53 protein-coding genes (1 of these 53 only partly in view) are annotated in these 55968 nt (G+C 64.9%); 22 read left to right on the forward strand and 31 right to left on the reverse strand.

The features are described from left to right. Positions 1-63 precede the first annotated feature (63 nt). Positions 64-993 carry a DMT family transporter gene (locus BM059_RS14865; protein ID WP_074939575.1) on the forward strand — a complete coding sequence of 310 codons (930 nt, stop codon included), beginning with the start codon at positions 64-66 and terminating at the stop codon, positions 991-993. A 7-nt stretch (positions 994-1000) separates the two neighbouring features. Here BM059_RS14865 and BM059_RS14870 read toward each other — a convergent pair whose 3' ends face one another. The 6 genes from BM059_RS14870 to BM059_RS14895 all read right to left on the reverse strand — a co-directional run bounded on the left by BM059_RS14870 (position 1001) and on the right by BM059_RS14895 (position 8536). After that, entirely contained in the window at positions 1001-2587 is a 1587-nt protein-coding gene (locus tag BM059_RS14870) for a GMC family oxidoreductase (RefSeq protein WP_074939576.1), read from the reverse strand. Position 2588: 1 nt separating this feature from the next. Beyond that, positions 2589-3422 (reverse strand): ABC transporter ATP-binding protein, encoded by an 834-nt coding sequence (locus BM059_RS14875; RefSeq protein ID WP_074939578.1) that lies wholly within the window; start codon positions 3420-3422, stop codon positions 2589-2591. Beyond that, a complete protein-coding gene (locus BM059_RS14880; protein WP_036998886.1) occupies positions 3410-4213 on the reverse strand; it encodes an ABC transporter permease in 804 nt (267 codons plus the stop codon). Before BM059_RS14880 ends, BM059_RS14875 begins: the two co-directional genes overlap by 13 nt. Before the next feature lie 110 nt (positions 4214-4323). Further along, positions 4324-5310: an ABC transporter substrate-binding protein gene (locus BM059_RS14885; RefSeq protein WP_036998884.1), complete on the reverse strand. Its 987-nt coding sequence runs from the start codon at positions 5308-5310 to the stop codon at positions 4324-4326. A 233-nt stretch (positions 5311-5543) separates the two neighbouring features. Beyond that, positions 5544-6917, reverse strand: coding sequence for an aspartate aminotransferase family protein (locus tag BM059_RS14890; RefSeq protein WP_074939579.1), 1374 nt, complete (start codon positions 6915-6917; stop codon positions 5544-5546). Between the two features lie 125 nt (positions 6918-7042). Beyond that, a complete protein-coding gene (locus BM059_RS14895) occupies positions 7043-8536 on the reverse strand; it encodes an aldehyde dehydrogenase (RefSeq protein ID WP_074939581.1) in 1494 nt (497 codons plus the stop codon). 463 nt (positions 8537-8999) lie between these two features. Here BM059_RS14895 and BM059_RS14900 point away from each other — a divergent pair, with 463 nt between their 5' ends. After that, on the forward strand, positions 9000-9923 hold the full coding sequence (locus tag BM059_RS14900) for a LysR family transcriptional regulator (RefSeq protein ID WP_074939582.1): 924 nt from the start codon (positions 9000-9002) through the stop codon (positions 9921-9923). A 10-nt stretch (positions 9924-9933) separates the two neighbouring features. Here the strand turns inward: BM059_RS14900 and BM059_RS14905 are convergent, their stop codons facing one another. The 7 genes from BM059_RS14905 to BM059_RS14935 form a co-directional block, all read right to left on the reverse strand. Next, a complete protein-coding gene (locus BM059_RS14905; RefSeq protein WP_036998876.1) occupies positions 9934-11541 on the reverse strand; it encodes a methyl-accepting chemotaxis protein in 1608 nt (535 codons plus the stop codon). 96 nt (positions 11542-11637) lie between these two features. Next, the gene (locus tag BM059_RS14910; RefSeq protein ID WP_036998875.1) at positions 11638-11943 is read right to left on the reverse strand and encodes an NIPSNAP family protein; all 306 of its coding nucleotides are present in this window, start codon (positions 11941-11943) and stop codon (positions 11638-11640) included. A gap of 199 nt (positions 11944-12142) precedes the next feature. After that, positions 12143-13225 (reverse strand): DmpA family aminopeptidase, encoded by a 1083-nt coding sequence (locus tag BM059_RS14915; protein WP_074939584.1) that lies wholly within the window; start codon positions 13223-13225, stop codon positions 12143-12145. Next, complete coding sequence (locus tag BM059_RS14920) at positions 13218-14078, reverse strand: ABC transporter permease (protein ID WP_074939585.1); 861 nt, start codon at positions 14076-14078, stop codon at positions 13218-13220. The genes BM059_RS14915 and BM059_RS14920 overlap by 8 nt, the downstream gene beginning before the upstream one ends. Beyond that, positions 14075-14956 carry an ABC transporter permease gene (locus BM059_RS14925; protein WP_036998870.1) on the reverse strand — a complete coding sequence of 294 codons (882 nt, stop codon included), beginning with the start codon at positions 14954-14956 and terminating at the stop codon, positions 14075-14077. The genes BM059_RS14920 and BM059_RS14925 overlap by 4 nt, the downstream gene beginning before the upstream one ends. Then, the gene (locus BM059_RS14930; RefSeq protein WP_074939587.1) at positions 14956-16071 is read right to left on the reverse strand and encodes an ABC transporter ATP-binding protein; all 1116 of its coding nucleotides are present in this window, start codon (positions 16069-16071) and stop codon (positions 14956-14958) included. The genes BM059_RS14925 and BM059_RS14930 overlap by 1 nt, the downstream gene beginning before the upstream one ends. 84 nt (positions 16072-16155) lie before the next feature. Next, positions 16156-17193: a polyamine ABC transporter substrate-binding protein gene (locus BM059_RS14935; RefSeq protein WP_074939588.1), complete on the reverse strand. Its 1038-nt coding sequence runs from the start codon at positions 17191-17193 to the stop codon at positions 16156-16158. Between the two features lie 195 nt (positions 17194-17388). On the opposite strand from BM059_RS14935, the gene BM059_RS14940 reads away from it, so the two are divergent. Continuing rightward, complete coding sequence (locus BM059_RS14940; protein WP_241766084.1) at positions 17389-18258, forward strand: MurR/RpiR family transcriptional regulator; 870 nt, start codon at positions 17389-17391, stop codon at positions 18256-18258. 75 nt (positions 18259-18333) lie between these two features. Here the strand turns inward: BM059_RS14940 and argE are convergent, their stop codons facing one another. The 4 genes from argE to BM059_RS14960 form a co-directional block, all read right to left on the reverse strand. After that, positions 18334-19488 (reverse strand): acetylornithine deacetylase, encoded by a 1155-nt coding sequence (gene argE / locus BM059_RS14945; RefSeq protein ID WP_074939590.1) that lies wholly within the window; start codon positions 19486-19488, stop codon positions 18334-18336. A gap of 185 nt (positions 19489-19673) precedes the next feature. Continuing rightward, positions 19674-20348 carry a DUF1028 domain-containing protein gene (locus BM059_RS14950; RefSeq protein ID WP_074939592.1) on the reverse strand — a complete coding sequence of 225 codons (675 nt, stop codon included), beginning with the start codon at positions 20346-20348 and terminating at the stop codon, positions 19674-19676. Then, complete coding sequence (locus BM059_RS14955) at positions 20345-20782, reverse strand: RidA family protein (protein WP_074939593.1); 438 nt, start codon at positions 20780-20782, stop codon at positions 20345-20347. The genes BM059_RS14950 and BM059_RS14955 overlap by 4 nt, the downstream gene beginning before the upstream one ends. Continuing rightward, positions 20782-22143 carry a flavin-containing monooxygenase gene (locus tag BM059_RS14960; RefSeq protein WP_074939595.1) on the reverse strand — a complete coding sequence of 454 codons (1362 nt, stop codon included), beginning with the start codon at positions 22141-22143 and terminating at the stop codon, positions 20782-20784. The genes BM059_RS14955 and BM059_RS14960 overlap by 1 nt, the downstream gene beginning before the upstream one ends. Before the next feature lie 366 nt (positions 22144-22509). Here BM059_RS14960 and modA point away from each other — a divergent pair, with 366 nt between their 5' ends. Genes modA through modC form a run of 3 tightly spaced genes read left to right on the forward strand, consistent with a single transcriptional unit; the run spans position 22510 to position 25121 of the window. Continuing rightward, positions 22510-23262 carry a molybdate ABC transporter substrate-binding protein gene (modA, locus tag BM059_RS14965; RefSeq protein ID WP_074939596.1) on the forward strand — a complete coding sequence of 251 codons (753 nt, stop codon included), beginning with the start codon at positions 22510-22512 and terminating at the stop codon, positions 23260-23262. A gap of 54 nt (positions 23263-23316) precedes the next feature. Next, positions 23317-23997 (forward strand): molybdate ABC transporter permease subunit, encoded by a 681-nt coding sequence (gene modB, locus BM059_RS14970; RefSeq protein WP_074939597.1) that lies wholly within the window; start codon positions 23317-23319, stop codon positions 23995-23997. Continuing rightward, positions 23997-25121 (forward strand): molybdenum ABC transporter ATP-binding protein, encoded by a 1125-nt coding sequence (gene modC, locus BM059_RS14975; RefSeq protein WP_074939599.1) that lies wholly within the window; start codon positions 23997-23999, stop codon positions 25119-25121. The genes modB and modC overlap by 1 nt, the downstream gene beginning before the upstream one ends. A gap of 159 nt (positions 25122-25280) precedes the next feature. Here the strand turns inward: modC and BM059_RS14980 are convergent, their stop codons facing one another. Further along, positions 25281-26093: a sigma 54-interacting transcriptional regulator gene (locus BM059_RS14980; RefSeq protein WP_074939600.1), complete on the reverse strand. Its 813-nt coding sequence runs from the start codon at positions 26091-26093 to the stop codon at positions 25281-25283. 179 nt (positions 26094-26272) lie between these two features. After that, positions 26273-26854, reverse strand: a complete 582-nt coding sequence (locus BM059_RS14985) for an RBBP9/YdeN family alpha/beta hydrolase (RefSeq protein ID WP_074939602.1) — start codon at positions 26852-26854, stop codon at positions 26273-26275. 246 nt (positions 26855-27100) lie between these two features. Here BM059_RS14985 and oscA point away from each other — a divergent pair, with 246 nt between their 5' ends. From oscA to BM059_RS15010, 5 genes are all read left to right on the forward strand, one after another. Then, the gene (oscA, locus tag BM059_RS14990) at positions 27101-27283 is read left to right on the forward strand and encodes a sulfur starvation response protein OscA (RefSeq protein ID WP_036998842.1); all 183 of its coding nucleotides are present in this window, start codon (positions 27101-27103) and stop codon (positions 27281-27283) included. Positions 27284-27392: 109 nt separating this feature from the next. Further along, a complete protein-coding gene (locus BM059_RS14995; RefSeq protein WP_074939603.1) occupies positions 27393-28394 on the forward strand; it encodes a sulfate ABC transporter substrate-binding protein in 1002 nt (333 codons plus the stop codon). 161 nt (positions 28395-28555) lie between these two features. Next, positions 28556-29368 carry a sulfate ABC transporter permease subunit CysT gene (cysT, locus tag BM059_RS15000; RefSeq protein WP_036998840.1) on the forward strand — a complete coding sequence of 271 codons (813 nt, stop codon included), beginning with the start codon at positions 28556-28558 and terminating at the stop codon, positions 29366-29368. Between the two features lie 10 nt (positions 29369-29378). Next, on the forward strand, positions 29379-30245 hold the full coding sequence (cysW, locus tag BM059_RS15005; RefSeq protein WP_036998838.1) for a sulfate ABC transporter permease subunit CysW: 867 nt from the start codon (positions 29379-29381) through the stop codon (positions 30243-30245). Between the two features lie 55 nt (positions 30246-30300). Beyond that, positions 30301-31293, forward strand: a complete 993-nt coding sequence (locus tag BM059_RS15010) for a sulfate/molybdate ABC transporter ATP-binding protein (RefSeq protein WP_074939605.1) — start codon at positions 30301-30303, stop codon at positions 31291-31293. A 185-nt stretch (positions 31294-31478) separates the two neighbouring features. Here BM059_RS15010 and BM059_RS15015 read toward each other — a convergent pair whose 3' ends face one another. Continuing rightward, on the reverse strand, positions 31479-32171 hold the full coding sequence (locus tag BM059_RS15015; protein ID WP_074939607.1) for an ArsR/SmtB family transcription factor: 693 nt from the start codon (positions 32169-32171) through the stop codon (positions 31479-31481). Positions 32172-32255: 84 nt separating this feature from the next. Here BM059_RS15015 and BM059_RS15020 point away from each other — a divergent pair, with 84 nt between their 5' ends. Next, positions 32256-32615 (forward strand): antibiotic biosynthesis monooxygenase family protein, encoded by a 360-nt coding sequence (locus tag BM059_RS15020; protein WP_074939608.1) that lies wholly within the window; start codon positions 32256-32258, stop codon positions 32613-32615. After that, positions 32612-33352, forward strand: a complete 741-nt coding sequence (locus tag BM059_RS15025) for a sulfite exporter TauE/SafE family protein (RefSeq protein ID WP_074939610.1) — start codon at positions 32612-32614, stop codon at positions 33350-33352. The genes BM059_RS15020 and BM059_RS15025 overlap by 4 nt, the downstream gene beginning before the upstream one ends. Positions 33353-33395: 43 nt before the next feature. Here BM059_RS15025 and BM059_RS15030 read toward each other — a convergent pair whose 3' ends face one another. Beyond that, entirely contained in the window at positions 33396-33797 is a 402-nt protein-coding gene (locus tag BM059_RS15030) for a hypothetical protein (RefSeq protein WP_074939611.1), read from the reverse strand. 122 nt (positions 33798-33919) lie between these two features. Here BM059_RS15030 and BM059_RS15035 point away from each other — a divergent pair, with 122 nt between their 5' ends. Together BM059_RS15035 and BM059_RS15040 are read left to right on the forward strand one after the other, a co-directional pair. Then, positions 33920-34708: an MmyB family transcriptional regulator gene (locus BM059_RS15035; RefSeq protein WP_036998828.1), complete on the forward strand. Its 789-nt coding sequence runs from the start codon at positions 33920-33922 to the stop codon at positions 34706-34708. A 131-nt stretch (positions 34709-34839) separates the two neighbouring features. Continuing rightward, positions 34840-35586, forward strand: coding sequence for a hypothetical protein (locus BM059_RS15040; protein ID WP_074939613.1), 747 nt, complete (start codon positions 34840-34842; stop codon positions 35584-35586). 87 nt (positions 35587-35673) lie between these two features. On the opposite strand, the gene BM059_RS15045 is transcribed toward BM059_RS15040, so the two are convergent. Further along, the gene (locus BM059_RS15045) at positions 35674-36198 is read right to left on the reverse strand and encodes an Mpo1 family 2-hydroxy fatty acid dioxygenase (RefSeq protein ID WP_074939614.1); all 525 of its coding nucleotides are present in this window, start codon (positions 36196-36198) and stop codon (positions 35674-35676) included. A 122-nt stretch (positions 36199-36320) separates the two neighbouring features. Here BM059_RS15045 and BM059_RS15050 point away from each other — a divergent pair, with 122 nt between their 5' ends. The 3 genes from BM059_RS15050 to BM059_RS15060 all read left to right on the forward strand — a co-directional run bounded on the left by BM059_RS15050 (position 36321) and on the right by BM059_RS15060 (position 39676). Then, positions 36321-37004 carry a Crp/Fnr family transcriptional regulator gene (locus BM059_RS15050; RefSeq protein WP_074939616.1) on the forward strand — a complete coding sequence of 228 codons (684 nt, stop codon included), beginning with the start codon at positions 36321-36323 and terminating at the stop codon, positions 37002-37004. 61 nt (positions 37005-37065) lie between these two features. Continuing rightward, positions 37066-39063, forward strand: a complete 1998-nt coding sequence (locus tag BM059_RS15055; protein ID WP_074939618.1) for a metallophosphoesterase family protein — start codon at positions 37066-37068, stop codon at positions 39061-39063. A gap of 118 nt (positions 39064-39181) precedes the next feature. Then, positions 39182-39676: a GNAT family N-acetyltransferase gene (locus tag BM059_RS15060; RefSeq protein WP_244154412.1), complete on the forward strand. Its 495-nt coding sequence runs from the start codon at positions 39182-39184 to the stop codon at positions 39674-39676. A 108-nt stretch (positions 39677-39784) separates the two neighbouring features. Here the strand turns inward: BM059_RS15060 and BM059_RS15065 are convergent, their stop codons facing one another. From BM059_RS15065 to BM059_RS15085, 5 genes are all read right to left on the reverse strand, one after another. Then, the gene (locus BM059_RS15065) at positions 39785-41098 is read right to left on the reverse strand and encodes an NAD(P)/FAD-dependent oxidoreductase (protein WP_074939620.1); all 1314 of its coding nucleotides are present in this window, start codon (positions 41096-41098) and stop codon (positions 39785-39787) included. 144 nt (positions 41099-41242) lie between these two features. Next, entirely contained in the window at positions 41243-42610 is a 1368-nt protein-coding gene (locus BM059_RS15070) for a glutamine synthetase family protein (protein WP_074939622.1), read from the reverse strand. 443 nt (positions 42611-43053) lie between these two features. Beyond that, the gene (locus BM059_RS15075; protein WP_074939623.1) at positions 43054-44625 is read right to left on the reverse strand and encodes a methyl-accepting chemotaxis protein; all 1572 of its coding nucleotides are present in this window, start codon (positions 44623-44625) and stop codon (positions 43054-43056) included. A gap of 232 nt (positions 44626-44857) precedes the next feature. Next, positions 44858-45934, reverse strand: a complete 1077-nt coding sequence (locus BM059_RS15080; RefSeq protein ID WP_036998813.1) for an FAD-dependent oxidoreductase — start codon at positions 45932-45934, stop codon at positions 44858-44860. Further along, positions 45931-46944: an AraC family transcriptional regulator gene (locus BM059_RS15085; protein ID WP_074939625.1), complete on the reverse strand. Its 1014-nt coding sequence runs from the start codon at positions 46942-46944 to the stop codon at positions 45931-45933. The genes BM059_RS15080 and BM059_RS15085 overlap by 4 nt, the downstream gene beginning before the upstream one ends. Before the next feature lie 103 nt (positions 46945-47047). Between BM059_RS15085 and BM059_RS15090 the strand changes: the two genes are divergently transcribed. Further along, a complete protein-coding gene (locus BM059_RS15090; RefSeq protein ID WP_074939627.1) occupies positions 47048-48106 on the forward strand; it encodes a fatty acid desaturase in 1059 nt (352 codons plus the stop codon). A 198-nt stretch (positions 48107-48304) separates the two neighbouring features. Continuing rightward, positions 48305-51184 (forward strand): EAL domain-containing protein, encoded by a 2880-nt coding sequence (locus BM059_RS15095; RefSeq protein WP_074939628.1) that lies wholly within the window; start codon positions 48305-48307, stop codon positions 51182-51184. Here BM059_RS15095 and BM059_RS15100 read toward each other — a convergent pair. The 3 genes from BM059_RS15100 to rpmB form a co-directional block, all read right to left on the reverse strand. Next, positions 51172-52386: an HDOD domain-containing protein gene (locus tag BM059_RS15100; RefSeq protein ID WP_074939630.1), complete on the reverse strand. Its 1215-nt coding sequence runs from the start codon at positions 52384-52386 to the stop codon at positions 51172-51174. The genes BM059_RS15095 and BM059_RS15100 overlap by 13 nt on opposite strands. 230 nt (positions 52387-52616) lie before the next feature. Continuing rightward, positions 52617-52772 carry a 50S ribosomal protein L33 gene (gene rpmG, locus BM059_RS15105; protein ID WP_003464575.1) on the reverse strand — a complete coding sequence of 52 codons (156 nt, stop codon included), beginning with the start codon at positions 52770-52772 and terminating at the stop codon, positions 52617-52619. A gap of 10 nt (positions 52773-52782) precedes the next feature. After that, the gene (gene rpmB / locus BM059_RS15110) at positions 52783-53019 is read right to left on the reverse strand and encodes a 50S ribosomal protein L28 (protein WP_003242523.1); all 237 of its coding nucleotides are present in this window, start codon (positions 53017-53019) and stop codon (positions 52783-52785) included. Positions 53020-53363: 344 nt separating this feature from the next. Here rpmB and BM059_RS15115 point away from each other — a divergent pair, with 344 nt between their 5' ends. Continuing rightward, positions 53364-54941, forward strand: coding sequence for an ABC transporter substrate-binding protein (locus BM059_RS15115; protein ID WP_074939631.1), 1578 nt, complete (start codon positions 53364-53366; stop codon positions 54939-54941). A 116-nt stretch (positions 54942-55057) separates the two neighbouring features. Here BM059_RS15115 and radC read toward each other — a convergent pair whose 3' ends face one another. Further along, positions 55058-55732, reverse strand: a complete 675-nt coding sequence (radC, locus tag BM059_RS15120) for a RadC family protein (RefSeq protein WP_036998803.1) — start codon at positions 55730-55732, stop codon at positions 55058-55060. A gap of 140 nt (positions 55733-55872) precedes the next feature. On the opposite strand from radC, the gene coaBC reads away from it, so the two are divergent. After that, positions 55873-55968, forward strand: the 5' portion of a protein-coding gene (gene coaBC / locus BM059_RS15125) for a bifunctional phosphopantothenoylcysteine decarboxylase/phosphopantothenate--cysteine ligase CoaBC (protein ID WP_074939633.1). Its footprint extends 1113 nt past the window's final position; only the first 96 of its 1209 coding nucleotides appear in the window; the start codon lies at positions 55873-55875; its stop codon lies off the right edge, out of view.

Raw genomic sequence — 55968 nt, forward strand, 5'->3', positions numbered from 1 at the left:
GCGATTCTGGCCGCTTAGCTTTCCGCTCAGAATAACAGCTCATTTCCTGCCGCAGCCCTGCTCATGAATGCTCTGACCGCCTCGTACCGCCGCAGCCTGGACAACGGCGTGCTGTTTGCCGTGCTCTCGGCCACCGGCTTCAGCCTGAAAGCCGTGTTCGTCAAACTCGCCTACGCCGCCGCACCGGTGGACGCCATCACCGTGCTGAGCCTGCGCATGGGCCTGGCCCTGCCGCTGTTCGCCTGGCTGCTGTGGCTGAGCCGTGGCACCGGGCAAGCGCGCTTGTCGGCCAAGGACTGGGCGCACGTTCTGCTGCTGGGGATGCTCGGCTACTACCTGTCGAGCCTGTTCGACTTCTACGGCCTGCAGTACATCAGCGCCGGGTTGGAGCGGCTGATCCTGTTCACCTACCCGACGCTGGTGCTGCTGTTGCAGATGCTGGCGCTGGGCGAGCGGCCTGGCCCGCGCACCTTTCTGGCCATGGGGTTGTGCTACCTGGGCCTGGGCATCGCCCTGGTGCATGACATCCGCGTGGAAGGCGACAGCGAGCAGATCCTGCTGGGCGCCGCCTGGGTGTTCGCCAGCGCGGTGACCTATGCCCTGTACTACCTGGGTACCGGCGTGGTGATCCACCGGGTCGGCTCGATGCGCCTGGCGGGGCTGGCCGGCGGTTCTTCGGCGATCATGGTGCTGATCCACTACGGAATCAGCGGTGAGCCGACGCAACTGGCGAGCCTACCTAGCGAAGTGTGGCTGTACGGCGCGCTAATGGCGTTGCTGTCGACGGTGCTGCCGATCTACTGGATGGCCCTGGCCGTGCAGCGCATGGGCGCCAGCCATGCCGCCCTGTTCGGCAACCTGGGCCCGGTGCTGACGCTGTTCGCCGCCTGGGTGCTGCTCGGCGAGGCCATCACCCTGTACCAGATCGCCGGCCTGGCGCTGGTGCTGCTGGGCGTCTCGCGCCTGTCTTCGGGCAAGCGCAAGACGGGCTGAGCCAGGCTCAGCCCTGGCGGATCAGATCGGCCGCCTTCTCGCCGATCATGATGCACGGCGCGTTGGTGTTGCCGCTGATCAGCGTCGGCATGATCGAGGCGTCGGCCACGCGCAGGTTGGCCACGCCGCGCACCTTAAGCTCGGGCGTGACCACCGCCGCGTCGTCGCTGCCCATCTTGCAGGTGCCCACCGGGTGGAACACGGTGGCGGCCTTCTCGCGCAGGTGCGCCAGCAGTTCCTCGTCGCTCTGCACCTGCGGGCCGGGCAGCATCTCCGCGCCACGGATATCGGCGAACTGCGGCTGGGCGAGGATGCGCCGCGCCAGCTTGACCCCCTCCACCAACACGCGGCCATCGGCCTCGTCGCTGAGGAAGTTGAAGTCAATGCTCAGGCTGCGGCCCTCGCCCAGGCGCACCTCGCCAATGCTCTTCGGCCGCAGCACGCAGGTGTGGATGGCGTAGCCGTGGCCCCACTCGAACAGGCGACCGCGATGGCTGCGGTAGCCGGGCACGAAGTGCATCTGCACGTCGGGCAGGTCGCCTGCCAACGGCGTGCGGGCGAAGCCGCCAGCCTCGACATAGTTGGTGGTCAGCCAGCCCATCTTCTGCGCCAGGTACTTGAACGGCGAGGCGATGATCTTCGGCAGCGCACCTACGGAGAAACCCAGCGACAGCGGGCTCTTCGAACGCACGGTGAGGGTGCCGTCGATATGATCCTGCAGGTTCTTGCCGACGCCCGGCAGGTCGACCTTGCAGGCCACGCCGGCCGCCTCCAGCTCGGCCTTGGGGCCGATGCCGGATTTCAGCAGGATATGCGGTGAACCCAGCGCGCCAGCGCAGAGGATGGTTTCACGGCTGCAGTGCAAGGTGCGCCACTGGCTATCCTGGCGCAGCTCCAGGCCGCTTACGCGCTCGCCATCGAGCAGCAGGCGCTCCACTTCGCAGCCGGTGAGCACGACGAGGTTGTCGCGTTTACGCACCGGGGCGACGAAGGCGCGGTAGCTGGACAGGCGCCGGGCGTTCTTCTGGGTGAGGTTGTAGAGGCCGACGCCTTCCAGGCTGCCGCCGTTGAAGTCGTCGTTGCGTTTAAGGCCGACCTGCTCGGCGGCGCGGATGTAGCGCTCGGACAGCGGGTTGGGGTCGCGCGGCCTGTCCACCAGCAGCTCGCCCTGGGTGCCGTGGTAGTGCAGCGACTGGCCCAGGCAGTTGCCTTCGGATTTCTTGAAATACGGCAGCACGTCGTTCCAGCCCCAGCCGGGGCAGCCGGCGGCCTCCCAGCGGTCGTAGTCGCTGGCGTCGCCACGGATGTAGATCATGCTGTTCATCGAGCTGGAGCCACCTAATGCCTTGCCACGCGGGGTGTGCAGGCGGCGCCCGGCGAGATTCTTCTGCGGTGCGGAGAAGTAGTTCCAGCTGAATACGCGGCTCTTGTACAGGGTGATGGTGCCAGCCGGTATCTGCACACGCGGGCTGGCGTCGCTGCCGCCGGCCTCGATCAGGCACACGCGCACGGCCGGGTCGGCACTCAGGCGGTTGGCCAGCACGCAGCCGGCGGAACCGGCGCCGACGATCAGGTAGTCAAAGCTGTCCGTCATTTCAGTGCACCTCTTCCATGTCGTCATGCAGCAGGCCGAGGATGTGCCGTTTCATGCGGATGAACTCGGGCTCCATGACCACGTCGAGGGTGCGCGGGCGCTCGATGGGCACGTCGAGGATTTCCTTGATCCGCCCGGGGCGCGCGCCCATCACGTAGATGCGGTCGGCGAGCAGGATGGCTTCGTCGATGTCATGGGTGACGAACACCACGGTCTTCTTGCTGTTGCCCCACACCTGCAGCAACAGTTGCTGCATCTGCAGACGGGTCTGGCTGTCGAGGGCGCCGAAGGGTTCGTCCATCAGCAGAATCTGCGGGTCGTTGGCCAGCGCACGGGCGATGGCCACACGCTGCATCATGCCGCCGGAAAGCTGCTTGGGGTAATGCTCGGCGAACTTGGCCAGGCCCACTTCGTTGAGGTAGAACTCGACGATGGTGCGAATCTCGCTGGCCGGCAGCTTGCGCCGCTTGAGGCCGAACTCGATGTTCTGCCGCACGGTCAGCCAGGGGAACAGGGTGTAGCCCTGGAACACCATGCCGCGGTCGGCGCCAGGGCCTTCGACCTTCTGCCCGCCGACGTAGATCTCGCCCTCGGTGGGCTCGTTGAGACCGGCGGTGAGGTAGAGCAAGCTCGACTTGCCGCAGCCGGACGGGCCGACGATCACCGCGAACTGCTCGTCGGGTACCTCGAAGGAGACGCGATCCAGTGCGGTGAAGGTGTCGCCCTTGGGCGACTGATAGCGCAGGCTGACGTTGTCCACCTTGAGCCGCGCGGCGACCTCGGCGTACTCGCTGAGCGCCGGCATCACGTAGGGTTTCTTGGCTATTGCGCCCATGCGGCAATCCTCAGTCGAAGCAGACGGAACAGTTGGTCGGTGATCAGCCCGAGCAGGCCGATGATGGCGATGGCGAGGAAGATCACGTCGACCTGGAAACCGCGCATGGCCTTCAGGCTGATGTAACCCAGGCCACTGGATGCGGCGACCAGTTCGGCCACTACCAGATACGTCCAGGCCCAGCCCATGGTTACCCGCAGGGTGTCGAGGATGCCCGGCAGCGAGGCAGGGCCAAGCACGTGCAGCACCACGTCGCGGCGGCTGGCGCCGAGGGTGTAGCTGGCGTTGAGCAGGTCACGCGAGACGCCCTTGGAGACGTCGGCGACCATCACCAGTTGCTGGAAGAACACGCCGAAGATGATCACCGCCACGCGCTGTTCCAGGCCGATGCCGATCCACAGGATGAACAGCGGCACGAAACTGGTCACCGGCAGGTAGCGGATGAAGTTCACCAGCGGTTCGAGAAAGGCCTGGACGATGCGAAAGCTGCCCATCAAGAGGCCCAGCGGCACCGACACCAGCGACGACACGACGAAGCCAATCAGCACCACTTCCAGGCTGGCCAGCACGTGCTTGCTCAGGGTGCCGTCGCCGGCCAGGCGCACGCCGGCGGCGATCACATCACCTGGGGTCGGCAGGAACATCGACGGCACCACGCCGCCGTAAGAAAGGATGGCCCACAGGCCCAGCACCAGCAGCCAGCAGAGGCTGCTAGCGCCCAGCACCAAACGGCCAGGCAGGTCGACTTTCGGGGTCAGGCAGCGCTGCACCCAGGATTTTTGCGTGGCCATGAACCACCTCGTGTTGCGGGTATTTGGAAGACGCTGAACGCCATTCGCGGAAAACGGCAGGTGACCACCGTCAGTCCCCTCTCCCCTTTGAGGAGTGGGGAGCAGAGCACTTACGGCGTGACGAACGAGGTATCCACCAGATCCTCGTAGCTCACCGCGTAGGGTTTGCCCTGCAGGCTGCTCCAGGTCTCGTTGGCCAGCTTGATGATCTCGGCGATGTCGCCGGGCTTGCCGGGGGTGCCGAGCAGCTTCTCGCTCATGGCCTGGTCGTAGAACTTCACGCCCTTGGCCGCTTCGGCCAGATCCTTGGGATTGGACAGGTAGCCGCCAACGCCCTTGGCCATGATTTCGTAGGCCTTCTCCGGGTTCTGCTTGGTGTACTCGACCGCCTTGTACAGGCCGGCGACCAGCGCCTTGACGTCTTCCGGCTGTTTCTCGATGACGCCGCAATCCAGCGCCACCACATCGACGATCACGCCGGGTGTGGCGCTACTGTCGACCAGCACCTTGCCGTTGCCCTTCTGCTTGACCATGGTCAGGTTCGGCTCCCAGGTCACCGCCGCCGGTACGTGGCCGGCGATGAAGGCCGAGGCGGCGTCATCGGCGGTCATGTTCTGCACCTCGATGTCAGCCATGCTCATGCCGGCCTTCTTCAGCAGGTAGCTGAGCCAGAACTGCGACACCGAACCTTCGTTGACCGCCACCGCCTTGCCTTTGAGACCCTGCATGTCGGCGATGTCGTTCTGCACCACGATGCCGTCGCCGCCGTGGGATTCGTCCAGCGCCGCCACGGCCTTGAAGCAGAAGTCCTTGGAGCGGTACTTGAGGATCTCATCGATGGTCGAAGCCGAGCCGGACAGCTTGCCCGAGGCCTGCGCGGCCATGTACATCGAGGCTTCCTCGATGGTGGTCAGTTGCAGGTCGAGGCCGGCTTCCTTGAAGTAGCCGAGGTCACGGGCCAGGTACAGAGTACCGTAGCCGACCCAGGTGGTGTGGCCGATGGACAGGGTGCCGGCCTGGGCGGTGGCGGCCATGCCGGCAGCCAGTGCGGTGCAGGCAAAGGAACGGACGATACGGTGGTGCAAGGACGATTTCATGAAGCACTCCCACAGCCTGTTGGCTCGTTATTGGTTTACGTGGGGCAGGGATTGGCCAGTGGCCGAATTACACGTTTACGGGCCGAACTCGTTGGATCGGCACCTGATTCTTCGCCGCCCTCTATGGGGCGGTTTCAGGGGCTTTTCGTGGGAGCGGCTTTAGCCGCGATTAAGGTATTTCGCGGCTAAAACGGAATGCCGCCCAGCCGCTCCTACGGGTGATCGATGCCCTGTTACAGCAGGTTCAGCTCGCGCCCGGTGCGATCCACCGCGCGCTTGATCTTCTCCACCAGCTCGTCCAGTTCGGCATGCGTGGCCACCAGCGCCGGCGCCATGATCATCCGGCCGAGGGTGGAGCGAATGATCAAGCCCTCGTCGAAACCGACGGTGCGACAGTGCCAGGCGATGTCGTTTTCGTTGGCGAAGCGCTTGCGCGTGGTCTTGTCCTCGGCGAACTGCAGCGCGGCGACCAGGCCAGCGCCCTGGACATCGCCGATCAGCGGATGGCCCTCGAAGGTCTCGCGCAGCAGCTTCTGCAGGTAGGGGCCGGTGTCGGCCTTGACCGTCTCGACAATCTTCTCGTCGCGCAGCGCGGTGAGGTTGGCGATGGCCACGGCGGCGGCCACCGGGTGACCGGCGTAGGTCAGGCCGTGGGCGAACACGCCGCCTTCCTGCACCAGGGCGTCGGCGATGCGACCGCTGAGCACCAGGCCGCCCATGGGGATGTAGCCGCTGGTCAGGCCCTTGGCGATGGTCAGGGTGTCGGGCTGGAAGCCGAAGTGCTGGTGGGCGAACCACTCGCCGGTACGGCCGAAGCCGCCGATCACTTCGTCGGCGCAGAGCAGCACGTCATACTGGCGGCAGATGCGCTGCACCTCGGCCCAGTAGCTGGCCGGCGGGAAAATCATGCCGCCGGCGCCCTGGAAGGGTTCGGCGACGAAGGCCGCGACGTTCTCGGCGCCCAGTTCGAGGATCTTCGCTTCCAGCTCGCGCGCGGCCTTGAGGCCGAAGGCTTCTTCGGAAAGCTCGCCGCCCTCGGCGAAGTAATAGGGCTCACCGATGTGGGCGAAGCCCGGCAGCATGCCGCCCATCTCGTGCATGAAACCCATGCCGCCGAGCGCGGTGCTGCCCAAGGTGGAGCCGTGGTAGCCGTTCCAGCGGCCGATCATGATGCTCTTGCTCGGCTTGCCCACCACCTGCCAGTAGCGACGCACGGTGCGGATCAGCACCTCGTTGGCCTCGGAACCGGAGTTGGTGTAGATGGCGTGGCTGTAGTGCTGGGGCAACAGGCTGAAGAGCAGCTCGGACAGCTCCACCACGCGCGGATGCGTGGTGTGGAAGAACAGGTTGTAGTACGGCAGCTCTTCGAGCTGGCGCGTTGCGGCGGTATTCAGGTCGGCGCGGCCATAGCCCAGCGCGGTGCACCACAGGCCGGACATGCCATCGAGATAGCGCTTGCCGTCCGTGTCCCAGAGGTTCAGGCCCTGGCCCTTGGCGATCACCAGCGCGCCCTTCTCGTTGAGCGCCTTCTGGTCGAGGAAGGCATGGATATGGTGCGCCGCATCCAGTGCCTGGTATTCGGATGTGCTGTGCTTCGGGGCAGTCATCGCAAGGTCTCCGCCAGTGGCGTGTAGGGTGCGCCGTGCGCACCGTTAATAATTTGATCAACTCCGTCTGGTGCGCACGGTGAACCCTACGAACCGGGGGCACCATCCGGTGCGCGCAGCGCACCCTACGGACGCAGTTGGAACCAGGTGGTTTTCAGTTGGGTGTACTTGTCGAACGAATGCAGCGACAGGTCGCGGCCAAAGCCGGACTGCTTGCCGCCACCGAACGGCGTGCTGACGTCCAGCGCATCGACGGTATTGACCGACACGGTGCCGGCCTTGAGGCGGCGGGCGACACGGTGGGCGCGGTTGAGGTCGTCGCTCCACAGCGAGGCGGCCAGGCCATAGACGCTGTCGTTGGCCAGGGCCACAGCTTCGTCCTCGCTGTCGAACGGCAGCACCGCCAGCACCGGGCCGAAGACTTCCTCGCGGGCCAGGCGACTGCTTGGCGTCACGCCGGTGAAAATGGTCGGCGCGATAAAGTTGTCCGAGCCACCCAGCGTCAGTCGCTCACCGCCACAGACCAGGCGTGCGCCATCGGACTGGGCGCCGTTGATGAAATCCATGATGCGCGCGGTCTGCCGCGCCTCGACGATGGCGCCGGCGCGGCTGGCCGGGTCGAGTGGATCACCAGGCAGCCAGTCGCGCGCCTTGGCCTGCAGGCGCTCGACGAACTCATCGTGGATCGAACGCTGCACCAGCAGGCGCGAGTTGGCCGAGCACACCTCGCCCTGGTTGAAGAAGATGCCGAAAGCGGCCTTCTCGGCGGCCAGGTCGAGATCCTGGCAATCGGCGAACACCAGGTTGGCGCTCTTGCCGCCGCACTCCAGCCACACCTGCTTGAGGTTGGACTGCGCCGAGTAGCCCATGAAGTATTTGCCCACCTCGGTGGAGCCGGTGAAGGCCAGGCAGTCGACGTCCATATGCAGACCAAGGGCCTTGCCGGCGCTCTCGCCAAGGCCCGGTACCACATTCAGCACACCCTCAGGCAGCCCAGCTTCCAGCGCCAGCTCGGCCAAGTGCAGGGCGGAGAACGGCGACTGCTCGGCGGGCTTGAGCACCACCGAGTTGCCAGCGGCCAGGGCCGGCGCCAGCTTCCAGGCGGCCATGTCCAGCGGGAAATTCCACGGCACCACGGCGGCGACTACGCCCAGCGCTTCACGAGTGATGGTAGCCAGCACGTTGCGCGCACTGGGCGCGACTTCGTCGTAAAGCTTGTCGAGGCTTTCGGCGTACCAGCGGAACACGCCAGCGGCGCCGGGCACGTCGATGTTCCAGGCATCCATCACCGGCTTGCCCATGTTCAGCGAATCGAGCAGCGCCAGCTCATCGCGATGGGCCAGGATCAGCTCGGCCAGGCGCAGCAGCACCTGCTTGCGCTCGCTTGGGGTGCGTTGCGACCAGACGCCGGCTTCGAAGGCCTGACGGGCGCTGCGCACGGCCAGCTCAACCTCGGCCTCACCACAGGCGGCGACCTGCGCCAGCACCTGGCCGGTGGCCGGGTTGATGGCCGCGAACTTAGCGCCGGACTGCGCCACCACATGGCGACCACCGATGATGGCCTGTTCGATGAAGGCTTGCTGCCGGGCGCGTTGCTGCCAGTCGCTGAGTTCGTACACCACAGTCCCCTTGTACCGTTTGGCGGTTGCGGAACTGATGGTGGCGCAAGCCCGAAGATAGGAAAAATATTAAAAATGTCGCCGGGACATACGAAAAAGATGGTCACACCCGCACCAAGGCAGTGCAGCCCGCCAACTCCTTGTGCAAATACCCAACAACGCGCCGCCAGGCCGCGCCACGTCTGACGCGAAGCACACCAGACAGCCCAGCGCCACGCACCATTTCAGCCCGCACCACATCTTTTAGGGTGGGCCGGGCGGCGATCCATTTCAGCGCGTAGGGTGGGCTTCAGCCCACCACAAGATACAAACGCTCGCCATCAGCGCCGAGTACGACTCTTGCAAGGCATACCCCGCCCAGGGCCATAAAAAATATGGCCACTGGCAAACAAGATGCTCGCCTACCGCCCCCTGATCTGCGGGTATGGTGAGTACCAGAAGAAGATCGCTCGAGGTTCCTTGCGTGGCTGCCTACACCCTGCGTCAACTCAAGTATTTCGTCACCACCGTCGAGTGCGGCAGCGTCGCCGAGGCGTCGCGCAAGCTGTACATCGCCCAGCCGTCCATCTCCACGGCAATCAAGGGCCTGGAAGAGAGCTTCGGCGTGCAGCTGTTCATCCGCCACCACGCCCAGGGCGTGTCGCTCACCCCTAGTGGCGCGCGCTTCAACCGCAAGGCGCAGGAGCTGCTGCGCATGGCGCACGAGTTCGAACAGAACGCCCTGGCCGACAACGACGTAGTGGCCGGGCAGATCGATATCGGCTGCTTCGAAACGGTCGCCCCGCTCTACCTGCCGCGCCTGATCGCCGGCTTTCGCCAACGCTACCCCGGCGTGGAAATCCGCCTGCACGACGGCGAACAACACGAGCTGGTGCAGGGCCTGACCGCCGGCCGCTTCGACCTGGCGATCTTCTACGAACACGACCTGGACGCCACCATCGAGACCGAACCGCTGATGCCGCCACAGCGGCCCTACGCACTGCTGCCCGAAGGCCACCGCTTCGCCGCACAGGCGCAGGTGTCGCTGCGTGATCTGGTGCTCGACCCGATGATCCTGCTCGACGTGCTGCCGAGCCGGAACTACTTCGTGAGCATCTTCGAGGAGTTGGGCCTGTCGCCGAACATCGTGTTCAGCTCGCCCTCCATCGAGATGGTGCGCGGCATGGTCGGCCAGGGCTTCGGCTTCTCCGTGCTGGTCACCCGCCCGCACTGCAACACCACCTACGACGGCAAGCAGGTGGTGTGCGTGAACATCACCGAGGACGTCACCGGCTCCGGCCTGGTCGCCGCCTGGCTCAAGCGCGCACAACTGACCAAACCGGCGCAGCTGTTCGTCGATTACTGCAAGGCAGAACTGGGCGAGAAGCGAGTGGCGGAGCCCGCCTGAATCCGGCGACTCAGACCTGGAACTGCATGATGGCGTTGCGCATGCCCTGCGCTACCCGTTCCAGCTCCTCCGCCGAGTGCGCCAGCTCGTTCACCGCCTGGGCGTTGTGCTGAGCCATCTGCGCGATCTGCTCGACACGCTGCGCCACTTCGCTGCTGGCATTGCTCTGCTCGCCGATGGTTTGGGAAATCTCCTCCACCACCTGGGCGGCGCGTTGCGCACCATCGCGTATTTCATTGATCGAATCACCGGCCTGGTGCGCCAGGGCCACACCGTCGTTCACCCGCGTCACGCCGGCCTGCATGCTGTCCACTGCCAGGTTGGTGTTGCTGCGAATGCGCCCGATCATGTCGGTGATTTCCTGAGTCGAGTGCGCGGTGCGGGCCGCCAGGTTGCGCACTTCATCGGCGACCACGGCGAAACCACGCCCGGCCTCCCCCGCGCGCGCAGCCTCGATCGCCGCATTGAGGGCGAGCAGGTTGGTCTGTTCGGCGATGCTCTTGATGACCTGAATGATCGAATGGATTTCCTCGGATGAACGCCCCAGCTCGGTGATCGTCGCGGAAGACGAGGTGACCGCCTCGGCGATACGGTTCATGCCGTCGACCACGCCGAGGATGACCTGGCCACCGCTGTCAGCCAGTTGCCCGGAATGGGCGGAAATGCCTTTGGCGTCATGGGCGTGCGTGGACACCTGGGCAATGTTCTGGATCATCTGCTCCATCGCTGCGGCCATGCTCGTGGCGCTGTCCGCCTGCTGGGTGGAGTCCTGCAGAATGCGCTGGGCCGTGCCGGTCAGCGAGCCGGCGGTGTGCTGCAACTGCTCGCTGTGCTGGTTGATGCTGCTGATCATCCGGCCGAGGTTGCCCTGCATTTCGGCCAGCGCCTGCAGCAGGTGGCCGGCCTCGTCCTGCCGATCCACGTCGATGCGGCCACGCAGGTTACCGCTGGCAATGGCGCGGGCAGCGTCGACGGAGCGTTGCAGCGGCCCCAATACGCTGCGCATCAGACTCCAGGTAATCAGACCGAGCAGCAGGCTGACCAGCACGATGCCGGTGATCAGGTAGATCGAGGCCTGGCTTACGGCAGTCTGACCACTCTGGTGAGCAGCACTCACCTGCTCTTCGATCAGGCTGCTGAGCGCCTCGTTCTTGGCTTCGAGGTCGCTGAAGCGCTGCATGAACGCGGGCATTCCCGCCTTGGCGGCCTGCGCGTCGCGCAGGGCCACTTCAGTGATCCGTTCGGCTTCACTGATGTAGGCATTGAGTGCCGGTTGCGACTGGGCGATGGCCTGCTGGATATCAGCCGGTAGTGGCAACTGGGCGTTGGCCGCCAGGGCTCGCTTGAACCAGTCGGCATGCTCGCGCAGGTCCTGACGCACTTGCTCGGCAGCAGCCTGGTCGCCGGCCTCGACGCTGAAGGCGGCCAGCACGTCGGCACGCAGCGCGTCGTGCATCATGTCCCCTTCCAGGTGGTTGCGCAGCGCCGTGACGCTCAGCTCGTTCTGCGCCAGCGCGCCATTGAGCTGGGTCTGGCCCCAGAAACCCACTGCACCCAGCCCTGCCGCGACAGCCACACTTAGCACGCCGCTGGCGATCATCTTCTGACGAATGTTCATGCGTTGCTGTCTGGCTGTGAGGAAGGGAATCGTAAGTCTAGTTCAGCTGCCGATCTTGCAAGGGCGACAAGATCCCGTCCGAGACGACCCTGCTCGCTACTCGAATACGGGACGGAAGAAGCTTCGCTCGTAGCTGAGGATGCAGCGTGTCTCTTCGGCGTATTTGAACGCCGCCTGGCACTCGGCGTCGGCGAAGGAATCCTGACGATAGCGTTCGTATTCGGCCAGGCTGGGGAAGCTGAACAGTGCCAGGGCTACGTCACTTGCGCCCTCGGACGGCAGAAAGTAACCGTGGTGCGTGCCACCGAAGCGCGCTACCAAGGGAATCCACAGCTTGGCGTAGTGCTCGAATTCCTTGAGTTTGTAGGGGTCGACGATATAGCGCAGGTAGCAGGTGATCATGGGCGTCCTTCGTTGCGGGTGGATTCGATGAAGCTGGGATATAAACACGGCGAAAAATCCACGCGCCATTTTTTTCCAGCATCACGCCAGCAACCAGTGGTGCGCACGGCGCACCCTGCCCGGTCACCAGCTTCACGTAGCCCGGATGAAATCCGGGGGACAGGCGATACGCATTCCCGGATTGCATCCGGGCTACGCATCACGCACCGACCACCAGTTCGCGCAGGCGCTGGCCATCGATGGCGCGGCAGATGCCTTCGGGCTTCTGCATCGGCGAATCCTCGGCAGCCAGCATCGCGTTGAGCACCGCTTCGTCGGTGGCCTGCACAGCGGCCAGGTAGAGCGCGTCGAAACACTCGTCGTTGAGGTAGTCGAGGTTCAGCCGCGTTGGCGACACCTGCGGCAAGGGTCGTGGGTTGGCCACGCTGAAGGCGAGGAAGATGTCGCCGGAGTTGTTGCCACCCGGCGTGCCGGCCAGAGCGATGCCAAGGCCGGCGCGCTGTGCCAGGCGCTTCAGTTGGTGCGGCAGCAGCGGCGCGTCGGTGGCGAGGATGACGATGATCGAGCCGCGCTCGCGCCCCAGGCCTGCAGGCAGCTCGTCTTCCAGGCGCTCGCCGACCGGCACACCGCACACCTTCAGCCAGGCGCGCTGGCCATGGTTGGCCTGCACCAGGGCGCCGAGGGTGTAGGTCTGCCCGTCGATCTCGACAAGGCGCGAAGCACTGCCGGTGCCGCCCTTGTAGCCGTAGCAGATCATGCCGTTGCCGCCGCCGACGTTGCCTTCGGCGATAGCTCCGCCTTTTGCCGCATCCAACGCGGCCAGGGCATCGGCCTCGCTGACGTGCTGGCCGTTGATGTCGTTGATCACCCCGTCGTAGGTTTCGGCCACCACCGGCATGGCCCACAGGTGCTCGCGTTGCCAGGCATCGGCGTACTGCTGGATCGTCCAGCGCGCGGCGGCGTGGTGGACGATACCGACGCTGTGCGAGTTGGTGATGCACAGTGGGCCGACGAAGTAGCCGCCGTGTTCGATCCAGTGGGTGCCGGTCATCTCGCCATTGCCGTTGAGGGCATGGAAGCCCGCCCACACCGGCTGCGGCTCGCTATCGCGGCCACGCGGCAGGATGGCGGTGACGCCGGTCTGGATGCGCCGGCCGTTGTCGGCCACGCCATCGAGGGTGCGGTAGCCGACCAGCACGCCGGGCACGTCGGTGATGGCGTTGTACGGGCCGGGGATGCCGGGCAGCGGCAGGCCGAGTTCGCGGGCGCGAGGTTTAGCCATGGGAGTCGTCCTGGGAAGTGGCGGGCTTGCGATTGCGCAGGTACAGGCCGAGGGCGGCGATCAGCAGCGAGGCGATCAGCAGCAAGGTGGCGATGGCGTTGATCTCGGGCTTGATGCCGCGGCGGATCATGCCGTAGATGAAGACCGGCAGCGTGGTGGAGTCGACACCGGCGATGAAGTAGGTGATCACCAGATCGTCCATCGAGATGATGAACGCCAGCAGCGCACCGCCGACTACGCCGGGCAGGATCTGCGGCAGGGTCACCCGGCGGAAGGTGGTCCAGGGCGAGGCGCCAAGATCGGCCGAGGCTTCCTCCAGGCGCGTGTCCATGCCGGCCAGACGCGCGCTGACGATCAGGAACACGTAGCTGATCAGGAAGGTGCAGTGGCCGATGATGATCGAGCCCTTGCCCAGCGGCATGCCGACGCCGACAAAGAAGATCAGCAGGGCGATGCCGAGCACGATGTCGGGCATCAGCATCGGCATGAACATCAGCACCCGGTAGAACGTCTGCAAGCGGAAGCGATAGCGCGCCAGGGCCAGCGCGGTGAGCGTGCCGATCACCGTGGAGATCGCCGTGGTGGTCAGCGCCACCACCAGGCTGGTGCGCAGCGCGGCCAGCAACTGGTCGGTGGATTCGACGTACAGCGCGTTCTCGCTAAGGCTGGTGGACAGGCCGAACAGCGAGCGATACCAGTCGAGGCTGAAGCCATCCCAGATCATCATGTTGATCGGGTTGCTGTTGAACGAGTAGGCGACGATCAGGCCGATCGGCAGGTACAGGAAGATGAAGAAGGCCAGGCTGTAGCCGCCCAGCAGACGGCGCCCGAGGTTGGCGAGCAAGGCGTTCATCGGCTGGCCTCCTGTGCGCTGTTGCGCCCTTGCGCCAGTACGTAGAGCACCAGGCACACCAGCACCGCGGCCATCAGCAGCATCGCCAGGGCGGCGCCGAACGGCCAGTTGCGCGCGGCGAGGAACTGCTGCTCGACCAGGCTGCCGATCATCAGCACGCGCGCGCCGCCGAGCAGCGACGGCACGATGAAGTTACCCAGGCTGGGGATGAAGACGATGATCGAGCCTGCAGCGATGCCCGGCAGGGTCAATGGGAAGATCACCTTCCAGAAACTCTGCCAGCGGCTCGCGCCGAGGTCGGCCGAGGCTTCCAGCAGGCGCTTGTCGAGCTTCTCGACGCTGGCGTAGACGGGCATGAACATGAACGGGATGAAGATGTAGGTCATGCCGATCAGCACCGCGGTCTCGGTGTAGATCAGCTCCACCGGGTTGTAGAAGCCCAGCGCCGCCAGCGTGGTGTTGATCACGCCGCTGGGGCGCAGGATCAACAGCCAGGCGTAGAGGCGCACGATCAGGCTGGTGAAGAACGGCAGGGTGATCAGGAACAGGCAGAAGTTGCGCATCCGCTCCGGCTGCCGGGCTACCCAGAAGGCTGCCGGGTAGCACAGCGCCAGGGTCGCCAGCACGGTCAGCCCGGCCAGCTTGAACGAGCGCAAGATGATTTCCAGGTAGACCGGGTCGAACTCCTCGTTGACGCCATCGGCCCAACCCAGCACGCGGCCGAAGTTGTCCGGATAGAAGTTCCACTCGACGCCGCCGTAAAGCCCAGGCTCGAGCAGGCTGTACAGCGCCATGATGCTCAGCGGGGCGAGGAAGAATACGCCGATGATCAGCGTCACCGGGGTCAGCAGACCGACCAGGCGCAGGCGCTCGCGCATCAGGCACCTCCGGGGATCAGGTGCGCGGCCTCCAGGCCGTACCAGAGCTGTACGCTATCGCCCTTGCGCAGGCGCTGCAGGCCCTGCTGCGCGGCGTCACGTAGCACTGCCTTGACCAGGCGACCGTGCGCGGTGCGCAGCAGCAATTCGAAGTCCTTGCCGATGAACAGCAGTTGCTCCAGGCGCCCTTCCAGCGCGGCGAAGCCCTCGCCGGGACACTGCAGGTGGAACTGCTCGGGGCGCAGCATGAGCTGGACATATTGGCCGACGCGCAGGTCGGGATGACGCGCCTGCAACAGGTCGCCCTGGCTGTCGAGCAAGTAGGCGATGCCTTCGTTGACCGAGCCTACGTGCACGTCGAACAGGTTGCTCTCGCCGATAAAGCCGGCGACGAAGGCATTGGCCGGGCGGTGGTAGATCTCCGCCGGGGCGCCGATCTGCTGGATATGGCCGCCATTGAGCACGACGATGCGATCGCTCATGGTCAACGCTTCTTCCTGGTCGTGAGTGACGAAGACGAAGGCGATGCCCAGCTCGTGTTGCAGGGTCTTCAACTCGCGCTGCATGGCCTGGCGCAGTTGCCGGTCGAGTGCCGACAACGGCTCGTCGAGCAGCAGCAACGCCGGGCGGTCGACGATGGCGCGGGCCAGCGCCACGCGCTGCTGCTGGCCGCCAGACAGCTGGCCGGGCTTGCGCCGTTCCATGCCGGCCAGGCCGACCATCTCCAGCGCTGCGCCGACGCGCTGGATTTTCTCGGCCTTGGCCACGCCGCGCACGTCCAGCGCATAGCCAACGTTGTCGCCGATGCTCATGTGCGGGAATAGCGCGTAGCTCTGGAACACCGTGTGCACCGGGCGGCGGTGCGGCGGCACGTGGTTCATCGGCTGGCCCTGGATCAGCAGCTCGCCGCCATCGAGGTGCTCGAAGCCACTGATGGTGCGCAGCAGCGTGGTCTTGCCGCAGCCGGATGGCCCCAGCAGGGTGACGAACTCATTGCTGCCGACAGCCAGGTCGAGGCCGTCGAGGGCACGTACCAGGTGTCCCTCGGGGGCACGGTAATGCTTCACCGCGCCCCGGATCTCGACCACCGGCGCGGTTTGGGTGAAAGCGGTCATGGTGGACTCCACTGATATCGGAGTAATCGCGGCTGAAGCCGCTCCTACAGGGGCTTCAGCCGCGATCTAACTGCACAGGCTGACTCAGTTGGCGGTACGCACCCGCGTCCACACCCGGTCGTACTGCTTCAGGCCCTTGCCCAGATCCTGGAAGATCTGCAGCTTGGCCATGACATCGGCCGGCGGGTTGACCTGCGGGTTGTCACGCAGCTCGGCCGGTAGCAGTTTCAGCGCCTCCTTGTTCGGCGTGCCGTTCATCTGCTGCGCGGTGTTCAGCGCGGCGATCTCCGGCTGCAGGAAGAAGCTCATGAAACGCTTGGCGTTGGCCTTGTTCGGCGCGCTCTTGAGCACGCACATGTCCTCCTGGTACATGGTCGCGCCTTCCTTGGGGATGACGTAGGCGAGGTTCTGCGGATCCTGCTTCACGTACATCATGGCGCCGACGAAATAGTGCGCGGCAGCGGCATCGCCAGACTGCACCATCGGCACGCTGTCGTAGGTGAAGGCGGAAATCAGCGACTTGCGCTCGATCAGCCAGTCAGCGGCCTGCTTGAGCTCGGTCGGGTCGGTGCTGTTGACCGACTTGCCGTCCTTGATCAAACCGACGCCGAGGGTCTCGCGCATGTCGTCGAGCATGATCACCTTCTTGCCGGCCTTGGCCTCGGCGAAGAAGTCGTCCCAGCTCTCGATCGGCTTGGACACCTTGTTCTTGTTGTAGAGGATGCCCACGCTACCCCACGCATAGGGCATGCAGTACTCACCCTTGGGGTCGGACTTGGAACGCAGGAAGGCGGGATCGATGTTGGCGAAGGCAGCATCCTGATTGATGTCGGTCTTCTCCAGCAGGCCGAGGGCGGCCATGGTGTCGTGCATGTGCACCGAGGGAAAGACGATATCGTAGCCTTGAGCACCGGCCTGCAGCTTGGCCAGCATCTCTTCGTTGCTGCCATAGGTGTCGAGCGACACCTTGATGCCGGTCTCCGCGGTGAAGCGGGTCAGCACTTCTGGATTGATGTAGTCGCCCCAGTTATACAGGCGCAGTTCTTCGGCGGCCTGGGCAGCGCCGGTGACGAGGCCGCTGCCAAGGGCAACGCACAGGGCGAGATGACGCAGCTTGAGCATGTTCCTGTTCTCCACTGTTGTGGTCGCGCAGGGGCGCGACATTTGCTTGTTGCGGCAGGAAGCGCGAGCGTCGACTGCGGAGCGGAAAGTCTCTGGTGGCTTTCTTCACCCGGGTAACGGCCAATCGACATCTCTTTGCGTTACGACTGAAGAGTAGAATATATTTCTTCCAAAGATCAATACGCTGACATTTAAATGTCAGAACAATTTGGCATGGCAGGGGAATCGGACATGCTCGATGGCAAGATGCAACACCTGGAAGGCAAGCTGACGCCGGCCGAGCGCACGCTGTGGGCCTATATCCAGGCCAACCTGGAAACCCTGGCGTTCGAGAACGGCGCCAGCCTTGCAGCCAAGAGCGGGGTCAGCCCCAACACGGTCAGCCGCTTCCTGCGCCGGCTCGGCTACAAGGGTCTGAAGAGCCTGAAGGACGAGCTGCGCGACGAAGTGCGCGTGCAGTCGCTGCTCAACCCCGCGCTGATCGAGCGGGTCGAGCAGCCGGAAGACCTGGTGGCCCACCTCAACGAGGAAGTCGAAGCCTTGCGCGCCTTCGCCGAACTGCTCGGCAGCCAGCACTGGCGCGACATCGTGGCACGCGTGGGAGATGCCGAGCGGGTGTTCGTCTGCGGCTTCCAGACCATTCGCGGGCTAGCCGAGGACTTCGCCAACCGCCTGGCCCTGGTGCGCTCCGGAGTGGAATTTCTCGACCTCTACAGCGGCGTGCTCGGCCAGTGGCTGGACAGCCATAACCAGCGCTGCTGCGTGATCCTCATCGACATCGCACCCTACGCCGACGCAGGTATCGCCTTCGCCAACAATTGCCTTAAGCAGAACACCGACCTGGTGGTGTTCACCGACGAGTACGGCATCGCCAAGCATATCGACACGCCATACATCGTCACCATGAAGACCAAGACCGGGCTGATCCTCGAATCCACCGGCGGCCTGACCAGCGCCCTGAACGTGCTGCTGCACTGCGTCGCCAGCGCCCGCAAGGATCAGCTCAAGGAACGCCTCGGCGCCTACCGGGCACGGGTCGAAAGCCTCAAGCTGTACCGCAGTTGAGCAGGACCGGCGCTGGACGACCACCACCGTCGCTCCCGCGCAGGCGGGAATCCGGGCAGGCGGCAGTCAGCGCCGTCACTCGCCCTGCATCCACCCCGCCAGGCGCGCCAGCAGGGCATCGCAGCGTTCGAGCTGATCAAGGCTGACGAACTCGTCCGGCTTGTGCCCCTGCTCCATGCTGCCGGGGCCGCAGACCACGGTGGCCACACCGGCCTCGTCGAACAGGCCACCCTCAGTGCCAAAGGCGACGGTGGTGAAATCCTCGCGCTCGGCGATCAGCGCCAGCAGCTGTGCCGCATCGCTGGCGGCATCGGTGAGCAGACCGGGATAGCTGGACAGCTCGCTGAAGCGAATATCGCTGACCGCGCTCACCGCACGCATGCGCGGCAGCAGCTCGCGCTCGGCATAGTCGCGCAGCTCGGCGGCGACCTGCTGCGGGTCGTCGGCCGGCAGCGCGCGCATCTCGAAGTCGAAGCGGCATTCGGCAGGCACGATATTCAAAGCGCGACCACCCTGGATCACACCGGTCTGCACCGTGGAGTACGGCGGGTCGAAGCGGCTGTCATGGCGCTCGGGCACGGCCAAGCGCTCACCGATCTCGCCGAGGCGACCAATCAGCTTCGCCGCGTACTCGATGGCGTTCACCCCCTGCGGCGCATAGGCCGAATGGCAGGCGGCGCCGTGCACTTCGCAGCGCATCGCCAGCTTGCCCTTGTGGCCGAGCACCGGGCGCATCTCGGTGGGTTCGCCGATCAGGCAGATGGCCGGGCGCTCGGGGCTGGCGCGCAGGCGCTCGACCAGGCTGCGCACGCCGAGACAGCCGACCTCCTCGTCGTAGGAAATGGCGATGTGCAGCGGCAGGCGCAGCGGCGCGTCGAGAAAGCGCGGCAGTGCCGCCAGCACGCAGGCGATGAAGCCCTTCATGTCCGCCGTGCCGCGCCCATACAGGCGGCCGTCGCGCTCGCTCAAGGCGAAGGCAGGCAGCGTCCAGGCCTGGCCGTCGACCGGCACCACGTCGCTGTGCCCGGAGAGCATCACCCCGCCCGCCCCGGCCGGGCCGATACGCGCATAGAGGTTAGCCTTGCCGCGTTCGGCGTTGAACAACAGCTCGCTGTCGATACCGAGCCCGGCCAGGTAGGCGCGGACGTAATCGATCAGTGCCAGGTTGGATTCGCGGCTGGTGGTGTCGAAGGCGATCAGGTCGGCGAGCAGGTCGCGGCTGGTGGGCATGGGCGGTTACCAGTCAGTGCAACAGGATGATCGGTGCGCACAGCGCACCCTACGGAACTGGGCATGTTGTCGTGGGAGGCGCTTTAGCGGCGACAGTTCAAGATCGCGGCTACGACTGCATGGATGCAGGAGGTAGAGCGAAGCAGGATGCCAGAGCCGAAAGCCCCTCCCACACGCCGGCCTGCCTACTCGTCACCCGGCACGCCGTAACTCGGCGCGGTGGTGGGGTCGAGGGCGCGGGTGATGTAATCGTGCAATTGCGGCTCGTAGGCGCGCCAGAGCTTGTCCAGCTCGCCAATGGGGTCGTGCTCGGCCCAGTCGACACGCAGGTCGACCACCGGCCAGACCAGATCACCGACCACCGACAGCGCCGCCGAATGCACCGGCCCGGCCTCGCCACCGGCGGCCATCGCCGCGTGCATGGCTGCCAGCAGGCGATCCGGCAGGCCGCCGTCGGCCTGCTCGAAGGCCTCGACCATGGCGTCGATCACCGCCATGGAAGCCAGCAGGTTGCCAGCCGCCACGCATTGCTCGCCGGCGCGCGCATGGTGCACACCGAGGGCTTCGCTGCCGGAAAAGTGTGCGCTGGTGCCGTGGCTGTCGATCACCGTCACCTGGCGGTACTGACCGTAGCCGTTGCGCGCCAGCGCCTGCTCCAGAGCACTGGCCGGCGCCTCGCCAGCCTCCAGCCGGTCGAGGATCTGCGGGCCCAGCGCCGGCAAGGTGATGTTCTGCGTCGACACCGCGCCAACACCGGCGCGCAGCCAGGGGCAGCGCGCGCCGACGGCGATGCTGGAGGAGCTGATGGCGATGCCGAGGTGCCCGGTTTCCGGGCAGCGGCCGACGATGGAAAAGGTCATGCCTGGCCTCCGGCGCCCGGCCAGTCATCGGGGATCACGGCGATCACGTCGATCTCCATCAGCCATTGCGGCTGGCCGAGCGCCGAGACCACCAGCCCGGTGGAGATCGGGAACACGCCCTTGAGCCATTTGCCGACCTCCTTGTACACCGGCTCGCGATAGCGCGGGTCGATGATGTAGGTGGTGGTCTTGACGATGTGCGACAGGTCGCTGCCGGCCTCTTCCAGCAGTTGCTTGAGGTTCTTCATCGCCTGCTCGGTCTGCGCCTGCGGGTCGCCGAGGCCGACCAGGTTACCGTCGAAATCGGTGCCGACCTGGCCGCGCACGTACACGGTGTTGCCGGCGCGCACGGCCTGGCACAGATCGTTGTCCAGGGACTGGTTGGGGTAGGTGTCCTTGGTGTTGAACATGCGGATGCGGGTATGAGTGGGCATCAGCGAACTCCGGTGAGGCTGACTTTGCCAGCGCTGGATTCGAGGGTCGCGGCTTCGCGCTGGGCAGCGTCGCGGTAGGCGGTGTACTTGCGCTGGGTGGCGATGTGGTCGGCGATGTGGCGGGCGTCATGCCACACGCCCCAGATAAAGGTGGAGCCACGGCGCGACAGCCAGGGCAGGCCGACGAAGTACACCCCCGGCTCGCTGGACACGCCGCGCTGGTGTTTGGGCTTGCCGTTGGCATCGAAGGCATCGACCTGCAACCAGCTGAAGTCCGTGGCGTAGCCGGTGGCCCAGATGATCGAAGTGACGCCGGCGGCGGCCAGGTCGAGGTTTTGCAGCGGCTCGCGGACGCACGCCGGCTCGGGGAAGCGCCGGCGCGCCTCGGGCTCTTGCGGCAGGTCGAGGCCGTTGCGTTCGACATAGGCATCGGCGGCATCGAGCAGCGACAGGTAGTTCTCGTCGCCACGCGCCAGGTTCTCCGCCAGGTCGTCGGCGAACTGCGCCACGCCATCCGCGAAGGCGCGGGTCAGGCCGACCAGGGTGATGCCCTGCGCGGCCAGCTCACGAAAATCGATGGTGCGCCCGCCATGGGCGCCGCTGACGGCGATGGTCACGTGCTCCTTGCCCGGCTGCACGGTTTCCAGATCCCACAGGCCGAGCACGCCGAGCCACCAGACGAAATCACGCCCGCGATAGCTGCGCGGCGGCCGGTCATGGGCGCCGACCGAGAGGTACACCTGGCGTCCGGCGCGGTTCAACTCGTCGGCGATCTGCACGCCGGAGGAACCAGCGCCGACCACCAGCACCGCGCCCTCGGGCAGTTGCTGCGGGTTGCGGTAATGCGCCGAATGGATCTGCAGCAGACTTTCGTCCTGCGGGGCGATGGCCGTGATCACCGGGCGCTGGAACGGGCCGGTGGCAGCGACCACGCGGTTGGCGTGAATGGTGCCCTCTGAGGTTTCCACGATGAAGCCGGCACGGCCTGGCGCACGCACCACCTGCTTGACCTCGACGCCGGTGCGGATCGGTGCGTCGATCATCTGCGCGTAGGCCTCGAAGTAGTCGGCCACCTGATCCTTGTGGGCGAAGTCGTCCGGGCCAAGATCGGGAAATTCCAGGCCGGGGAAGCGGTCGTGCCAGACCGGCCCATTGGTCACCAGCGAATCCCAGCGCACCGTGCGCCAGGCCTCGGCGATGCGGCTCTTCTCCAGTACCAGGTGCGGCACGCCGTGCTTGCCCAGGTGCTCACTCATGGCCACACCGGCCTGGCCTGCACCGACCACCAGGGTGTCGATCTCCAGGGTTGCGGGAATTCGGCCCACGGGGCCGGGAAAGGCGGACTGCTTCAGCTCGGTCATGGTTGCCTGCTCTGATTCTGCTCGTGACTGAATCCGCCGGGGCGGCTCGTTGCAGGCATTCTGTTCAGAGCGAAGGATTCGCGAAATTATGTTTTTTGTAGTTGTTGGCAAGGGAAAACCTGTACGCACGGCCGCAGCACATACAAAGCTGGTTTCCATGAGCAGGATTTATTGACTTCTAGGTCAGCTTTTGGCCTGATAGGTGCCGCACCCGTCACCTTCACTGCCCATGCCTGGCGTTCCGATACCGGCAAGGCCAGCAAATTCACCGCTCGCTATATACAAAAACACATAACGAAGTAGCATTGCCATATCCGTACCCGCCGCCAGGGTCGAGCCAACACCCGATAACGACAAGGAATCCCCATGCTCAAGCCGCTCAAGCACAGCCTGCTCGCCCTCGGCCTGGTCTTCACCAGCGGCGCTATCGCCGATGAAGTGAAGGTCGCGGTGGCTGCCAACTTCACCGCGCCGATCCAGGCCATCGCGCCTGAGTTCGAGAAAGCCACCGGGCACAAGCTGGTAGCGTCCTTCGGCGCCACTGGGCAGATCTATGCGCAGATCAAGAATGGCGCGCCGTTCGATGTGTTCCTCAGCGCCGACGACAACACCCCGGCCAAACTGGAAAGCGAGGGCGATATCGTGCCCGGCTCGCGCTTCACCTACGCCATCGGCAGCCTGGTGCTGTGGTCGGCTGATGCCAGCTACCTCGACGGCAGCGACGCGGCGCTGAAAGCTGGCCAGTTCAAGCACCTGTCCATCGCCAACCCGAAGGCCGCGCCCTACGGCCTGGCAGCGACCCAGGTACTGGACAAGCTGGGCCTGACCGAGGCTGTGAAAAGCAAGCTGGTCGAAGGCCAGAACATCACCCAGGCGCACCAGTTCGTCTCCACCGGCAACGCCGAGCTGGGCTTCGTCGCGCTGTCGCAGGTGTACAAGGACGGCCAGGTCACCAGCGGCTCGGCCTGGATAGTGCCGGACGCCATGTACGACCCGATCAAGCAGGACGCGGTGATCCTCAAACAAGGCGCGAACAACCCGGCCGCTGCCGCGCTGGTCGAGTACCTGAAAGGCCCGGAAGCGGCCAAGGTGATCAAGTCGTTCGGTTATAAGCTGTAATAGCCGTGGCCCGGATCGCATCCGGGCCACGTTTTCCACTTCCGGAATCCCTGCATGCCGCTGTCGAAGAATGACCTCGACGCCATCCTCCTGACCCTGGAGCTGGCCTCGCTGACCACCGTGCTGCTGCTGATCATCGGCACGCCGATTGCCCTGTGGCTGACACGCACCGACTCCTGGCTCAAGCGCCCGGTCGGCGCGGTGGTGGCGCTGCCGCTGGTGCTGCCGCCGACGGTGATCGGTTTCTACCTGCTGGTAAGCATGGGGCCCAACGGTTTCTTCGGCCAACTGACGCAGAGCCTCGGGCTCGGCACCTTCACCTTTACTTTCACCGGTCTGGTGATCGGTTCGATCTTCTATTCCCTGCCCTTCGTCGTGCAGCCGCTGCAGAACGCCTTCGAGGCCATCGGCCGTGGTCCGCTAGAGGCGGCCGCCACGTTGCGCGCCAACCCTTGGGATACCTTCTTCAGCGTGGTGCTGCCGCTGGCCCGCCCCGGTTTCATCACCGCCGCCATTCTCAGCTTCGCCCATACCGTCGGCGAATTTGGCGTGGTGCTGATGATCGGCGGCAATATCCCCGGCAAGACCCAGGTGGTGTCGGTACAGATCTACAACCACGTGGAAACCATGAACTATGCCCAGGCGCACTGGCTGGCCGGCGGCATGGTGGCGTTCTCCTTCATCGTCCTGCTCACGCTGTACAGCGGGCGCAGTAGCCGGATGAGGGCGCTGTGATGTTCGGTTTCGGCAAGGCCCCGATACCTGTCGCCCACGACGACGGGCGCATTCGTGCACGCTTTCTGGTCAAGCATCCGGGCTTCGCCCTGGATGTCGACCTCGACCTACCCGGGCGCGGCGTCAGCGCACTGTTCGGCCATTCCGGTTCGGGCAAGACCAGTTGCCTGCGCTGCTTCGCCGGGCTGGATCGCCCGCAGCAGGGTTACCTGCAGGTCGCCGGTGAGCTCTGGCAGGACAGTGAGCGCGGGTTTTTCCTCCCTGCCCACAAGCGCGCCATCGGCTACGTGTTCCAGGACGCCAACCTGTTCCCGCACCTGAGCGTGCGCAAGAACCTGGAGTACGGCCAGCGGCGCATCCCCGCGGCGCAACGCAAGGTAGCGCTAGACCAGGCGCTGCAACTGCTGGGCATCGGCCACCTGCTCGAGCGCATGCCTTCGGCCTTGTCCGGCGGTGAACGCCAGCGCGTCGGTATCGCCCGCGCGCTGGTCACCAGCCCACGCCTGCTGCTGATGGACGAGCCGCTGGCTTCGCTCGACCTCAAGCGCAAGCACGAAGTGCTGCCGTATCTGCAGCGCCTGCACGAGGAGCTGGACATTCCCGTGCTCTACGTCAGCCATGCCCCAGACGAAGTGGCGCGCCTGGCCGATCACCTGGTGCTGCTCGACGAAGGCCAGGTGCGCGCCAGCGGCCCGCTCAAGGAAACCCTGCTGCGCGCCGACCTGCCCTTCGCCAGCGATGACGAGGCCGAGGCGGTAATCGACGGCGAGGTCTGCGCCCACGATGGCCACTACGACCTGCTGCAACTGAGCCTTCCCGGCAGCGAGGCGCACCTGCGCCTGCCCCATGCAGCGCTGCCCAACGGCCATCGAGTACGGGTGAAGATCAAGGCGCGCGACGTCAGCCTCAGCCTGCAACGCGCCGAAGGCAGCAGCCTGCTCAACCTGCTGCCGGTGCAGGTCGATAGCTGGCATGCGTTGGACGCGCAAATGCTGCTGACCCTGCGCATCGGTGATCAACGCTTGCTGGCGCGGATCACCCGCTACTCCTTCGATCAGTTGGGCATTCACGCCGGGCAGGCGATCTGGGCACAGATCAAGTCGGTGTCGCTGCTGGCGCCGTAGCCGGTGCACCGCGACGCCCCGGAACGTACGACCGTGCAGGCGCGAGATTCTCGGTGCGCATGGCGCACCCTACAGGTCGGTGAGTACCGTAGGGTGCGCCGCGCGCACCGGCCATACGCACAGGTCATGGGGCCGTAGCCCGGATGCAATCCGGGGCGATTACACGCCCCCTGGCAACTCCAGATGCTCCGGCCCGATTTCGCCATTGCCAGCCAGCAGCAGGGCGAAGTGGATGACGTTCTCCAGCTCGCGGGTATTACCCGGCCAGCGGTGCGTCTCCAGCACCGCCTGCGCCGCAGGGCTGATCGACGGAATGCTCAGGTCCAGGCGCAGGGCATGAATACCGAGGAAGTATTCGGCCAGCGGCAGGATATCGCCGACCCGCTGACGCAGCGCCGGGAACAGCAACTGACCATCGCACAGGTAGGCGTACAAACGCTCGTCGAAGGTGCCGGCGGCCACCGCGCGGGACAGCTCGATGCTGCTTGCCGCCACCAGGCGCACATCCACCGGTAGCGCCTGGCTGGCGCCAACGCGATACACCTCGCGGGTTTCCAACGCGGTCAGCAGCTTGCTTTGCAACGGCCGCGAAAGGTCGGCGATCTCATCCAGGTAGAGCGTGCCGCCATTGGCCGAACCAAACCAGCCGGCGCGGCTGCTGGCAGCGCCGGCATGAGCGCCGCCGACATGGCCGAACAGCTCGGCCTCGCCCCACTGCGGGCTGATCGCTGCGCAGCTTACCGCCACGAACAAACCGGCGCGTTCACTGTGACGATGGACATAGCGCGCCAGCAGCTCCTTGCCGGTACCGGTTTCACCGAGAATCAGCAGCGGCTGGCCGTTACCCGCCAGCGCCTCGGCGCGCTCGCGCAGTTGGCGCGAACGCGCGTCGACGAACACCAACGCCTTGGCGCGGATGCTCAATGGGCTCTTGTCCGAGTCGGCGAAGGTCAACGGCGGTGGAAAACTCATGCGATGTGGCTCCTACGCCACACCTCGAGGGCGCAGCCTGTACGCGAATAAGAAATTGCCTGGAGCAATAGCTCCGCAGCGGTTCGAAGAGTGGCCGCCATGGATGGCAGGCCATAAAAAAGAGCGGGCGGCTGCCTGGCCCGACCCCGCTCCGAAAAAGGTGTCGCGCAATGACGGGCTCAGGCGCGCAGCCGCGACTGCTGTTCGATGCGGCTCTGCAAGCGATACAGGTAGCCGAAGCCCTGCTCCCAGTAACGGTGTCCGGACTTCACGTTGATATGCCCGGCGCCGGTCAGAATCGCCGCTTCGCTACCCCAGGCACGCGCCAGCTCCATGGCGCGCAGGGCGCTGGCCGCCGCATCGTTGTCGGAGCCCACCAGCAGGCTGGAAAAGGGCAGCAGATCACGCGGTATTGGCGCGAAATTCTGCAGCGGTGCAGGGCAGCCCGGCCGCTCGACATCGGCCGGCGCGACCAGCAGCGCACCGCGCACACGGCGCAGCAACTCCACCGGCGCCTGCGCAGCCCAATGCGCCACCGTCACACAGCCCAGGCTATGGGCGATGAGGATGAGCGGACGCGGATCGGCGGCAATCGCCTGGTTCAACGCCGCGACCCAGTCGCCACGTTGCGGGTTGAGCCAGTCCTGCTGCTCGACCCGTGCGCTATTGGGCAGGCTGCGCTGCCAATGGCTTTGCCAATGCTCTTCGGCTGAGCCCTGCCAGCCCGGCAGGATCAGATAACGGATTGCTTCGCTGCCCATAACGGCGCCTCCTTGAATCGAATGGCGTCAGTCTAGGCAGCGCAATGTAATTACAAAAAGAATAAGAATTTATTTACTTATTCCATAAAAACATGAATAACGCGCAACCTTTCATATTTCCAAAAAGAATATAAATGTTCTTAAACATTATTTTTAAGAATATTCCAGCCTCTCTACTATCCGCTCCACGCCAGCGTCGGTAATCCATCCCGACGCCGTGGCGACCTCATCACAAGGAGCCTGGAAATGACCGCGACGCTGAGAAACCTCGAAGGCCAGGATGAAGCCAGCATCCTGCGCGAGATCCAGACCGCCCTGCATGGCCTGAAATTCGGTTCGGTGGAAATCACCGTCCATAACGGCCAGGTCGTGCAGATCGAGCGCAAGGAAAAGATTCGCCTGCAACAACCGAACACCAAGAACAGCTAACAGAACAACGACCTCATGATGCAGCCCGACTGGACCACCAGAGGGCTCGAAACCGTTCGCCCACCTGACCTACGCCAACACAAGAATTTCACCAGTTAGGAGCTGCACCATGTCCATTCGTCGTTTCGCCCTGGCCGCGCTGGCCAGCACCCTGATCGCCGGCCCGGCCATCGCCCAGCCGCTGCTCAACGTGTCCTACGACCCAACCCGCGAGCTGTACGTCGAGTACAACGCCGCCTTCAACAAATTCTGGCAAGCCAAGGGCAACCCGGCCGTCGCCATCCAGCAGTCTCACGGTGGTTCGGGCAAGCAGGCTCGTGCGGTGATCGATGGCCTGCGCGCTGACGTGGTGACCCTGGCCCTGTCCGGCGATATCGACGCGATCAACCTCAACCAGCAACTGATCGACCCTAACTGGCAGGCACGCCTGCCGGACAACAGCACGCCCTACACCTCGACCATCGTGTTCCTGGTGCGCAAGGGCAACCCGAAAGGCATCAAGGACTGGGACGACCTGGTGAAGGAGGGTGTGGAAGTCATCACCCCAAACCCGAAAACCTCCGGCGGCGCACGCTGGAACTTCCTCGCCGCCTGGGCCTTTGCCCGCGAGAAGTTCGGCAGCGAAGACAAGGCCCTGGAGTTCGTCACCGAGCTGTACCGCCATGCGCCGGTGCTGGATACCGGCGCCCGTGGCTCGACCATCAGCTTCGTCCAGCGTGGCCTGGGTGACGTGCTGCTGGCCTGGGAGAACGAGGCCTACCTGTCGCTGGCCGAAGAAGGCGGCGACCAGCTGGAGATCGTCACCCCGTCGCTGTCGATCCTCGCCGAACCGCCAGTGGCGGTGGTCGATGCCAACGTCGACCGCAAGGGTACCCGCGCGGTGGCCGAGGCCTACCTCGAACACCTGTACAGCGAAGAAGGCCAGCGCATCGCCGCGAAGAACTTCTATCGCCCGCGCAACGCCGCCGTTGCAGCCGAGTTCAAGGATCAGTTCCAGGACCTGAAACTGGTCACCATCGACAAGGACTTCGGCGGCTGGAAAGAAGCCCAGCCGAAGTACTTCGGTGACGGCGCGGTGTTCGATCAGATCTTCACCAAGATCAACCAGTAATCCCGGTTTGATCGCAGAGACCCTCCTCCCTAGCGGGTGGAGGGCCTTGTTTAGAGCCTATTAAAAGGCTTGCGAGTTAGAGCCAGCTCCAACGCAGCATGGCTGGCGCGCAGCAGACTTTTAACAGGCTCTTGTCGCGGACCTGAGCCAAAGGACACCTTATGTCTCGTCGAACTTCCTCGGTCATACCCGGCTTCGGGCTGACCCTGGGCTACACCCTCACTTACCTGGCGTTGATCGTGCTGATTCCGCTGGGTGCGATGTTCCTCTTCTCCTTCCAGCTGACCAGCGAGCAATGGTGGGCACTGCTCACCAACCGCCAGCTGCAGTTCTCGCTGAAGCTCTCCTTCGGCACCGCCCTGGCCGCGGCCGTACTCAATGGCATCCTCGGCACCATCATCGCCTGGGTACTGGTGCGCTACACCTTTCCTGGCCGACGCATCATCGACGCCATGGTCGACATGCCCTTCGCTCTGCCGACCGCCGTGGCCGGTATCGCGCTGACCGCGCTGTACGCACCCAATGGCCTGATCGGCTCGCTATTCCCGTTCAAAATCGCCTACACCCCACTGGGCATCACCCTGGCGCTGGTATTCGTCACCCTGCCGTTCGTGGTGCGCACGCTGCAGCCGGTGCTGGCCGACATCCCCAAGGAAGTCGAGGAAGCCGCCGCCTGCCTCGGTGCCAAGCCGCTGCAGGTGTTCCGCCACGTGCTACTGCCGAGCCTGCTGCCAGCCTGGTTGACCGGCTTCGCCCTGGCCTTCGCCCGCGGTGTCGGCGAGTACGGCTCGGTGGTGTTCATCGCCGGCAACATCCCGCTGAAGACCGAGATCCTACCGCTGCTGATCGTCTCCAAGCTGGATCAGTACGACTACCCCGGCGCCACCGCCATCGGCGTGATCATGCTGGTGGTGTCGTTCATCCTGCTGCTGCTGATCAACATCCTGCAGCGCCGCATCCAGCCGCAACTCTGAGGAGTCCGTCATGAGCCTTGCAACCCTTGGCCAGAACGCGGCTGCGCGTCCGGCCAGCCGCTCCCCCGGCGCCATCGCCCTGATCGTCATCGCCTGGGCGGTGTTCGCGGTGATCCTGCTGCTACCGCTGTACATGGTGCTCAGCCAGGGCCTCAGCCGTGGCCTGGAGTTCTTCTGGGACGCCATCCGCGAGCCGGATGCCATCTCCGCACTGAAACTGACGCTGCTGGCCACCGCCATCTCGGTGCCGCTGAACCTGGTGTTCGGCGTCGCCGCGGCCTGGGCAGTGACCAAGTTCGAATTTCGCGGCAAGAGCATCCTGATCACCCTGATCGACATGCCGTTCTCGGTGTCACCGGTGGTCGCCGGCCTGATCTACGTGCTGCTGTTCGGCTCGCAGAGTTTTCTCGCGCCGTATCTCGACTCGCAGAACCTGCAGATCGTCTACGCCGTACCGGGCATCGTCCTGGCCACCATCTTCGTCACCTTCCCCTTCGTCGCCCGCGAGCTGATCCCGCTGATGGAGGAACAGGGCACCACCGAGGAAGAGGCCGCGCGCCTGCTCGGTGCCAACGGTTGGCAGATGTTCTGGCATGTCACGCTGCCTAACGTAAAATGGGCGCTGATTTACGGCGTGGTGCTGTGCACCGCCCGTGCGATGGGCGAATTCGGCGCAGTTTCGGTGGTTTCCGGGCATATCCGCGGGTACACCAACACCCTGCCGCTGCACATCGAGATTCTCTACAACGAGTACAACATCGTCGCTGCCTTCAGCGTGGCGATCCTGCTGCTCGTCATGGCCCTGGTGGTGCTGCTGCTTCGCCAATGGAGCGAAGCGCGCCTGAGCCGCCAGCTACAAGCCAACCGAGAAGACTGACAGCCGCAGCGCCGCGAAAACGGCCCGGCCCACGGAACAATCAAGGGCATTAGTCATGAGCATCGAAGTCAAAGGCGTCAACAAGCAGTTCGGCCAGTTCAAGGCGCTGAACGAGATCAACCTGAGCATCCAGAGCGGCGAGCTGGTCGCCCTGCTCGGCCCGTCCGGCTGCGGCAAGACCACCCTGCTGCGCATCATCGCCGGCCTGGAAACCCCGGACAGCGGCACCATCGGCTTCCACGGCGAGGACGTGTCCGAGCACGACGTGCGTGATCGCAACGTCGGCTTCGTGTTCCAGCACTACGCGCTATTCCGCCACATGACCGTGTTCGACAACGTCGCCTTCGGCCTGCGCATGAAGCCCAAGCGCGAGCGCCCGAGCGAAGAGGTGATCAAGCAGAAGGTGCACGAGCTGCTCAACCTGGTGCAGCTCGACTGGCTCGGCGACCGCTACCCGGAGCAGCTCTCCGGTGGCCAGCGCCAGCGTATCGCTCTGGCCCGCGCCCTGGCGGTGGAACCGAAAGTGCTGCTGCTCGACGAACCCTTCGGCGCGCTGGATGCCAAGGTGCGCAAGGAACTGCGCCGCTGGCTGGCGCGCCTGCACGAGGAAGTGCACCTGACCAGCGTGTTCGTCACCCACGACCAGGAAGAAGCCATGGAAGTGGCCGACCGCATCGTGGTGATGAACAAGGGCGTGATCGAGCAGATCGGCACCCCGGCCGAAGTCTACGAGCATCCGGCCAGCGACTTCGTCTACCACTTCCTAGGTGACGCCAACCGCCTCTACGTCGGCAACGACCACCACGTGCTGTTCCGCCCGCACGAGGTCGACCTGTCCAGCGAGCCGACCCCGGAGCACAAGGCCGGCGAAGTGCGCGACATCCGCCTGCTTGGCGCGATCACCCGCATCACCCTCAAGGTCGACGGTCAGGACGAGCTGATCGAGGCCGAAGTGGCCAAGGATCACGTCAGCCTGAACAACCTCGCCCGTGGCACCACGCTGTACTTCAAGCCCAAGGGCGGCAAGCCGGTCAGCACCCAGGCGTAACACTTCCTAGGGCTGGCCGAGCGGTAGTACGTAGGACAAGCGTAGGGTGGGCTTCAGCCCACCGACTAGAGCTCAGCCTTTATTTAGTGGGCTAAAGCCCACCCTACGAAACTGGCCGGGCGGTAGTACGCAGGGTGGGCGTAGAGTGGGCTAAAGCGGATCGCCGCCCGGCCCACCCTACGAAGCTACAAAGCCGCTATTGCCATGATCGCCCTGCGCCCCTGCGGCGATACCTGCAGCGCACGCGAATCCTTGCTGCGCCGCAGCCAGCCCTCGCCTTCGCAAAGATTCAGCAACGCCGCGCCCAGCGCACCGCCCAGATGTGGCTTGCGCTCGCTCCAGTCCGGGCAGGCGCACAAACGCTGGCGACGTTGACGGCCCACCTGCTGCAGATCGATACCCAACGCCTGCAGACCCTGCTCACCGCTAGCCGTCAAACTCAGTGCACCGCCCTCCTCGCTCAGCCAGTGGGCTGCGCGCATGCGTGCGAACACACCGACCGCCAGTTCACCGGCCAGATGGTCGTAACAGGTACGCGCCTCGCGCATGGGCTGCGGCGTGCCGCGCGAGCTTGGTATAGCGCGAGTTTGCCGAGGCTGTGCAGCCAGTGCAGCACTTGCCAGCGCCTCGACCAGTTGCCCAACCTCCGGCCCGGCCAGGCGGTAGTAGCGATTGCGTCCATGGCGCTGCTGCGCCAGCAGACCGCCCTCCACCAGCTTGGCCAGGTGCGCACTGGTCGACGACGGCGACAGCCCCGCCAGCAAGGCCAGCTCACCGGCCGGCCGCGCACTGCCATCCATCAGTGCCCAGACCATGGCAGCACGCCCGGCATCGGCGAGCAGGGCGGCGATCGAACTGAAACCCGGTGCGTATTCCATCGTTCACCTCATGACGAAACATGGCGTGCAGTAAATGTGGATACTGGCAGGCAACGCCAGCCAGAGCCAGCCAGGGAGAACCCGATGCTCGCCGTGATCTTCGAAGTTCAGACCAAACCAGACCAGCAGCAGGATTATCTCGACCTCGCAGGCGAGCTGCGCCCGCTGCTCGCCGAGCAGCCGGGTTTCATCTCCATCGAACGCTTCCAGAGCCTCACCCAGCCGGGCAAGATCCTGTCGCTGTCGTTCTGGCAGGACGAAGCCTCGGTCCAGGCCTGGCGCCAGCGCGATGAACACCGACGCGCACAGACGGCGGGACGCGAGGAGGTCTTCAGTCACTATCGCCTGCGCGTGGCCCAGGTGCTGCGCGACTACGGCATGCACGAGCGCGACGAAGCACCGAGCGACAGCCGCGCGGTCCACGAACAGGGAGCGGCGCAATGACCGAGCACCTGCCGCTGATCCTCGCCACCTTCCTGCTCGCCGGCATGGTCAAGGGCGTGGTCGGCCTCGGCCTACCCACCATCGCCGTCGGTCTGCTGGGCCTGGTGATGGCGCCACTGCAGGCCGCTGCGCTGCTGATCATCCCCTCAATGGTGACCAACATCTGGCAGCTGTGCGACGGCCGCAGCCCGCTGCCGATGCTGCGCCGACTATGGCCCATGCTGTTGGGCATCCTGTTCGGCACGCTGCTGGTCGCCGCGCTGCTGCAGAGCCTCGACCTGCCCGGTGCTACGCGCTGGCTGGGCATCGCTCTGGTGGTCTATGCGCTGCTCGGTCTGGCCAAGGTGCACTTTCGCGTGGAGCGTGCCAAGGAAGGTTGGCTGAGCCCGGTGATCGGTGCCATCACCGGCGCGATTACCGCAGTTACCGGCGTGTTCGTGATTCCCGCCGTGCCTTACCTGCAGGCCATCGGTCTGGAGAAGGACGATCTGGTGCAGGCTCTGGGATTGTCCTTCAGCGTCTCCACCCTGGCCCTGGCGGCAGCGCTCGGTCACAGCGGTGAACTGCTGCAACCGACAGTGCTGGGCGTATCGGCCCTGGCCTTGCTGCCGGCGCTGCTGGGCATGGCCGCCGGCCAATGGCTGCGCAAGCGCATCAGCGCGGAGCGTTTCAAGCGCTGGTTCTTCGTCGGCCTGCTGCTGCTCGGCAGCGACCTCGCGCTGCGCGGCCTGTTCTGAACGCAGGCGGGCAGTGGCACAGCACCACCCGCCGGGATTGGCCTCATGCCACGACCGCGCGGGACTGGCGCAGGCCAAACCACTGCAGTTCGGCGAGCAGCGCCACGATCAGCGCCTGGCCGATGATGAACGCATAGCCGAAGATATTCGGCGCGACCCATCCGAGCACCAGCAGCATCACACTTTTGATCACCCAGAGGCTGTTCAGGGTGATCACCGCCCATACCGCCAGGCGGTGCAGCTCGGGTTGGCGCGACAACCAGAACAGCAGGCCACCCAACGGCAGCAGCATCAGCGCACTGGCCACCAGCAACAGGCGTGGCACTTCGAGAAAATCGACCAGCCAATGGCTGGCCAGCACCAGCAGCAGGCCGGTGGAGACACCCAGCAGACCGTCGGCCAACAGGGCGTTACGCAGCAGCGGGGAAGGTTGTACGTGGCTCATGATGCTTCTCCAGGGTTCGCACCGGAATCGATGCACGCCCCTAGAATCGATCCGCCGTGAAAGCGCGTCGATTACCTGCCAGGTAATGGCCGACATGACCTGGCTGAACTATCGTGCAAGCCATGAATACCCACTCCCAGACCGCCGGCGCCCTGTTGCGCCAATGGCGCCAGCGGCGCCGCCTGAGCCAGCTCGACCTCGCCTGCGAGGCGGAGATATCCACTCGCCACCTGAGCTTCGTCGAAACCGGACGCGCCCAACCCAGCCGCGAGATGCTGCTGCACCTGGCCGAGCAGTTGGAGATTCCCCTGCGCGAGCGCAACCGCCTGCTCAGCGCCGCGGGCTTCGCCCCGCTGTACAGCCAGCACGACCTGGCCGACCCGGCGCTGGAGCCAGCGCGCCAAGCCATCGAGCAGTTGCTCAAGGTCCATGAGCCGTACCCGGCACTGGCCATCGACAGACAGTGGAACCTGCTGGCGGCCAACGCCTCGGTCGGCCCCTTTCTCACCGGCGTGGCGGACTGCCTGCTCGGCCCGCCGCTCAACGTGCTGCGCCTGTCCCTGCACCCACAGGGGCTGGCGCCGCGCATCGTCAACCTGGCACAGTGGCGCGCGCATCTGCTGATGCGCCTGCACCGCGATGCCGAGATCAGTGGCGACCCGCAGTTGTTCGCCCTGCACGACGAACTGCTGACCTACCCCGCGCCAGCGGACCACGGCGAAGCGCCTGCCGAGGCGGTGCTGATGCCAGTGCAACTGCGCACCGACGCCGGCGTGCTGAGCCTGATCAGCACCACCACCGTGTTCGGCACTCCGAACGACGTGACCCTGGCTGAACTGGCGCTGGAAACCTTCTTCCCGGCCGACGCCTTCAGCGCCGACTACCTGCGCAATCTGACGAAAAGCACCTGAACGGTAGCGATTTCCGACGAAATCACTCTTTCGGGTCATGCTCTGCAGCGCATCACGCAGTAGTCTTGGCGCTGCGTCATTGACGCCGCCCACTGCATACCTGCTCAAAACAATAACAAGGAGCACCCCGGATGCGTTGTAAAGCACTGCTGCGCCATGCTTTTCTCTGGTCGCTCGGACTCTTGGTCGGGCTCTCACCAATGGCCTTCGCCGAGGCCGTCAGCCCGCAAGAACAGATTCAGATACACGCCAGCCGCGCCACCAGCAGCTTGATGCTGTTACGTGGCGAAGGTTTCCAGAAGACTCACCAGCAGCGCCTGGAAGCCGACCTGGCCGCGCTGGCCGGCGCCATGCAAAGCCTGCCGCAGGGCAGCGCCGAACTCACCAGCGCCCACCAGGCCCTCGTTACCCAATTGCGCAACGGTGTTTCCTATGGCCCCGGTGACGAGAACGTGCCCTGGCGCTTCCCGGAAGATCTCAGCCGCGCCCTGCGCGACTTCCTCAGCACAGCCCGCGCACTACCGGGCGCCGAAGGCCAGAGCGAGCTGGCGGCCAAGGTCGAGTACCTCAGCGTGCAGTACCTCAGCCGCTCCTACCTGGGCACCTTCGAGATCGCCCGCGAACAACCCGACACCTACCTCGGCCAGGACGAACGCCTGCTGCTGCCGGCTATCGACAGCGAACTGCAGGCGATCAAGGAACAATCCGACCCGCAGGTGACCAAGCTGCAGACGCGCTGGAGCTACCTGCGCGCCGCACTGGCCGACATGAACAGCCAGAGCAACACCTTGCAGAGCGTCTCCGGTCGCCCCTTCGCCCCCATCACCGTGGATCGCCACGCGCGCTCGATGACGGCGCAGTGGATGGCGATGTTCTAGAAAGGCTCGCGGCTAAAGCCCCTCCCACACTCCAGTGGGACCGTGGGAGGGGCTTTAGCCGCGACGAACAGCAGAAGCAGTACGTGCTCAGGCCAGCGCCTTCTTCTCGCGGATGCAGGTCGGGCCGGCGATCTCTACCACGGCATGCTCGATTTCCCGGCGCAGGCCAAGCAGGAAGGCCAGCTCAGCGACCACGAACAGCGGGCCGATGATCAGGCCCATGACGTCATCAACGAACGCCGGCTTGCGCCCTTCATAGTAATGACCGACGAACTGGATCACCCAGCCAACCACGAACAGGCCAATGCCTGTCGTTAGCCACAACGCAGTGGAAGCGACCGCCAGGCTAGCGCCAGCCCACAGGCACAGCCCCAGCAGCACGGCCATGAGCAGGCCGAAACGGGTATCCAGACGCAGATAGAACACGGCGGCAGCCAGAGCCACCAGCGTGGCCGGCGCCAGCCACAGGCCGGCGATTTCGAAACCAGGGCGCGACAGCAGCACGGCGACGGCCAGCACGATCATCGGGATGCCGATGAAATGGCTGGCGATGTTGCGCCGGTCGCGGTGGTAGGCGGCATACTGCGCCAGGTGATCGACGAGGGTTTTCATTGTTATCGTCCTCAGGGGTAAACGGGCCCGAGCATGATCGCCTCGCCCCAGCCCATCGCACTGTCGGCTAGCCGACAATGGCAGGGATCGCCACACCGCCGCGCAACCTCACTGGAGCCGCAATGCCCGATCCCCGTCAATACGCCAGCCAGTTGAACCAGGGCCACTGGTTCGCTGCACTGCCAGCCGCGCTGAGCCAGAGCCTGCTAGGCATGGCCCAGGTGCAGCGTCTGGACGCCGGCCAGCGGCTGTTTCGCCGTGGCGACAAACCCAGCGGGCTATATGCGGTGGTCGAAGGCGCCGTGCGCGTCGGCGCGGTCAGCGAGAACGGCAAGGAGGCGCTACTGACATTGATCGAGCCGCCTTACTGGTTCGGTGAGATTTCCCTGTTCGACGGCTTGCCGCGTACCCACGATGCCTTCGCCGAAAGCGCCAGCACCCTGCTGCTGTTACCCCAGCACGACCTGCTCACCCTGCTCGAACGCCAGCCGCTCTACTGGCGCGATTTCGCCCTGCTGATGAGCCACAAGCTGCGCCTGGCCTTCATGACCCTGGAAGACATGAGCCTGCTGCCGGCCGCGCCGCGCCTGGCCCGACGCCTGCTGCTGATCGCCGAGAACTATGGTGAAAGCGAACCTCGGCGGGTGCTGCACCTGGCCCAGGAACAGCTGGCGCTGATGCTCTCGCTGTCGCGCCAGACCACCAACCAGATCCTCAAGGAGCTGCAAGCGCAGGGCGTGGTGCAGCTGACCTACGGCGAAATCGAGATTCTCGACATCGAACGCCTGCGCCAGCTGGCCTCCTGAACCGCTGGCGCCCGGCCACTGTCCAACGCCTGTCAATTTTTCTGCAGGAAGTACCGTGACGATGCCAGACACTGCCCACGCTCCGCTGCCCGATGTGCTCGCAGGCCCGCTGCTGCGCCGCCTGGAGCCCGGCCGCCTGGTGCTGTGGCTGGTGGCCAGTCGCGAGCTGAACCTGCAACTGTGGCTGCAGCCCGAGAGTCAGGCGCCACAGACCCATGCCCTCGGCGAAGAACATTGCCAGCAGTTGCCGCTCGGCCGGCATGCCGTGCTGCACCTGATCGACCTGCCGCTCGCTCAGGCGTTGCCGCAGGACGAGCGCATCGCCTACGACCTGCAGATCATCGACGGCGCGAGCGCGAACGGCATGCGCGACTGGGCACCGCACCTGCTGCATGACGGCGCCGAGCACGCCGATTTCGTCCTGCGCTCGCAGGTCGACCACCTGCTTCACGGCTCCTGCCGCAAGCCGCACCATGCCGCCGATGACGGCCTGCTCTGCGCCGACCGTCTGCTGGCCGCTCAGCCTGAGGCCAAGCAGCGTCCGGCACTGCTGCTGATGAGCGGTGACCAGGTCTACGTCGACGATGTCGCCGGCCCGTTGCTGTGCGCCATCCACCAACTGATCGCCCGCCTCGGCTTGTTCGACGAGTTTCTCGAAGGTGCCGTGGTCGAGGATAGCCAGTCGCTCTACGCCAACCCGGTCGGCTATTACCAGCGCGCCGAACTGCTGCCAGCGGTGAAGAGCAACCAGACCCTGCGCGACAAGTTCTTCGGCGGCGTGGAGAAGCCGGTCTTCACCAGCAGCAGTGCCGACAATCACCTGGTGACCTTCGCCGAGATGATCGCCATGTACCTGCTGGTCTGGTCACCGCTGCCCTGGACGCTGATCAGCGAAGAGCAGCCGCCGCTGGACGAAGAACAGCAGCATCGTTACGCCAACGAGCGCGAGCGCATCGATGCATTCCGCCAGACCCTCGGCCGGGCCGCGCGGGTATTTGCCCACCTGCCGACGCTGATGATCTTCGACGACCACGATGTCACCGATGACTGGAATCTCTCCGCACGCTGGGAACAAACCGCCTACGGCCACCCGTTTTCCAAGCGCATCATCGGCAACGCTCTGCTCGCCTATCTGCTGTGCCAAGGCTGGGGCAACAACCCGGATGTGTTCGAGGAGCCGCTGCAGGCCTTTGCCGAACTGCTGCAGCAACGCCAGGACGACCATCTGCAGGCCACGGCGCATGACGCGCTGATCGATCGTCTGCTGGAGTTCGAACAGTGGCACTACGTGCTGCCGACCACACCGGCGCTGCTGGTGCTGGACACCCGCACACGCCGCTGGCGCAGTGAGGGGCATCTGTCGAAGCCCTCGGGGCTGATGGACTGGGAAGCGCTGTGCGACTTCCAGCAGGCGCTGCTCGACCACCCCGCCTGCATCATCGTCTCGCCGGCACCGATGTTCGGCGTGAAGCTGATCGAGGGTATCCAGAAACTCTTCACTCTCGCCGGGCACCCGCTGATGGTCGATGCGGAAAACTGGATGGCCCACCGCGGCGCAGCCAGCGTGATGATGAACATCTTCCGCCACTCACGCACACCGAGAGATTTCGTGATTCTCTCCGGCGACGTGCACTACTCCTTCGTCTACCGCGTAAACATCCGCCATCGTCGCGCCAGCCCGACCATCTGGCAGATCACCAGCAGCGGTATCAAGAACGAATTCCCGGCCGACCTGCTGGATTGGTTCGACCGCCTCAACCGCTGGCTCTACGCGCCCTGGTCGCCACTCAACTGGCTGACCAAGCGCCGCCGTATGCGCGTCACGCCGTTGATCCCCGACCGCAGCCGCTCGGGTGAACGGCTGTGGAACAGCGCCGGCCTCGGCCAGGTGTTCTTCGACGAACGGGGCCGGCCCAAGCGCATCCTCCAGCTCAACGCCAACGGGTCACCGCCTGCCGCATTCGTCGCCGAGCGTGAATCAGGCGCGGCGACAGCACCCCTGCTCGGCTCCCCCGAGCGTAGTGCAGCACCGCAGGATGGCGGCACAAGCCACCCGTAAGCCGAGCGCATACGCCAAACGGCGCCAGGCCATGCGTCTCGACACAGATTTCATGCGAAATGACGACAGTCGGCAGGATCGAAAAAGCAGGTGTCAGTGGAGCGCTTCGATTTGCTCGATGAACCCTCTGCGCTCTCTAATTGGCTTCAAGCTGGCCCACAAGAACGCTTCCAGTTCGGAGATTCCATTGACCATGTATACCTGCCTGTTAGAAACGCCATCCATTCAGGTCTATCAAGCGCTTCGAGTCGGCTCGGGCCTTAGCGCAAAGACCGACGAGGCCGCCGCGCGTGGCTTACCTAACAGCCTCTTTGCCGTGCAAATCCTGCATGGTGCACAACCGGTGGGAATGGGCCGCGTGATCGGTGACGGGGGCTGTTTCTTTCAAGTCGTGGACATCGCCGTTCTCAGGGAGCACCAGGGCAAAGGGCTAGGCAAGCGCATCATGGGTGAAATCCAGCGGTTCATCGAAACCCAAGTGCCTGAAAGCGGCTACGTGAGCCTGATTGCGGATGGACCAGCACAAGACCTGTACGCGCAGTTTGGCTTCGTTCATACCGCGCCGCGCTCTGTTGGGATGGCTTACAAACGCCCAAGGCCTGCAGATAGCTGATGTAAGCGTCAAGCGGCTCTGGAAAAGACTCCGATCAGCTCAATATTGAAGGCCTGAGCGGAGTACGACTGTCGCCAATCGCTACCGCCCAGGTCATCCCCCTTCGCTTCAGCGCAGCTTCTCCAGCATCTGGTAGTACCACATGCCCGCCGCCAGCATCGGGTTGCCGAGCTGGTCGCCCAGCGGCACCTTGATGTGCTTGCAAGCGGCGAAGGTGTCGTACTGCTCCAGGTCGCCAGTGATGGCCTTGGCCATGATCTCACCCATGATGTGGGTGGTGGCGATGCCATGACCGGAGTAGCCCTGGCAGTACCAGACGTTGGACGAGAGCTTGCCCAGCTGCGGGATGCGGTTCATCACGATGCCCATGGCGCAGCTCCACTGGAAGTCGATCTGTACGCCCTTGAGTTGCGGGAAGGTGCTCTCGATGCACGGGCGCAGTTCGCTGGCGATGTCACGCGAGTCACGCCCGGAGTAGTTGCAGCCACCACCGAACAGCAGGCGGCCGTCGGCCGTCATGCGGTAGTAGTCGAGCACGAAGCGGCAGTCGTACACCGCCAGGTCCTGCGGATTGATCGCTTTTGCCAACTCGCCAAGCGGCGCGGTGGTGACGATGCCGCCCATGGCCGGGAAGATCAGCCCCTTGAGCTTGCGCCGCTCGAGCTTGTGATAGACGTCGCCGGCCAGCAGCACCTGCTTGGCCTCGATCCGCCCGCCGGCGGTGACCACCGCTGGACGCGGACCATGGACGATGTCGAGCACCTCGGAGTGTTCGAAGATCAGCGCGCCCAGGCTCTCAGCGGCCTTGGCCTCACCGAGGCACAGGTTGAGCGGGTGCAGGTGCATGTTGCGGGTGTTCTTCAACGCCCCGCAGTACAGCTCGCTGCCCAGTTGTGCACGCACGCCAGCAGCGTCGAGCAGGGTGACATCGCCGCCCATGCCGCGCCGCAGCGCTTCGTCGTAGGTCGACTTGAGTTCGTCCATATGGCTGGCTTTCATCGCCGTATGCAGATGGCCGTGCTTGAGGTCACAGTCGATGCCGTACTTGGCCACGCGGTTCTTGATGATCTCGTGGCCGCGCCAACGCAGGTGCCAGATGAAGTCGTCCACCTCCTCGCCCAGAGTGTTGCGCATCTGCTTGCGCATGGCTTCGTCACCGGACAGGCTGCCGGTGACCTGGCCGCCGTTACGCCCGCTGGCGCCCCAGCCGACCTTGTTGGTTTCCACCACGGCGACCTTGAGGCCGCGCTCGGCCAGCTCCACCGCGGTGGCGATGCCGGTAAAGCCGCCGCCAATGATGGCCACGTCCACCGTCACGCTGCCCTGCAGCGTCGGGTAGTCGCTCTCGAAGTTGAGCGAGGCCGAATAGTAGGACTGCGCACGCTCGGCGGCGGGTTTGACGGGTTGGTTGATCGCGTTCATTGCAGAATCCTTGTGGCGGTTACCGCAGTTGGGTGTCGCGGGGCCGCCTAGGCCGTGCGCACCGATGAATCGGGGATCGCGGCTGAAGCCGCTCCTACGGCCTGTACATCCTGTAGGAGCGGCTTCAGCCGCGATGCTGTTCAGTCAGGCATTACTCAAATACCAGCGCCAGTCCTGCTCACCGACTTCGCCCATGAACTGGCGATACTCGGCACGCTTGACCGCGAGAAAGACCTTGAGGAAGTCGGCGCCGAAGGCATCGCGAGCCCAACTGGAGCGCTCCAGCGCCTGGATCGACGCCAGCCACTCGGTCGGCAACAGAGTCGTGGCCTGGGCATAACCATTGCCCTCCACCGGCGCACCGGGGTCGAGGTGATCAGCAATGCCACGGTGAATCCCGGAAAGAATCGCCGCCGCAGCGAGATAGGGGTTGGCGTCGGCGCCGCAGATGCGGTGCTCGACATGCCGAGTATTCGCCGGGCCGCCTGGCACGCGCAGGCTGACGGTGCGGTTATCCACACCCCAGGTCGGCGCCAGCGGCGCATAACTGTTGGCCTGGAAACGCCGGTAGGAGTTGGCGTTGGGGCAGAACAGCAGCAGCGAGTCGAGCAGACTGGCGAGCATGCCGCCGACCGCCTGGCGCAGCAGCGGCGTGCCGGCCGGATCTTCACTGGCGAACAGATTGTTGCCCTGCGCATCGGCCAGGCTGACATGCATGTGCATGCCGGTACCGGCCAGGTGATCGAAGGGCTTGGCCATGAAGCAGGCCTGCATCCCGTGACGGTGCGCGACGCCCTTGACCAGGCGCTTGTAGCGCACTGCCTGATCCATCGCCGCCAGCACCGGGCCATGTTCCAGGGTGATTTCCACCTGGCCGGGGGCGTACTCGGAAATCGCCGTGCGCGCCGGGATGCCCTGCGCCTTGCAGGCGGCATAGAGATCACGCAAAAACGGCTCGATCTGCTCCAGCTCGCGCAGGCCGTAGACCTGGGTCTGCCGTGGACGGCTACCGTCGGCGTCCAGCGCCGGCTGTGGGCGCCCCTCGGCATCACGCTTCTGGTCAAGCAGATAGAACTCCAGCTCGCAGGCCATCACCGGGTGATAACCCGCGCCTTCGAGCAGCTCGATCACGCGGATCAACAACTGCCGTGGATCGGCCGGCGTGGCCGGCAGGCCTTCGGTCGGGTGCATCGACACCTGCACGGCGGCAGTGGGCATCTGCCGCCAGGGCAGGCGCACCAGGCTGCCGGGCAACGGATAGGCGCGGCAATCGATATCGCCCACCTCCCAAACCAGGCCGGAATCCTCGACATCCTCGCCCTGGATGGACAGGCCGAGCATGGTGCTCGGCAGCGGCCGGCCGCTCTGGTACAGCGCCAGCAGCTCCTCGCGGTGCAGCAGCTTGCCGCGCGGCACGCCATTGGTATCGAGAATGAACAGCTCGATCAGCTCGATATCGGGATTGTTCGCCAGGAAGTCCTGAGCTTCCTGCACGGGGGCGAAAGTCGTCATGTTGCGCTCGCTTGCGCCAGTTAGGCGCTCGGTGTCCGCACGGCCCGTTCAATTCGTGAACAGGTTGCACAGGCAGACAAGGTGATAGCAGCGGCTGCGGGCATGGCGCAGCCATCGGTATTCAGCGGGCGGGGACGGCGTCCGGCGGGCGCGCGTGGCGGCAATGCCACAGCGCCCAGAAGGCGAGGATGATGGTCAGCAGCGGGTTGAGCCGCTCCAACAAGCGCCGCCGCGCAGGCGCGCGGTACAGCGGAACATGGACTTGGCAGGCCGGGGAGATCATGGTTTAGCAGCGTCGCACAGGGTTTGACGTGCGTTAAATCGGGTTTTTCAGACGCTTGGTTATTTATTGACTAAACAATCCCACCGATTCACCCATGTCGACCCGTAGGGTGCGCCATGCGCACCGGCTTTCACGCCACGCTCAGCAGCACGCAAACGATTCACGGCTCCGGCCGATAGCCCAGACGCAAACCGCCCCAATGCTTGCCCTGCACCATGATCGGTACCGACAGGTCGTGCATCAGCTCACCGGTATCGCGCATGTAGGTCTGCAGCAACAGGGCCTGCTTGTGGCTGCCGCAGCGAATGCCGGTGCGGTCGTTGAACAGACGCTTGCCGCGGCTGCGGGTCGCATCCACGGCCGGGTCGCCGCTGGGCGGGTGGTTGAACGCGGCGTTGTGGGTCGGCACATAGCCTTCCGGCGTAGTGGAGATGGCGAACACCAACCCTTCATGGCGCTTGAGCAGCGGCTCCTGCAAACCTGGCAACACCTGATCGGCGTACTGATCGAAACGCGTGCGGTACTTCTGCGGCTGGGTGCCGGCAATCGGCTGGTAACGGCGGTCGAACAGGTCGTCGAGACCAATGCGGCCGGCCTGCAGGTCCTGCTCGAATTGTGCCGCGATGGCTGCCGCGCCTTCACGCGCCAGGTCATAGGCGCGCTGGTGGTAATCATCCAGGCCCACTTCGGCGAGCTGCTCGCTGACCGTCTCGGCCTGCCCGACCAACTGCTCGGCAGCATCGGCCAGTTGCCGGGTCTGCCCTTCACTGCCCTGCACGTCGTCCTGCAATTGCAATGCAGCCGCTGAAAGGCTGGCCAGACGCTGGTGATTGTCGGCCGTACCGGCGCTGATCTGCGCCACCTGCTGCTCGACTTCCTCGGCTTGATCGGCAATGCCATGCAGGCGGCTGCCAGCCGTTTCGATCTGCTGCGCGGCCTGCTCCAGCTCGACGCTCTGGCGCTGGATATGAGCGACCACCGCAGCACTCTGCTGACGGATGTCGGCGACCATCTGGCTGACTTCCCCGGTAGCACTGGCAGTACGGGCGGCGAGGTTGCGTACCTCGTCGGCGACCACGGCAAACCCGCGGCCCATCTCACCGGCGCGGGCCGCCTCGATGGCCGCGTTGAGCGCCAGCAGGTTGGTCTGGCTGGCGATGGACTGGATCACCTGGGTGACCTGTTCGATCTGTTCGGTACGGCTACCGAGACCATCGATCAGCTCACGGCTGGCCAGGGTCTGCGCACTGAGTTGCTGCATGCGCTCGATGGCCTGATTGAGCTCGGCCTGACCGTTGGCGCTTGCATCACGCACATGTCGGGCCGCGGCCAAGGTGTGCTCGGCGCGGGCAGCGCTGTCCTGCTCGGTGTGGGTGATGGCCTCGGCGGCCTGGCTGACCTGCTGCACAGCCGTCAGCTGCGATTGCAGGCGACCGGCCAGATGCTTGACCGCATGGGCCACCTTGGCGGCGGACAACGCGTTGTGGCAGGTGTGGCGCGACAGCCCGCGGCTGAGTTCGACGAAGTCGCCGGTCGCTTTCTGCTGGGCAGCCTGCGCCGGCTCGTCACGACGCTGCCACGGCCCCAGCCAGGGCCACAACGCCAACAACAGATAGGAGGGGACGCTTACGTAAAGAGGCAGTTGCATCTGCTGGTAGGCCAGCATCAATCCGGCCAGGCCAATAGCGTGCAGTACGAAAGCGAGCGGCGAACGGATAAAGGCAGCTTGCATGACCGACCTCAGAGTTCTTGTTCTGGTGCGCGGCGAGGCGCTGTAGGCGGACGGGGTCACGGCGGGTTCTCTCCTTGAATATCCCACGCAACCTGGACAGCAGGCTACGCGTACGACAGGCCCGACGAAAAATAAGCGTATACAGACCGGGCACCATGACCGGGATTCGAGCAGCTTGGAAGCACCAGCACCATAAAACTTTGGTAGCACACTGCCATGAATTTAGACCGATCTACCCCACCATGCGATGGCGCTTGACGAAGCGCCTGTCCAGCCAGTCCTTGCAGCGTCCGTAGAGCTGCCCACCTGCACTCCAATCGTGCCAGCCGAGCAATGCCCCGCCATCGCCGGTGGCCAGCAACGCCAGACTCTGCCACTGCGCCCGGTAATGTTGCAGCGGTCGATTGTGCAATGCAGCGTTGAGATTGGCGGCGAGCACCGGCGCCTGACGCACGGCGAAACGGCCACTGCGGCGCATGCCGTCGAGGCTGGCGCAATCGCCAACGGCGAAGACCTGCGCATGGGACTCGCATTGCAGGGTCGGCCGAATCGCGACGAAACCGGCTGCGTCCTTGGCCAGCTGACTGGCCGTCAGCCAGAGCCAGGGCCGTGCGCCGCTGGCCAACAGCAGGCGGCGCCCACGCCATACCGGCTCGTCACCGCTAAGCAACCAGTCATCCTCAATCCGCCCGATCGGGCAATGCTCGCGCACCTGCACGCCACGCTGACGCAGATGACCCAGCGCGCGCAGGCGCAGCCCCGGCGACAAGCCATCGAGCAGCGTGCCACCGCAGAACAGCGCCAGCGCCGGCACCTGGTCGGCCAGGGCCAAGGCCAGTTCCACACCACCAGCACCGCCACCAAGAATCGCCATGCGCCGTGGCTCGGCCTGCCACTGCTGCCAGCCCTCAAGTAAGCGCTCGATGGGTCTGGCGGCCAGCACCTGCATGCCCTCGCCCTGCTGCGGTGGAATGGCCATGCCGGCGCCGACATTCAGCGACAACCATTCGCCCTGCAGGCTACGGCCGTCTGCAAGCTGCAGGACACGCGCATCGGCATCGAGCGAGGCGATTTCGCCTTCGATCAGGTCGACCTTGGCCGCCCGGCATAGCGGCTGCAACTCCACGCGGCAATCTGCCGGGCTGAAACGGCCGCTGATCAGCCCCGGCAACATGCCGGCGTACCAGGCTTCCGGGCCTGGGCTGAGCAAGCCGATACGGCCTGGCGGGCGCTCCACCAGCGCCCAGCGGCGCAACACGCCAAGGTGGGCATGGCCGGCCCCGGCCAGGATCAGGTCGTACTGGGTCATGCGTTCTTCAATCCGTCGCGGTATTGGCTCGGCGTCTGGCCGGTCCAGCGTTTGAAGGCTCGGCCAAAGCTGCTGCTGTCGCTGAAACCGAGCAGATAGGCAATTTCACTGATCGAGCAGCGCGGGTCGCGCATGTGCCGCAACGCCAGGGCGTGGCGCGTCTCGCCGAGCAGCGCCTCGTAGCTGGCGCCCTCCTCGGCCAGGTGCCGCTGCAGGCTGCGTAGGCTCAGATGCAGAGCCTGGGCGATACGCTCGGCAGAGGGCTCGCCATCGGGCAACTGTACCTCGAGGCAATTGCGCACCCGCTCGCTGCAGCTGGCCGCCTGCAGTTGCTCCAGGCTGCGCCTGAGCACCGTCTCGTTGTGTTCGGCCAGCTCCGGGTTGCCGTCATCCAGGCGCTGCTCGAACGCGGTGCGGGGAAAACGCAGCAGGCTCTCATCGGCATCGAACTGCAGCGGCGCGCGAAATACCGTCTGCCACGGCGTCGGGTCGGCTGGCCGTGGTCGTTGCAGCTGTACCAGCAACGGCGAGAAATCCCGGTTCAGGCGATTGCGACAGCTGCGCACGTAGATCGCGGCGAACGCGTCCAGCGCTTCGGGCGCGGGTGCAGGGCTTCCTGGCGGTACGCGAAAACGAAATTCGTAGGCGTCCTCCAGCTCGCGCAACTCCAGTTGCAGCGCATCGCTGACCACACGGTGATAACGCACGATGCGCTCGAACATCTCGCGCAGACTGCTGCTGGCGATCAGCGCATAGCCCAGGGCATGGAAGGTAGTCGGGCTAACGAACTGCGAGGTCTTCAGGCCGAGCGCCGGGTCACCACTGGCGGCCACCGCCAACTGCCACAGACGCGTGGTGAGCGACAGCGGGCAGCGCGCGTTGGGGTCGTCGAGTACGGTCGGATCGAGCCCAGCCTCGCGACACAGCGCAGCGCTATCCAGGCCGAGAGCATCGAGCTGCTTGCGCAGAGCGCGAGTCCAGCTGGCCAGGGTTGAAGGTTCGGCAGTCATGCAGATTGGCGTATCCGGTAGGCAGGTTGGCGTGCACGGTCGGGCGCTCTGACGACCGTCACGGCACAGTGAAGTCACAACCCAATAACAAGAGGATGTCGGCATGTCGCCCTCTCCCGCAAGCCTTAATGACCAGCAACGCGCCGCTTATATCCGTGAACAGGTGATGGCTCATGGTAACGCCCTGCGTCAGCGCTACCCGATCCTGCAGCATCAGGACGCGTTGGGCGCCGGCATTCTGGCCTTCGCTCTGCTCGGCATGATCGCCTCGGCGGCGCTGTATATCGGCGACTACCTACCTGGGTGGGCGTGCCTGCTGCTCAACGCCTTCTTCGCCTCGCTGACCCACGAGCTCGAGCACGACCTGATCCACTCGATGTATTTCCGCAAGCGACCGTTGCCGCACAACCTGATGATGGCGCTGGTCTGGCTGGCGCGCCCCAGCACCATCAACCCCTGGGTACGCCGCCATCTGCACCTGAACCACCACAAGGTATCCGGCAGCGAAGCGGACACGGAGGAGCGCGCCATCACCAACGGCGAGCCGTGGGGCATCGCACGCCTGCTGATGGTCGGTGACAACATGATGAGTTCCCTCATCCGCTGGCTGCGGGCGAAGAATCCTGAACACCGGCGGCTGATCCTCACCCGCACGCTGAAGGTCTATGCGCCGCTGGGACTACTCAACTGGGCGACCTGGTACCTGTTCCTCGGTTTCCACCTGCTGGACTGGGCCAGTGCTGCGCTCGGCGCCCCCATCGCCTGGTCGGCCAGCACGCTGAGCGTGATCGAGGTGGTAAACATCGCCGTGGTGGTGCTGGTCGGTCCCAACGTGCTGCGTACCTTCTGCCTGCACTTCGTCAGCTCCAACATGCACTACTACGGTGACGTCGAACCGGGCAACGTGATCCAGCAGACCCAGGTACTCAACCCCTGGTGGCTGTGGCCTCTGCAAGCCTTCTGCTGCAACTTCGGCAGCAGCCATGCGATCCACCACTTCGTGGTCAAGGAGCCCTTCTACATTCGCCAGCTGACGGTGCCCTTCGCCCATCAGGTGATGCGCGAGATGGGCGTACGCTTCAACGACTTTGGCACCTTCGCTCGCGCCAACCGCTGGACGCGCCAGGACAAGCACAGCGAGGAGCGCACTCAGACTGCCTGACCATTCACTGAGCGCGGCGTAGCAATGCGCCGCCCACTCGTCCGAGCCGTCATTCGTCGCGCCATCCCGACGGATGAGACTCGTAACGCAATCATCCCGCCAGTAGTCGGCTAGAATCCACTCGCGCCCCACCGCTCCTCAGACGGAACAGTGTCCATCGGACTTCGGCGCCCTCGTAGTAGCCATGAGGCGCCCTGGATGCTCCACCCGTTTCGCTCACTGATATTGTTGCTTTGCCTGGCCTGCGCCGTACCAGCCTGGGCGAGTAGCGCGCTGCCATTGCTCAAGCTCGACATGGCTGATCTGAGCGAGCCGGTGAACATCGAGCGCAGCCTGGTGCTGGAGGACCCCAGCGGCCAGCTCACCGCCAGCGAAGTGCTGCAGCGCATCGGCGAAGAAGGCCGCGAGGTGCAAGGTACCGCGCGCATCGGCTACACCCGCAGTGCCTGGTGGCTTGCCGTGCAATTGCAAACGCCACCCGCCGAGCGCCTGCAACTGATCATCGGCCAGACCTTCCTCGATGACCTGGAGATCTGGCTGTTCGACGGCGACACACCACTCGGCCCGCTGTACAGCGGAGCAAACCGTCCATTCGCCGAACGTGGCGAGCCCTACCCACAGTTTCTGCTCAACCTGCCGCGCCTGGGCGAAGGCCCACACAGCCTGCTGCTGCGCGTGGAAAGTCATTCGGCAATCAACCTGCCGCTGCAGGTGGTCGGCGCTGCGCAGGGCCAACAGTTGATCGCCCACAGCTGGCTGCAGAGCGGTCTGCTGATCGGCGCACTGCTCGCCCTGGCGCTGTTCTACCTGGTCAAATACAGCACCCTGCGCGAAGCGCAGCTGGCCTATTTCAGCCTTACCGCGTTGTGCGTGGCCCTCTACAACACCAGCCTGTACAACCTGGCCGGCCTGCTCTGGCCACAGTGGTCGCTGCTGCCCAAGTTGCTGATCAACCTGCCCACCGCCGGGATGATGATCTTCAGCTCGCTGTTCATTGCCAGCGCCCTGGACCTGCACCTGGGACGTTTGCGCTGGCTGCGCGACGCCCTGTTCGCTGCCACCCTGCTGGTCAGCCTCGGCGGCGTCTTCGTCGACCATCCCCACGCCTATCAGACCCTCAACCTGCTGACGCTGGCCACCGGCCTGTATCAGCTGTTGCTGATGGTCCTCGGCGTCTATCAGCGCCGTCCCTACGCCCCCGGCTACCTGCTGTGCTGGAGCGCCGCGCTGGTGCTGATGCTGCTGGTGCCACTGAGTCGTGCCGGGCTGATTCCACTGCCCGCCGGTTTCTATGCGCTGTATGCCTATCTGCCGGCCCTGAGCATGCTGCTGTTCGGCGCCCTGCTCGACAAGCAACTGGAGCGCGTGCGCCGCGTACTGCTGAGCAGCCAGGAACAGGCCATCGATAATCTGGAGCAATACCAGGCGCTGTTTCGCCACAGCGGCGAAGGCATCTTCCGCTGCCATCGTGACGGTCAACTGCTGGAGGCCAACCCGAGCCTGGCGCGCCTGCTCGGTAGCGAGACCTTGCCGGACGATCTCGGCCAGCTGTCCCTGCAAAGTCTGGTGGGGGAAACCCAGTGGCGCTGGCTGCTGTTGCAGCTCGACGTGCAGGCCGGCGCGGTCAGCTGCGAGTGCCAGCTGTACGACCTCGAACAGCGCCCCCGCTGGGTCTACCTGTCACTGCACCTGCGCCCGCATCAGGAGTTCATCGAAGGCATCGTGGTCGACCTCAGCGAGCGCCGTGCCCTGGAAGAACGCCTGCAGCAGTTGGCCGCGCACGATGCCCTGACCGGCCTGCTGAACCGCCGTGAGCTGGAAAGACTGCTTTCGGAAACCCTCAGCGGCGCAGCCAAACGGCGCTTCAGCCATCTGTTGCTGCTGGGGCTGGATCGCTTCAAGCAGGTCAACGACCTGTTCGGCCACTCTGCCGGCGACCAACTGCTGAAACAGCTGGCCAGCCAATTGCTGCATCAGCTACCGCGCCATGCCGAGCTGGCCCGCGTCGGCGGCGACGAGTTCGCCATTCTCCTGCGCGAAGTCGACGACGAGGCCGCGCTGGGCCAGGCCGAGCAGCTGCGCCGAGCCGTCGAACAGTTCGTCTTCACCTGGCAAGGACGGCCGTTCCGCCTGCACGCCAGTATCGGCATGCTCGCGCTCAGCTCCGGCGTGCGTGACTGGGAAACCGCGCTGAACTGGGCCAGCAGCGCCAGCCAGTTGGCCAAGCATCAGGGCCGCAACCGCGTGCAGCAGTTCAACCCGGCCGACGGCGCCCTGCTCGAGCACCAGCGCCAACTGCAATGGATCACGCGCCTGCGCGAAGCCACCGAACGTGGTCATTTCGAGCTGTTCTTCCAACCGGTGCAGGCGCTGCAAAACACCGCCAGTGGCCTGCATTACGAAGTACTGCTGCGTTACCGCGATCCGCAGAACGGCGAGTGGATCAGTCCGGCGCAGTTTCTCGACGCGGCGGCGCGCTACGACTTTCTCGGCGCCATCGACCGTTGGGTCGTCCAGCACCTGTGCGCCTGGCTAGCGGCCAACCCACGGCACCTGGCGCAATTGGCCCAGGTCAACGTCAACCTCAGCGCCAGCTCGCTGCTCGATTGCACCTTCCATCGCCTACTGCAGGACGAGTTGCAGCGCCACGGTTTGCCGCCCGGCAAGCTGTGTATCGAAGTGACGGAAATGGTCGCCCTGGGCGAGTTGGGCGTCTCCGCACAGTGGATCGAGGAGCTGCGCAGCAAGGGCCTGAAAGTCGCCCTGGATGACTTCGGCAGCGGCTTCGCTTCCTACGCCTACCTGCGCCACCTGCCGCTGGACATTCTCAAGATCGACGGCAGCTTCATTAGCGGCATCGAGCACGACCCGATCAACCAGGCCATGGTCGGCTCCATGCGCCAGATCGCCGGGCAACTGGGGCTACTCACCGTCGCCGAATTCGTCGAGACCCAGGCCAGCCTGGACTGCCTGCGCCACCTCGGTATCGACTACGCCCAGGGCTATTTCGTCGGCCGCCCGCAGCCTTTGCGGCAACTGGCCGACGATGCACGCCGTCACGGCACTCAGGAAGCCTGATAGAGCGCCGCCGGCAGGCGCTCGAGCAGCGCCGGGTCCAACCGCAACATGCGCACGCAGCGCGCCTCGATCAGGCCCGCCGGCGCTTCGCTGGCCGGTAGTGCCAGCAGCAAGCCGCTGAGATTGAGTACCAGCGCCTCGCGCGAGAACACACCGCTGCCTAGACCATAGAACGCCGCGATCAGCTCGCGCAGGCCGAATGGCAGGCGCCAGCGGATACGCAGGGCCGAACCGAAGCTCGCCGCCCGCTGCTGCATGGCCTGTTCGATCTGCTCGTTGCTCAACTCGCCGCCAGCTTCCAGCCAATCCTGCAGGCTACGCAGCAGCGCCAGCTCCCCCAGGTTGTGCAGCAGGCCGGCGGTGTAGCACAGCTCAGCGTCCAGCTTCAGCTCCAGTGCCAGCCAACGCGCCAGCTCGGCACTGCGCCGCGCCTGTTGCCAGGTATGGCTGGCCAACTCGGCCAGGCGTGGGTCACGTAACTGTGCGTTACGCTGCACGGCCAGGCCCAGCACCAGATTCAACGTACGCGCCACCCCCAGGCGATGCAGCGCCTGGGTCAGGGTATGGCAAGGCACACCCTGATGCTGCGCCGCAGTACTGGCAGCAGCGATCAGTAATGCAGTGATCTGTGGGTCGCTGCCGAATACCGCCTCCAGCTCGCCCAGATCCTGCTCACCGGCCTGCAACCCCTGACTGACCGCATTGCGCACGTCGCTGAGCAGCGGTGCACCCTGCCCCTCCTCGCGCACCGTATCGAGAAAGTCGCGCAGCTCGCTGAGCAACAGCGGCTGGCGTACCACCACCGCTGTCGCCGGCGAAGGCAGCAAGGTCTGCAAGCGCTGACGCAGGCTTTCGGCATTGAAGGGTTTGGCCAGGTAGGCACTGGGCGCCAATGGCCGAGCAGCGCGCACGCTGCTGGCATCCAGGCGACCACTGATAAGCACGAACGGCAACGCCGGCGTACGCGGATGACGGCGCAACTGGCGCAACAGCTCCAGGCCATCGAGACCGGGCAGATCGCCATCAGCGATCACCAGATCGGGCAAGCGCCGCTTGCAACGCGCCAGTGCCGCCTGGCCATCGCTGACCTGCAACACGCGCGCATCACTGCGCACGTCGAGCACCAACTGCTGCAACAGGTTGGAGGTCCAGGGGTCAGCCTCGGCGATCAGAACTTCCACACTGTGAGCTGAAGCGGTCATGCGAGCCTCTGGACGATAACGAAGGGGAGCGCTTGTGCCGGCATTCCGTGCAAACCTGATGGACAGGTCAGCTCCATGGCGACGACGCAGTCTAAACCGCGGCTTTACACGAAGTCAGCCGGCATCAGCCGACTGCGCAGGAAATGACTCATTTTCCGCGCAGCACCAGAAACGCCGGGCATAAAAAAGCCCGCCGAAAAGGCGGGCTTCTTGGTCAGGCAGCCGATCAGTTACTTGATCTTGGCTTCCTTGTACATCACGTGCTTGCGTACGACCGGATCGAATTTCTTGATTTCGATCTTGTCGGGGGTGGTGCGCTTGTTCTTGTCGGTGGTGTAGAAGTGGCCGGTACCGGCGCTGGACACCAAACGGATCAGTTCACGCATGACTCTCTCCTTAAACCTTTTCGCCGCGAGCGCGCAGCTCAGCCAGCACTACGTCGATGCCACGCTTGTCGATGACGCGCATGCCTTTGGCAGATACGCGCAGACGCACGAAGCGCTTCTCGGACTCGACCCAGAAGCGATGGTGCTGCAGGTTCGGCAGGAAACGACGACGGGTTTTGTTGTTTGCGTGGGAAATGTTGTTCCCGGTTACCGGACCCTTACCGGTAACTTGACAGACTCTCGACATGCCTCAGCCCTCTAAAACCACATGCCCAACCCGGCATGGGTTGGCCGCTTAAACTCAATGTCATTGGCGCTCGGCGCCGCGTTTCTCGAGGGTCTTACCGGGCGCGCTGGATAGCACAAGAACCGAGCCCCTAGAAAAGAGCGCTGCTTTATACCAGAAAGCCCTGGGTGCAACAAGGAAAACCGCAGGATAAAACTCAAGCCCAAGCGCGCAAACCTGCCGGGAGCCGAGCCCTTGGGGCCTGATCAAGTTTTGACCGCTCGTCGCCTTTATCAGGTATTCAGCGCCCGACAAATCGACTAGGGTTGCAAGCTTGCCGTCAACGCCAGGAATGAGGACTCCATATGCGCCTGCTGCTCGCTGCTCTACTGTGCACCCCGATCCTGGCCCAGGCCGCCACACTCAGCGTTTGCACCGAAGCCAGCCCAGAGGGTTTCGACGTGGTGCAGTACAACTCGCTGACCACCACCAATGCCTCGGCCGACATGCTGATGAACCGCCTGGTGGAGTTCGACGCCGAGCAGGGCAAGCTGCTGCCGAGCCTGGCGCGCAGCTGGTCGATCTCCGACGACGGCCTAGTCTACGACTTCACCCTGCGCGACGACGTGCCATTTCATCACAGCGCCGACTTCACGCCCAGCCGTCACCTCAACGCTCAGGACGTGCTGTTCAGCTTCCAGCGCATGCTCGACGAGCAGCACCCCTGGCACAAGATCGCCGCCAGCGGTTATCCACATGCCCAGTCGATGCAGTGGCCGAGCCTGATCGCCAAGGTCGAGGCGCCGGATGCGCACAGCGTGCGCATCACCCTGAACCGCCGCGACGCCACCTTCCTTGCCACCCTGAGCATGGGTTTCGCCTCGATCTATTCCGCCGAATACGCCGACAAACTGATGGCCGCCGGCACCCCGCAGAAGCTCAACAGCGCACCGGTGGGCAGCGGCCCGTTCATCTTCGAGCGCTTCCAGAAGGATGCCGTGGTGCGCTACCGCGCCAACTCGGAGTATTTCGCCGGCAAGCCGGGCGTGGACCGGGTGATCTTCGCCATCACCCCAGACAGCAACGTGCGCCTGCAGAAGCTGCGCCGCGGCGAATGCCAGATTGCCCTGTCGCCGAAGCCGCAGGACGTGCAGGCCATCGCTGGCGACGCCAAGCTGAAAAGCGCGCAGACCGCCGCCTTCATGACCGCCTTTGTCGGCATCAACAGCCAGCATGCGCCGCTGGACAAGCCGCAGGTGCGCCGGGCAATCAACCTGGCGTTCGACAAGGCCAGCTACGTCAAGGCCGTGTTCGAAGGCAGCGCCGAGCCGGCCAACGGCCCCTATCCGCCGAACACCTGGAGCTATGCCAACGAACTACCCGGCTACGCCCATGACCCGGACAAGGCCCGCGCCCTGCTGGCCGAAGCAGGCCTGAAAGATGGCTTCAAGACCACCATCTGGACACGCCCGAGCGGCAGCCTGCTCAACCCCAACCCGAGCCTCGGCGCACAGTTGCTGCAGGCGGACCTGGCCAAGATCGGCATCGACGCCGAAATCCGCGTGATCGAGTGGGGCGAGCTGATCCGCCGCGCCAAGGCCGGTGAACACGACCTGCTGTTCATGGGTTGGGCCGGCGACAACGGCGACCCGGACAACTTCCTCACCCCGCAATTCGCCTGCGCGTCGGTGCAGTCCGGCCTCAACTTCGCGCGCTACTGCGACGAAACGCTGGACAAGCTGATAGCGTACGGCAAGGCCAGCAGCGACCAGGCCGAGCGCAGCCGTATCTATCACCAGGCGCAGCAGATCATTCAGGAGCAGGCACTGTGGCTGCCGTTGGCCCACCCCACCGCCTTCGCGTTGCTCAGCAGCAAGGTCGAGGGATACAAGGTCAGCCCGTTCGGCCGACAGGACTTCGCCGCGGTGCAGCTGGCACCCTGAGCCAGCATCATGGTGGGCTGAAGCCCACCCTACAGATGGCAGGCTACGACACGTAGGGCGGGCGCAACCCGCCGCATCGATAACGGCGGGTTGCACCCGCCCTACGCCCGAACCTGCTACATCCAGCCGAGTTCGGCCATCGATAGCGGCTCGCCATCGCCGACGATGAAATGATCGAGCACGCGCACCTCGACCAGCGCTAGGGCATCCTTGAGCCGCTGAGTCAGCACACGGTCAGCCTGGCTGGGCTCCGATACCCCGGATGGGTGGTTGTGGGTGAGGATGGCGGCTGCGGCATTGTTGGCCAGCGCACGCTTGACCACCTGCCTTGGATAAACGCTGGCACTGTCGATGCTGCCGCGAAACAGTACCTCGAAGGCCAGAACGCGGTGCTTGGCATCGAGAAACAGGCAGCCGAATACCTCATGCGGTTCGTGACGCAGTTGCGCCTTGAGGTAATCACGCACGGCCTGCGGGCTCTCCAGCGCTGAATCGCGGCGCAGGCGCTCGGCCAGATGGCGCCGCGACATTTCCAGCACCGCCTGCAGTTGTGCGTACTTGGCCGGGCCAAGGCCGAGGTGCTGACTGAAGCCAGCCAGATCGGCCTCCAGCAGCGCTCTCAGGCTGCCGAACTCGCTCAGCAGATAGCGCGCCAGGTCCACCGCACTCTTGCCGGTCACCCCGGTACGCAGAAAGATCGCCAGCAACTCGGCGTCGGTCAGCGACGCGGCGCCCTGTTCCAGCAATTTCTCCCGCGGACGCTCTGCCGCGGGCCAATCACGAATGCTCATCGAACACCTCCTTGTCGAGCCAGGCGCCCGCTGTTCCGCTGCGGGCGCTGTGCTATCGTAGCCCATCTTTTTACACGGGGCCGGCCTGGGGAGGCGTTGGTCACGTGGCGCACATCCACCGGTATATAAAAGGCAGGCCTATGCAGCGGCTGTATCGCAAACGCATCATCGTCGGCGTCGGGGGCGGTATTGCTGCCTACAAGAGCGCCGAACTGGTTCGCCGACTCAAGGATCAG

The organism is Ectopseudomonas composti, from assembly GCF_900115475.1.
GTDB lineage: Bacteria > Pseudomonadota > Gammaproteobacteria > Pseudomonadales > Pseudomonadaceae > Aquipseudomonas > Aquipseudomonas composti.

Excerpts from the sequence above, each read along its gene's own strand:
- BM059_RS15075 (WP_074939623.1), bottom strand. The coding sequence starts at position 44,625 with ATGCAAGCTGCCTTTATCCGTTCGCCGCTCGCTTTCGTACTGCACGCT.
- rpmB (WP_003242523.1), bottom strand. The coding sequence starts at position 53,019 with ATGTCGAGAGTCTGTCAAGTTACCGGTAAGGGTCCGGTAACCGGGAAC.
- BM059_RS15090 (WP_074939627.1), top strand. The coding sequence starts at position 47,048 with ATGTCGCCCTCTCCCGCAAGCCTTAATGACCAGCAACGCGCCGCTTAT.
- BM059_RS14915 (WP_074939584.1), bottom strand. The coding sequence starts at position 13,225 with ATGGCTAAACCTCGCGCCCGCGAACTCGGCCTGCCGCTGCCCGGCATC.
- BM059_RS14950 (WP_074939592.1), bottom strand. The coding sequence starts at position 20,348 with ATGACCTTTTCCATCGTCGGCCGCTGCCCGGAAACCGGGCACCTCGGC.
- BM059_RS15020 (WP_074939608.1), top strand. The coding sequence starts at position 32,256 with ATGCTCGCCGTGATCTTCGAAGTTCAGACCAAACCAGACCAGCAGCAG.
- modB (WP_074939597.1), top strand. The coding sequence starts at position 23,317 with ATGCCGCTGTCGAAGAATGACCTCGACGCCATCCTCCTGACCCTGGAG.
- cysW (WP_036998838.1), top strand. The coding sequence starts at position 29,379 with ATGAGCCTTGCAACCCTTGGCCAGAACGCGGCTGCGCGTCCGGCCAGC.
- radC (WP_036998803.1), bottom strand. The coding sequence starts at position 55,732 with ATGAGCATTCGTGATTGGCCCGCGGCAGAGCGTCCGCGGGAGAAATTG.
- BM059_RS14920 (WP_074939585.1), bottom strand. The coding sequence starts at position 14,078 with ATGAACGCCTTGCTCGCCAACCTCGGGCGCCGTCTGCTGGGCGGCTAC.
- cysT (WP_036998840.1), top strand. The coding sequence starts at position 28,556 with ATGTCTCGTCGAACTTCCTCGGTCATACCCGGCTTCGGGCTGACCCTG.
- BM059_RS15030 (WP_074939611.1), bottom strand. The coding sequence starts at position 33,797 with ATGAGCCACGTACAACCTTCCCCGCTGCTGCGTAACGCCCTGTTGGCC.
- oscA (WP_036998842.1), top strand. The coding sequence starts at position 27,101 with ATGACCGCGACGCTGAGAAACCTCGAAGGCCAGGATGAAGCCAGCATC.
- BM059_RS15010 (WP_074939605.1), top strand. The coding sequence starts at position 30,301 with ATGAGCATCGAAGTCAAAGGCGTCAACAAGCAGTTCGGCCAGTTCAAG.
- BM059_RS14880 (WP_036998886.1), bottom strand. The coding sequence starts at position 4,213 with ATGGCCACGCAAAAATCCTGGGTGCAGCGCTGCCTGACCCCGAAAGTC.
- BM059_RS14940 (WP_241766084.1), top strand. The coding sequence starts at position 17,389 with ATGTCAGAACAATTTGGCATGGCAGGGGAATCGGACATGCTCGATGGC.
- BM059_RS15115 (WP_074939631.1), top strand. The coding sequence starts at position 53,364 with ATGCGCCTGCTGCTCGCTGCTCTACTGTGCACCCCGATCCTGGCCCAG.
- BM059_RS15100 (WP_074939630.1), bottom strand. The coding sequence starts at position 52,386 with ATGACCGCTTCAGCTCACAGTGTGGAAGTTCTGATCGCCGAGGCTGAC.
- BM059_RS15070 (WP_074939622.1), bottom strand. The coding sequence starts at position 42,610 with ATGACGACTTTCGCCCCCGTGCAGGAAGCTCAGGACTTCCTGGCGAAC.
- BM059_RS15040 (WP_074939613.1), top strand. The coding sequence starts at position 34,840 with ATGCGTTGTAAAGCACTGCTGCGCCATGCTTTTCTCTGGTCGCTCGGA.
- BM059_RS14935 (WP_074939588.1), bottom strand. The coding sequence starts at position 17,193 with ATGCTCAAGCTGCGTCATCTCGCCCTGTGCGTTGCCCTTGGCAGCGGC.
- BM059_RS14995 (WP_074939603.1), top strand. The coding sequence starts at position 27,393 with ATGTCCATTCGTCGTTTCGCCCTGGCCGCGCTGGCCAGCACCCTGATC.
- BM059_RS15065 (WP_074939620.1), bottom strand. The coding sequence starts at position 41,098 with ATGAACGCGATCAACCAACCCGTCAAACCCGCCGCCGAGCGTGCGCAG.
- BM059_RS15055 (WP_074939618.1), top strand. The coding sequence starts at position 37,066 with ATGCCAGACACTGCCCACGCTCCGCTGCCCGATGTGCTCGCAGGCCCG.
- BM059_RS14905 (WP_036998876.1), bottom strand. The coding sequence starts at position 11,541 with ATGAACATTCGTCAGAAGATGATCGCCAGCGGCGTGCTAAGTGTGGCT.
- BM059_RS14960 (WP_074939595.1), bottom strand. The coding sequence starts at position 22,143 with ATGACCGAGCTGAAGCAGTCCGCCTTTCCCGGCCCCGTGGGCCGAATT.
- BM059_RS15095 (WP_074939628.1), top strand. The coding sequence starts at position 48,305 with ATGCTCCACCCGTTTCGCTCACTGATATTGTTGCTTTGCCTGGCCTGC.
- BM059_RS14885 (WP_036998884.1), bottom strand. The coding sequence starts at position 5,310 with ATGAAATCGTCCTTGCACCACCGTATCGTCCGTTCCTTTGCCTGCACC.
- BM059_RS14875 (WP_074939578.1), bottom strand. The coding sequence starts at position 3,422 with ATGGGCGCAATAGCCAAGAAACCCTACGTGATGCCGGCGCTCAGCGAG.
- BM059_RS15050 (WP_074939616.1), top strand. The coding sequence starts at position 36,321 with ATGCCCGATCCCCGTCAATACGCCAGCCAGTTGAACCAGGGCCACTGG.
- BM059_RS15035 (WP_036998828.1), top strand. The coding sequence starts at position 33,920 with ATGAATACCCACTCCCAGACCGCCGGCGCCCTGTTGCGCCAATGGCGC.
- BM059_RS15080 (WP_036998813.1), bottom strand. The coding sequence starts at position 45,934 with ATGACCCAGTACGACCTGATCCTGGCCGGGGCCGGCCATGCCCACCTT.
- BM059_RS15060 (WP_244154412.1), top strand. The coding sequence starts at position 39,182 with ATGAACCCTCTGCGCTCTCTAATTGGCTTCAAGCTGGCCCACAAGAAC.
- BM059_RS14955 (WP_074939593.1), bottom strand. The coding sequence starts at position 20,782 with ATGCCCACTCATACCCGCATCCGCATGTTCAACACCAAGGACACCTAC.
- BM059_RS14930 (WP_074939587.1), bottom strand. The coding sequence starts at position 16,071 with ATGACCGCTTTCACCCAAACCGCGCCGGTGGTCGAGATCCGGGGCGCG.
- BM059_RS15025 (WP_074939610.1), top strand. The coding sequence starts at position 32,612 with ATGACCGAGCACCTGCCGCTGATCCTCGCCACCTTCCTGCTCGCCGGC.
- BM059_RS14925 (WP_036998870.1), bottom strand. The coding sequence starts at position 14,956 with ATGCGCGAGCGCCTGCGCCTGGTCGGTCTGCTGACCCCGGTGACGCTG.
- BM059_RS15045 (WP_074939614.1), bottom strand. The coding sequence starts at position 36,198 with ATGAAAACCCTCGTCGATCACCTGGCGCAGTATGCCGCCTACCACCGC.
- BM059_RS14985 (WP_074939602.1), bottom strand. The coding sequence starts at position 26,854 with ATGGGCAGCGAAGCAATCCGTTATCTGATCCTGCCGGGCTGGCAGGGC.
- BM059_RS15085 (WP_074939625.1), bottom strand. The coding sequence starts at position 46,944 with ATGACTGCCGAACCTTCAACCCTGGCCAGCTGGACTCGCGCTCTGCGC.
- BM059_RS14870 (WP_074939576.1), bottom strand. The coding sequence starts at position 2,587 with ATGACGGACAGCTTTGACTACCTGATCGTCGGCGCCGGTTCCGCCGGC.
- modA (WP_074939596.1), top strand. The coding sequence starts at position 22,510 with ATGCTCAAGCCGCTCAAGCACAGCCTGCTCGCCCTCGGCCTGGTCTTC.
- BM059_RS14910 (WP_036998875.1), bottom strand. The coding sequence starts at position 11,943 with ATGATCACCTGCTACCTGCGCTATATCGTCGACCCCTACAAACTCAAG.
- BM059_RS14890 (WP_074939579.1), bottom strand. The coding sequence starts at position 6,917 with ATGACTGCCCCGAAGCACAGCACATCCGAATACCAGGCACTGGATGCG.
- rpmG (WP_003464575.1), bottom strand. The coding sequence starts at position 52,772 with ATGCGTGAACTGATCCGTTTGGTGTCCAGCGCCGGTACCGGCCACTTC.
- argE (WP_074939590.1), bottom strand. The coding sequence starts at position 19,488 with ATGCCCACCAGCCGCGACCTGCTCGCCGACCTGATCGCCTTCGACACC.
- BM059_RS14865 (WP_074939575.1), top strand. The coding sequence starts at position 64 with ATGAATGCTCTGACCGCCTCGTACCGCCGCAGCCTGGACAACGGCGTG.
- BM059_RS15015 (WP_074939607.1), bottom strand. The coding sequence starts at position 32,171 with ATGGAATACGCACCGGGTTTCAGTTCGATCGCCGCCCTGCTCGCCGAT.
- modC (WP_074939599.1), top strand. The coding sequence starts at position 23,997 with ATGTTCGGTTTCGGCAAGGCCCCGATACCTGTCGCCCACGACGACGGG.
- BM059_RS14980 (WP_074939600.1), bottom strand. The coding sequence starts at position 26,093 with ATGAGTTTTCCACCGCCGTTGACCTTCGCCGACTCGGACAAGAGCCCA.